Origin of the sequence: Thiorhodococcus fuscus (genome assembly GCF_042682685.1) — a bacterium.
Lineage (GTDB): Bacteria > Pseudomonadota > Gammaproteobacteria > Chromatiales > Chromatiaceae > Imhoffiella > Imhoffiella fuscus.
The window spans coordinates 115,344-172,596 of the sequence record NZ_JBHUHX010000047.1 but is presented as its reverse complement, the minus strand read 5'-3'; the positions used below and the strand labels follow the sequence as shown (position 1 = coordinate 172,596).

Genomic DNA, 57,253 nt, shown 5'->3' with positions numbered 1-57,253 from the left:
GCTGGTGTTCGGCGCATTGCTCTTCCACCTCCTGGTGATGCCGCTCGATGTCCTCTGGTTTACCCTGATGCGCAGGCTCGATATTCTGATGCTGTCCGAATCCACCACCTTGGGTGCCGTCCTATGGAACGTTTGAAGAAGGCGATGGAGCGGGCTCGGGCCGAACGCCAGACTGCGCTGGCCGGGTCCGCTGGGCGACAGGAACGGCAGAAGGCCGGCGGCTCGCGCTTCGCCCATCGGACGCAACCCCGCCCGCCGGCCAGTGACGCCAAGGTCGATTACACGCGTACCGCGACCCTTGATGTCGACGCCGATGCCATGCGCGAGCGACGCATCATCCTGGCCGATGGCGTGGATCCGATCGCCGATGCCTACAAGGTGCTGCGAACCCATGTGTTGCAACGCATGCGCGCGAACGGCTGGAAGACATTGGCGGTGACCAGTCCGGGGGTTGGGGATGGCAAGACGATCACCTCGATCAATCTGGCGATCAGTCTTGCCAGGGAGGTCAATCAGACGGTGCTGCTCGTCGACCTGGATCTGCGGCGTCCCTCGATCGGACGCTATTTCAGCGAGGGGCCGACGCAGGGGATCAGCGATCATCTGACGCATGGCGTCGATCTGGCCGATTTGCTCATCAATCCAGGCATCGATCGGCTGGTCGTTCTGCCCGGGAACGACTCATTCACCCATTCGTCCGAGATGCTGTCCTCGCCTCAGGTCGTGCAACTGGTTCGGGAACTCAAGGAGCGCTACGAGGACCGTCTCATCCTGTTCGACATGCCGCCGCTCTTTGCCGGGGACGACGTCATCGCCTTTCTGCCCTATGTGGATGCCGTAATGTTGGTCGTCGAGGACGGCAAGGTCAGCAAATCGGAGTTGGAACAGGCGAATCAGCTTCTCGGCGACAAGCATTTCCTCGGAATCGTGCTCAACAAGGCCGAGCAGGTCGGCGATGTTTCGGGTTACTACTGATCCCTCCGCGCTCGATCGCGTCTGATCGAGCCGCAAACCTATTCGATCGATACCCGCCCGTATGATTCAAGCGTACCTTTTGAGGAGATGACGAGGGTGGCCGAATCCGCGCTACAGATTCTCGACCGCGTCTTCGGTTACGACCGCTTTCGCGGCGCTCAGGCCGAGATCATCGATCAGGTGGTCGGCGGAGGGGACGTCTTGGTTCTGATGCCGACCGGCGGCGGCAAATCGCTGTGCTACCAGATCCCCGCATTGATCCGCCCCGGCATCGGCGTGGTGGTCTCGCCGCTGATTGCGCTCATGCAGGATCAGGTGGACGCCCTGCGTCAGCTGGGCGTGCGAGCGGCCTTTCTGAATTCCTCGCTGGCCCCGGATCAGGCGCGAGCGGTCGAGCAAGACATGCTCGATGGCGTTTTGGACTTGGTCTATGTCGCCCCCGAGCGTTTGATGACGGAGCGCTTTCTGGGCCTGCTCGAACGGGTCGAGATCGCGCTGTTCGCGATCGATGAGGCGCATTGCGTTTCGCAATGGGGACACGATTTCAGGCCCGAATACATCCAGCTCGGCCTGCTCCAGGAGCGTTGGCCTCAGGTGCCCCGGATCGCACTGACCGCGACCGCAGACGCGCCCACGCGCAACGAGATTGTGACGCGTCTGAGCTTGGAGGGCGCGCGCCAGTTCGTCTCCAGCTTCGATCGACCGAACATTCGCTATCGGATCGTCGAGAAGAACGGTCCGCGCCAGCAATTGCTCGCCTTCCTGCGCCGCGAGCATCCGCAGGATGCCGGCATCGTCTACTGTCTGTCGCGGCGTCGAGTCGAGGAGACGGCGGCCTTCCTGCAATCGCACGGCTTCTCGGCGCTGCCCTACCATGCGGGGCTGTCGGCCGATATACGTCGCGAGCACCAGGCCCGTTTCCTGCGGGAGGATGGGCTGGTCATGGTGGCGACCATCGCCTTCGGGATGGGCATCGACAAGCCGGATGTCCGCTTCGTCGCCCACCTGGATCTGCCCAAGAGTCTGGAGTCCTACTATCAGGAGACCGGACGTGCGGGGCGCGACGGTCTTCCGGCCGACGCCTGGATGACCTATGGCCTGGGCGACGTGGTCATGCTGAGGCGGATCATCGAGGACTCCGAGGCCGAGGAGCGTTTCAAGCGGGTCGAGATGCACAAGCTCGACGGCATGCTGGGCTACTGCGAGACCACCGAATGTCGGCGCCAGGTCATGCTCAACTATTTCGGCGAGACCCTGGATGCCCCCTGCGGCAATTGCGATACCTGCCTGGAACCGGTGGAAACCTGGGATGGCACGCTCGCGGCGCGTAAGGCGCTCTCCTGTATCCATCGCACGGGTCAGCGTTTCGGCAGCGCCTACCTGGCCGATGTCCTGCTCGGCAAGGACCTGGAGCGCATCCGGCGTTTCGGTCACGACCAGGTCAGCACCTTCGGTATCGGCAAGGATCTGAGCGCCGACCAGTGGCGCTCGGTCTATCGCCAACTGGTCGCTGCCGGGCTGATCGAGGTCGACATGGAGGGATACGGCGCCTTGAAGCTGACCGAGCGAAGCCGGCCATTGTTGCGCGGCGAGACCAGCATCCGACTGCGTCGCGATCCGGAGCGTCGGAAGGTTTCGGGCGGAGGCCGTTCCTCGACCGCGTTTGCGCCGAGCGATCCGGAGGCGGTCGCCTTGTGGGAGTCGCTGCGGTCCCATCGCCGCGAGTTGGCCCGAGAGCAGAACGTGCCGGCCTATGTCATCTTCAACGATGCGACCCTGCGCGAACTCCTGACCTATCGTCCGCGCCATCTCGACGAGATGGGCTGCATCAGTGGAGTCGGTCAGGCCAAGCTGGAACACTTCGGTGCCAGCTTCTTGCAGGTGCTGGCCGATCACGAGGCTCGGCATGGCCGCCCATCCGCTGTGCCTCGGCTGCCCTCGGCGCCGCGTCGGGTGCCGGCCCGGGACGCCAGCCTGAGCGATACCATTCGGGAGACGCTCGATCTGCTTCGCGAGGGCTTGGATGCAGAGGCGATCGCGGGCCGTCGGGGGCTCAAGCTGACCACCGTCTATACCCATCTCTCGCGCTGTATCGAGGAGGATGAGCTGCGTCTCGAAGAGGTGGTGACGCTCGATGCCGATGAGCGGTGCCAGATCGAGCATGCCTTCGATCAGTTTGCCGAAGGCGCCGTTTCGGCCTTGAAGCCTATCTATGATCTCTTCGAGGGACGTTACGACTACGGTCTGCTGCGATGCATGCGCGCGGGGATGTGTAAGCGGTAGCCTGTGGCTGATTGCGTTGGGCGTGCCGAGCCTCGGGTTCCGTGGGTTGCGGCGAATCCTGCTAGACTCGAAATGTCGATGGCCGACCCTTCCCCCTGACTGCCGCACGACGAGGTCGGATACCCTCTCAGGTTCCCGCCAAGAGGTCTTTCATGCCGCTTTACGAGATGCGCAAATTCGTTGCGCCCGAATTCATCTTCGGTGTTGGATCGCGGAGACGTGCCGGCTATTACGCGCTCAACCTCCAGGCGAGACGTCTGCTGGTGGTGACCGATCCGGGCATCATCGCAGCCGGCTGGATCGACGACCTGATGCCCTCGATCGAGGATATCGGGTTGGAGATCTGCATCTTCAGTGCAATCACTCCCAATCCGCGCGATCACGAGATCATGGCGGGCGTCGACGTCTACCGTCGCGAGGAGTGCGACGTGATCCTCGCCATTGGTGGTGGCAGCGTCATCGACTCCGCGAAGGGTATCGGTATCGTCGTCGGCAACGGCGGGCACATTCTGGACTATGTCGGGGTGGATCGCATCTCGCTGCCGGGGCCGCCGCTCATTTGCATTCCGACGACGGCTGGAACCGCTGCCGACATTTCGCAATTCGCCATCGTCAACGACCTTAAGCGCCGCTGCAAAAGCGCGATCGTGAGCAAGACCGTGGTTCCGGACATCGCGTTGGTGGATCCGGAGGTCACTCTGACCATGGATCACTATCTGACGGCCTGTACCGGGTTCGATGCACTGACCCATGCCATTGAGGCCTTCGTTTCGACGGCCAGTTCGCCGGTGGTCGATATCCATGCACTCGCGGCCATCGCGCTCGTCAGAGACAATCTGCGCCGCGCCGTCTTCGACCCCGATGATCTGGCGGCGCGCGAGAACATGATGCTGGCCAGTCTCCAGGCGGGATTGGCCTTTTCCAACGCCAGCTTGGGGGCGGTGCATGCCATGGCGCACAGCCTGGGCGGCTTTTTGGATCTAGCGCACGGCGAGAGCAATGCGCTGCTGCTCGATCATGTGATTCGGTTCAACTACGCAGCCGCCGAGGAGCGCTACGCGCGTGTCGCGCAGGCTCTGGGGGTTGCGGAGGCGCGGGAATCCAGCGTCTCTCAGCGAGAGGCGCTTCTGGAGGCGTTGCGATCGTTGCGCACCGCTTGCGGTATCGAGGGTGGACTCGCCGAGCGGGGGGTCTCCCGCAGCGATCTCGCCGAGCTGGCGTCGCCCGTGGTCTTCGATGCCTGTATCTTCACCAACCCGCGTCGCGCGGCCCTGGCGGACATCAAGGTCATCTATGCTGAAGCTCTCTGAATTGGACGATGAATTATTGTGGGAGCTTCAGCGCAATCGCATCATCGGGCTCGGTGAGCGCTCGTTCCGCAAGAACTATTATCCGCAGCTGCGTCGCAGCCTCTCGCGGCTCGAACGTTTTCGCGCCCTTCTGGATTGCGCCGGAGAGATGATCCTGCTGGTCGCGCTGCCGAGCGGGCAGGTGATCGATGCCAATGCGGCCGCCGCCGAGCTTTTGGATCTGCCGCTGGATGGTGTGATCGGCCAGTGCCTAGACGTGCTCGGTTTCAGCCATGCCGAGGTCATCCTCGCAGATCTCGTCGGCGAACATGCGTCGGGCAGTTCGCCGTCATTGCATCATGAGGTCAGTCTGCAGGCAGGGGATGCCTCGCGACACCTCGACTTGGTCTGTCGCGTCGCCGATCTCGACGGTGTGCTCTACGGCGTTCTGCTGGGGCGCGACGCGACCCGGCGTGTTGCAGCCGAATCGCGTCTGCGTCTCGCCGCTCGGGTCTTCGCCGATAGCGCCGAAGGCATCTTGGTTGGCGACCGGCGCGGGCGCGTCATCGAGATCAACCATGCCTTCGAGGCCATCACGGGATACGGGCGTGAGGAGGTGATGGGATGGCCGATGCGCGCCTTTGTCAGTTCCAGGCACGATCCAGGATTCTTTCGCTCCGCGCGCCAGGCCTTGAAGGCGGACAATTCCTGGCAGGGCGAACTCTGGAGCCAGCGCAAGAATCGTGAGATCTATCCCGTGTGGCTGTCGCTCAGCCTGATCCGCGATCATCGGGGGCGTGTGCAGAATTGTGTCGCCATGTTCTCCGACATCAGCGAGCGCAAGGAGAGCGAGGCACGTATCCAGCACATGGCGCACCACGATTTTCTGACCGGACTGCCCAACCGTTTTCTGCTGATCGACCGTCTGACGCAGCTTCTGGCGACGGCGCGGCGCGACGGTCGGCGCTTCGCCGTGCTCTTCATCGACCTGGACCGCTTCAAGACGATCAACGACTCGCTCGGGCATCGCGTCGGCGACCGTTTGCTCTGTGCCGTCGGGGAGCGCTTGCGCGCACGGTTACGTACCTCGGATACGGTCGCGCGGCAGGGCGGCGATGAGTTCATCGTGTTGCTCTCGCACATCGAGGGGCCGACCGAGGTGGTGCGCGTCTGCAACATGCTCCTGAGCACCTTGAGCGAGCTCTGTCTGTTCGAGGGGCACGAGATTTCGGTCACGCCTTCGATCGGCGTCGCCATCGGGCCGGATGACGGCACGGACAGCGATACGTTGCTCAAGCATGCCGATCTTGCTATGTATCAGGTGAAACAGCGGGGGAGGAACGATTTCGAGTTCTTCCGCAATGAGATGCGCGTCCACATCACCACTCTGCTGCAACTGGAACGGGACCTGAGGCATGCGGTCGAGCGCGATGAGCTGGAGGTCTTCTACCAGCCTCAGATGGATCTGCGCAGTGGAGGGCTCGCCGCTGTCGAGGCCCTGTTGCGTTGGCATCACCCCGAGCGCGGTCTGGTGCTGCCTGGCGATTTCATCCCGCCGGCCGAGGACTCGCGCCTGATCGTGCCGATTGGCGAATGGGTTCTTCGCGCCGCCTGCCGACAGCTCGCCGCATGGCGTGCCGACCGATGGCCCGAGTTACGCCTGGCGGTCAATCTCTCACCGGTCCAGTTCCAGCAGGCCGGACTGATTGATGTAGTCCGCTCTGCCCTGGATGAGTCGGGCCTGGATCCCAAGGCGCTTGAACTCGAGGTGACCGAGGGTCTGTTGATGGATAACCGGGATATCACGCTGCAGGCGCTCGCGGACTTGAAGGCGATGGGCATTCGACTCTCGATCGACGACTTCGGCACAGGCTACTCGTCGCTGGTCTATCTCAAGCGGTTTCCGGTCGGACAGTTGAAGATCGACCGTTCCTTCGTGCGCGATTTGCTCGAAGACAGGGGAGATGCAGCGATCTGCGAGACCATTATCGCGCTCGCGCGGCATCTGGATCTGGAGGTGGTTGCGGAGGGTGTCGAGCGGATCGAGCAACTCGATTGGCTGCGTGAGGCGGGATGCCATCGTGCCCAGGGTTATCTCCTGGGGCGTCCGATGTCGGCCGATGCGCTTGAGCGACGCCTGTCCGGCGGAGTCGGACTGCTTTCGCTCGGATCCGCATAGCGTGGTATCCACGCCGAGGACCGGTCGGCCCTCGGACGTTCGTTGAGTCCTGTCAGACCTTGCGCGCCTCCATCATGCGCTCGATGATCGGCTGGAGGATGATCTCCATCGCCATTCCCATCTTACCGCCGGGCACCACCATGCTGTTGCGTCGCGACATGAAGGAGTCGTGGATCATCGACAGCAGGTAGGGGAAATCCACCTGCAGTTTTTCTGGATCCTTGAAGCGGATGATGACGAAGCTCTCGTCCGGCGTCGGGATGTCGCGGGCGATGAAGGGATTCGAGGTGTCGACGGTCGGAACGCGCTGGAAGTTGATGTCGGTCAGCGAGAATTGCGGTGTGATATAGCGGATGTAGTCGGGCATGCGGCGCATGATCGTATCGACGATGGCCTCCGCCGAATAGCCGCGCTCCAGATTATCCCGGTGGATCTTCTGGATCCATTCCAGGTTGACGATCGGAACCACTCCGACGCCGAGATCCACATGCTGCGCGATATTGTCCTCTTCGGTGACGATGAGGCCGTGCAGCCCCTCGTAGAAGAGCAGATCCGTGTTGGCCGGAAGTTCCTCCCAGGGGGTGAACTGGCCCGGCTTGAGATCGGTGTCGAGACGGGCGTTGTGCTCCTGTGCCTCGTCGTCGCTGTGGATGTAGTAACGCTGCTTGCCGGTGCCGCTTTCACCGTAGTCGCGGAACAGCTCTTCGAGGAGATCGAAGCGGTTGGCGGCGGGACCGAAGTGGCTGAGGCTGCTGCCTCGCTCCGTGTATTTCGCCATCTCGGCCTTCATCGTCACGCGGTCGTAGCGATGGAAGCTGTCGCCCTCGATAACGGCGGCGCTGATGCCGTCACGATAGAAGATGTGCTCGAAGGCACGCTTGACCGTGGTGGTTCCCGCCCCGGACGATCCGGTAACGGCGACGATCGGATGTTTTTTCGACATGTTGTCTCCCCGTTCTCTTGCTATTATTCGTGTTCTTTGCGTGTATCATTAGATCCCAATGATTGCCTAATATATCATGAACGTCGCGGGCCTAAACCTGTCCTCCGCGCCGTTCCGGTCGGTCGCTTAAGGGGCGTGAAATGGCTTTCGATGTTTCGATCGAGCGGGTTCGGATCGGTCCCGGACTCAGGGCCGGTGTCGTTGCAAATCCCGATCTGCAATCCGCGCTGGTACGCCTGGTCACCTGCGTTCTCGGCGCGGCCTATATCGGTCTCGCGGCCTGGACCCACTACTACCGGATCGATGTCTCGCTCTATCTCACGGTCTTCGGTATCTATCTGTTGACCAGCTTGGCCCTGTTGGTCAGCGTCATCCGGCATCCCGGATGGCGAGTGCGACGCTATCTGGCACTATCGCTCGACGTCATCGTCGTCAGCCTGGCAATCTTGATTACCCGGGATGCCATCAGTCCCTTCTATCTCCTCTATATCCTCATCTTCATCTCGGCCGGCACCCGGTTCGGTCGGGGGCATCTGATCCTGGCGACTTTGGTCGCGGTCGTGGCCTACAACTTCGTGTTGATCCAACTCGACGAATGGGAGCGCCATACCTATGAGGCGGCCTTCTTCCTGGTCCTGCTGGTGTTGCTGCCGCTCTATCAGTCCTCGCTCCTGCGTCAGATCCAGGAGGCCCGCGATCAGGCCCAGCGGGCCAACAAGGCGAAGAGCGACTTTCTGGCCGTCATGACCCACGAGCTGCGCACCCCGCTCACCGGGCTCGTCGGCATGGTGGAGCTGTTGAAGACGACCCGGCTCGACCCGGAGCAGCGCGACCATCTCCGTGATATCGACGCGGCCGCGAATGCGCTTGCCATGCTGATTGGCGACATCCTGGATCTGTCCAAGATCGAGGCGGGCAAATTGGTGCTCGAACGCATCCCCTTCGATCCGCGCGATCTGGTCCGTCAGGTGTGCAGCGTCGTTTCCAGCAAGGCGCTGGAGTCCGGGCTCGAACTCGTGTGCCGCGTGGAGCCCGAGGTGCCGCGATCCGTCATGGGCGACCCCTTACGGGTGCGTCAGATCCTCTTCAATCTCGTGGGGAATGCCATCAAGTTCACGCCACAAGGCCACGTACTGCTGCGCTTGAGTCTAGAGCCGGCTGAGTCCCAGCAGATAAGCGCGTGGCTGCTGTTCGAGATCGTTGACAGCGGTATCGGCATCTCGGCCGGCAAGCTCGACACTCTCTTCGAGCGCTTCACTCAGGTCGATGACTCGACCACGCGCCGTTTCGGCGGCACGGGCCTCGGCACTACGATCGCGCGCGATCTGTCCGCTCTGATGGGCGGTTCGATCGAGGTCGCAAGCGAGGAGGGTAGGGGAAGCCGCTTCTCGGTCCGGCTGCCGCTGGTCGAAGTCGATGACGCGACGTCGGCGCCGGATGTGGATTGGGGGCTTGCCGGATTGCGCGTGTTGGTGATCGAACGCAACGACCTGCAGCGTGCCTGCGTTCAGGATGCCTTGGAGTCGGCCGGCTGTTTGGTCTCGGGTGTGGCCGCGTCCCAGGAGATCGCGCGTGGGTCAGGGGCTTACGATCTGCTCGTCATCGGCGATCCGCCGGCCGGGTGCGATCTCGCGTCGGAGTTGTCCGAGATCCATCGGGCATTGGCTGCCGAGCCGCCTTGTCTCTTGCTCACCTATGCCGGTCGCCGTCCCATTCCTCGCGCCGCTCGTTTGAACTACCTGAGCAAGCCGTTTCTCGCCGAGGATCTGTTGCGAGGCGCCAGTGCATTGATGGGGCGCCTGCCTGAGGGCGTTATGGCTCGGGATCGGGAAATGCAATCGGCCTTGGTCGAGACCGAGTCGGCGGGCACCATCCGGGTCCTGGTGGCCGAGGACAACCCGCTCGCGGCCAAGGTTTTGACCGCCTTTCTCTCCCGGATGGGGTTTCCATACGATCGCTTCAGCGACGGCGAGACCGCTCTGCAGGCAGCGCTGAAGGGCGTCTACGACATCGCGATCGTGGATCTGCACATGCCGAAGCTGGACGGAATCGACTTTGTCCGACGCTATCGGGCCGAGCGCGCCGACCACCCCATGCCGATCGTCGCCCTGACGGCGAGCGCCTCGGAAGAGATCAGGCAGGACTGTCTGGCGGCTGGAATGGAGGGCTTCCTGGTGAAGCCCGTCAGTCCGGAGGCGCTGCGCCAGACGATCGAGCGGTTGGCTCCGGGGTGAGCGGGCAGCTTTCAGCCGTTGGTCGCTCAGCCGGCGGCGGGTTGAGCTGGCTGCGTCGTCGAGGCGGCCGGTTGGGCGCGGCGCAGACCGGAAAGGCGCTTGGCCAGTTTGTCGATGACGTTCTTCAGCGCGATCATCATACCGAGTCCGATGAAGGCGCCCGGCGGGAGGATGGCAATCAACGCGCCCTGATAATCGTCGCTCAGGTGCAAGGTCAGATGCTTGCCGGCTTCGCCCAGCAGAAGGTCGGCCTGGTTGAAAATGGTGCCTAGCCCGACCAGCTCGCGGAGTGCTCCGAGCGAGGTCAGGACCAGCGTGGCGCCGAGTCCGACCGCCAGTCCATCCACCAATGCGCGGTCGACGCTGTTCTTGGAGGCGAAGGCCTCGGCGCGACCGATGATCATGCAATTGACCACGATCAGCGAGATGAAGAGCCCGAGCACCAGGTACATCTCGTAGAAGAAGGCCTGCATGATGAGCTCGACCAGGGTGACGAAGGAGGCGATCACCAGGACGAAGACCGGAATGCGGATCTCTGGCCGGACCAGGTTGCGCACCAGTGAAACGGTGGCGTTCGAGCAGACCAGGACCACGGTCGTCGCCAGTCCCATGCCGAGCCCGTTGGTGGCCGAGGTCGTGGTCGCCAGTAGCGGGCAGAGCCCGAGCAGACCGACGAGCATCTGGTTGTTGCTCCAGACCCCTTCCTCGACGAGCCCGACGTAACCTTGCGAAGCCTTCATCAGCCTTGGCCTCCAGCGATGTGTTTCGGCGTCTCTGCGGCTTGCTCGAACAGCCGGTCGCCTTGTTCTTGGACGTAGATGAGCGTGTTCTTGACCGCGTTCACCACCGACCTCGGGGTGATGGTGGCACCGGTGAATTGGTCGAAGGCCCCGCCGTCACGTTTGACGCCCCATCGGTCCAGCGGCGGATCGTTTAGCGATTTACCTTTGAAGCCGTAGACCCAGTCGGATTTGAGCTCCTCGATTTTATCCCCTAAACCGGGTGTCTCGTGGTGCGAGAGAACCCGCACGCCGCCGAGTGTGCCGTCGTGCATCACGGAGACCAGGAGTCTGATCGGACCTGCATAGCCGTTGGGCACCACGGGCTCCAGGACGACGGCGACGGGGTCTTGTCCGTGACGGACCCGATAGACCTGGGTGGTATCGGTGCCGAGCAGGCTCTTGGCCTCCACCTCGATGTGATCGCGTAGCGGGTCGTTGTCGGAGGCCCCGGCCGGCAGGATGGCGGTGAGCTTGCGCTGCATCGCCTGATATTGGTTGTCGGCGATACGGTCGGTCACCGCCTCGTGTGTCACGGCGACCAGTGCGACGCCACTGACCGCGAAGGCGCCGAGTACGGATCCGGCAAGCAGAATGGTCTTGGTCTTCATCCGCGTTTTCCCCCATGCCCAAAGACGCGTGGTTGGGTGTAGTGGTCGATCATCGGAGCGGCGATGTTGAGCAGCAAGACCGAGAAGGCGATTGCGTCCGGATAGCCGCCCCAGGTGCGGATCACGTAGACGAGCGCGCCGATGCTGGCCCCGAAGATGATCTGTCCCCGTGTGGTGGTGCAGGCGGTGACCGGATCCGTCGCGATGAAGAAGGCGCCGAGGATGGCCGCCCCGCTGAATAGATGGAAGGCCGGGAAGGGGTGAGTCTGTGGCTCGATGGCCCAGAAGAGGGTGGCGCAGACCAGCAGGCTCGACAGCAGGGACGCCGGAATGTGCCAGGTGATGATCCGCTTCCACAGCAGATAGAGTCCGCCGAGCAGGAACCAGCCCGCGATCCATTCCCAGCCGCGTCCGCCGAAGGCGCCCCATAGCGGGCTCTGACGGATCTCATCCATGGTCAGGTCGCGATCCAATTTACCGCGCATCTCGTCGAGCGGGGTGGCCGAGGTCACGGCATCCCAGCTCAGACCCTGAGGGAGGGATCCGTCCAGGATGATTCGCAGCGACTCCGTGAAGGATAGATGGTGCTCGGCCAGCATGGTTGGTGTCAGCCAGTTGGTCATGGCGACCGGATAGGACACCAACAGGAAGACGTAGGCGGCCATGGCTGGATTGAAGGGGTTGTAGCCCATGCCGCCGTAGAGCTGCTTGACCAGTACGATGGCGAACAGCATGCCCAGGAGCGTCATCCACCAGGGCAGGATGGGCGGCACCGAGATGGCGAAGAGCACGGCGGTGACCACGGCGCTCAGATCGGCGATGGCCGGGAGCGGCGAGCGTCCCCGTGCCAGGATGACGGTGCATTCGGCGGCTACGGCGAAGGTTGCGGCGAGCAGGATATTGATCAGCAGCCCCCAGCCGAAGAACCAGATCATGGCAAGGATGCCCGGCACTAGGGCCAGCAGGACCTGCAGCATGATGCTGTCGACCCGGTTGACGCGTGCGACGTGGGGAGAGGAGGCGATGAATGTCTTCATGGATTCAACGGAGGGCATCGTCGGCGAATGGGCTCTGTATCACCGGAAAGTCAGTGGGATCCTGGGGGCGTTCCGCGTATCCGGCCGCCCGGGTCTCAGGAGTCGCTTGCGGTTTCGGTTTGCGAGGCGGCGCTGGCCTGCTGCTTCGCCGCCGTGTCTGGCTTGGCCTGGGCCTTGGCGGCAAGCGCCTCCTTCTGCTTGCGCAGCTTGGCCTGACGTTCCTGCTCCTGGCGCTCCAATCGGGCCTGCTTGGCCGCGTGTCTGGCGCGTGCTTGCTCGGATTTGCGTTTTTCCTGCTCGCGTGACCAGATCTCGGTCTTGGCGTAGCGATAGTACTGAACCAGCGGGATGTGGCTCGGGCATACCTGGGCGCAGCAGCCGCATTCGATGCAGTCGAACAGGTTGTAGTCCTGCACCCGATCCAGGTCCTTGGCGCGTGCATGCCAGTAAATTTGCTGCGGCAGCAGATTGGCCGGGCAGGCCTGGGCGCAGCGTCCGCAGCGGATGCAGGCGAGCGCGGGACCCGGGGCCGGACTTTCCTCCGGAGTGAGCGCCAGGATGCAGTTGGTCGCCTTGGTGATCGGGGTGTCGGCGTCACGTAGCGCGAAGCCCATCATGGGGCCGCCGCACACCAGTTTGCGGGGTGTTTCTCGATAGCCGCCGCAGTGCGCGATCAGGTCGGAGGCCGGGGTCCCGATCGGGACCTCCAGGTTGCGTGGATTGGCGATGGCCCGGCCGGTCACCGTGACCACGCGCGAGACGAGCGGGCGACCTTCCAGCACGGCGTCAGCAACGGCCGCAGCCGTGCCCACGTTTTGACAGACGATGCCCAGCTGGGCCGGAATGCCCTTGGTCGGAACCTCCTTGCCGGTCAGGATGCGGATCAGCTGCTTCTCGCCGCCGCTCGGATAGAGCGTCGGGATGGGCACGATTTCCGTATAGGCGTGCATGTCGGTCTCGGCCAGTGCGAGCCGCATTTCCTCGATCGCCTCGGGCTTGTTGTCCTCGATCCCGATCAGCACCTGCTTGACCCCGAGCAGGTGATGCATGATGCGCACCCCCTCGAGGATGTGCCCCGAGCGTTCGCGCATGAGGCGGTCGTCGCAGCTGATATAGGGCTCGCATTCGGCCCCATTGATAATCAGGGTATGGATGTGGCGGTCCGTGCCCGGGCTCAGCTTGACGCTGGTCGGGAAGGAGGCTCCGCCCATTCCGACCACACCGGCCCAGCGGATGCGTTCGCGGATAAGCTCCGGATCGAGCTGCGGATAGTCGGTCAGAGGGGGAGGCAGCTCGGCCCAGGCGTCTTCGCCATCGGTCTCAATGATAGCGCAGGGGGCCGTCAGCCCCGAGGGGTGCGGGATCGGATGCGACTCGATCGCGATCAGTGTTCCGGAGCTCGGTGCATGCACGGGGGCGCTCACCAGCCCGGTGGGTTCGGCGATCATCTGGCCCTTCAGAACCCGCTCGCCGACCGCGACGATCGCTCGGCCCGGGGCACCGATGTGCTGCTGAAGCGGAACGACGAGACGAGACGGAAGCGTGATGGGCGCGATGGGCGCGCCATTCGACAGGGATTTCTCGTCCGGGATGTGAATGCCGCCGTGGAAGGTCCAAAGACGGCGGTTCGCGATCAGTGAATGTGCAACGGCCAATCGGGTTTCCTCGCGTCAGGCGGCGGCGCGTTCGGGCTGGGGCTCGGTGGTCTCTTTGAGCGAGTTGCTCGGGAAGGGCCAGCGCCAGCCGGAGATCTCCTCGGTGACCGGAACCATGCTGATGCAGTTCACCGGACAAGGCGGCAGACAGAGTTCGCAGCCGGTGCATTCCTTCGAGAGGATGCCGTGCAGCTGCTTGGCCGCGCCGACGATGGCGTCCACCGGACAATTTTGCAGACACAGAGTGCAGCCGATGCAGCGCTCGGGGTCGATGAAGGCGACCGCAGGCAGCTTCTCCTCGGCGTCCAGTGCCACCGGCTCGCGCCCGAGTAGATCTGCCATCGCCAGGATGGTCGCCTCGCCGCCTGGGGCGCATTTGTTGATGTCGTCATCGCCGCGTGCGACCGCCTCGGCATAGGGTCGACAGCCTGGGTGTCCGCATTGTCCGCATTGGGTCTGCGGCAGCAGGCTGTCGATCTGGTCGGCGATGGGATCGCCCTCGACGTGGAAGCGGATCGCCGAATAGCCGAGCATCAGCCCGAACAGGACGGCTAGTGCGGAGATAGCCAGGATAGCGGTCAGCATGAAACGTGGCCTCAGTTCGCGACCAGTCCGGCGAAGCCCATGAAGGCGAGCGACATGAGTCCGGCGGTGATCAGGGCGATCGCGCTGCCCTGGAAGGGCTCTGGCACATCGGCGACGGCCACTCGCTCGCGGATCGCGGCGAACAGCGTCAGCACGAGCGAGAAGCCGATCGCGGCGCCGAAACCATAGAGCGCCGATTCGACCAGGGTGTGCTGCGACTGCTGATTGAGCAGGGCGACCCCGAGCACGGCGCAATTGGTCGTAATCAGGGGCAGGAAGATGCCCAGCAGCTGATAGAGCACCGGACTGGTCTTGTGCATGACGGTTTCGGTGAACTGGACCACCGAGGCGATCACCAGAATGAAGGCGATGGTGCGCAGATAGCCGATACCCAGGGGTTCGAGCAGATACTGGTTGACCACCCAGGTGATAACGGATGAGAGCGTCATCACGAAGGTCGTCGCCAGGCCCATTCCGGTCGCCGTTTCCAGTTTTTTGGAGACGCCCATGAAGGGGCAGAGTCCGAGAAACTTGACCAGCACGAAGTTGTTGACCAGCACGGTGCCGATCAGGATGAGTGCGTATTCAGTCATGCGGACACAGGCGTGAGTGCGGAGGGCGTTGAGTGGTTGACGATGTCGCTCCGGCGATTCCGCGCGGGGCTGGCCGGATTGCTCAGGACCGCGAAGGATACGCCCAGTGCACCATGGCTACAACCGAGATTCCGTAGGGTTATCCCTGGCGCTACGTGTTTCGTTCGCGATTCCTGCGTTTCTCTCGGAACTCAATGTGTGACCGATTCGGGTGTTTTCTGGCATTGAAAATCGTCAATGGGGATGCGCCAGGTGTCGCTCGGGTCACCCATCCGGCACCGAGGCCGATACCAGGAAAGCGCTCTTAGGCTGGGCGCATCTCAGTGCGGCGGTTTGCGAAAGATGGACGGTCGCACCATGTGCAGATCGGTTCGAATGCCCTGCAGCGACTCGACATGACTGATCAGAAGGTAGCCGCCAGGGGCGATGGACGGGGTCAAGGCATCCAGCACCCGCTGCTTGGTCGGCAGATCGAAATAGATGAGCACATTGCGCAAGAGTACCAGCTCGAAGGTTTGTTGCTGGCTCAGGGGCTGCATCAGATTGTGCTGCAAGAGCCGCACCCGCCCCTTGAGCCTGGGGTCGATCAGCAGGTTTCCGGCCTGACTACGGACGCCCTTGAGGCAGTACTTCTCTAGCCATGGCCTCGGTAGACGCTTGGCGCGATCCAATGGATAGAGCGCCCGGCGCGCCTGATCGAGCACCCGCGAGCTGATATCCGTTCCGAGGATGTCCCACTGCCCAAGCCCGAGCCCCTCTGCGAGCGTCATCGCCAAGGTGTAGACCTCCTCGCCCGAAGAACAGGCAGCGCTCCAGGCCCGTAACGGATGTCCATGATAGTCCGGCAGTATTTGCTGAAGAATAAAGTCGAAGTGCGCCGGCTCGCGATAGAAATAGGTCTCGTTGGTGGTCAACAGGTCGATCAGGTGCTGCCGCTCTGCGCCATTGTCCGGTGCGGCGATGCGATCGAGGTATTCTCCGAAGCTGCGCATCCCCAGATGTCTCAGCCGCCGCTGAAGGCGCGCGCTGACCATTTGATGCTTGTGCGGCGCCAGGCTGATGCCGGCCCGCTCGCGGATAAAGGTGCGGAATCGCTCGAATTCGGCCTCTTCGAGCGGAAGGATCTCAGTGCCGCCCTCATCATGCGAGGGCTGGGTGATGGGGGCGGGAGGATCAGGGTTGGGCATCCGAACCGGTACCGGTCGCTTCCTCGCTGAGCATGTGCAGTGCCGCCAGCTCCTGTATGGAGAGCACCTGGTCGACGCTGAGAATGATGACGAAGGCGTCCTCCACGCACCCCATGGCTGCGATGAAGTCCGTGCGGATCTCCGAGCCAAACGCTGGCGGTGGTCTGATGTCCTCGCGCGGGATGTCGAGGATGTTCTTGACCTCGTCGACCAGCATGCCGAGCGCGTGCCCTTCCTCGCCCATATGCACCTCCACGAGAACGATGCAGCTGCGCTTGGTCAGGGTGATGCGACCGCGTCCCAGCCGTGCGCCCAGGTCGATCACGGGCACCACGCTGCCGCGTAGGTTGATCACTCCGCGGATGTAGTCCGGGGTCATGGGGACGCGGGTGATCGCCGGGGTTTCGATGATCTCCTTGACAGCCTCGATCGACATCGCCAGACGTTCGTCGGCAACGTTGAAGGCAAGGTATTGGCCGGCCTCGTCGGCGCTCTGCTTTGGCTCGGCCCCGGTCTTGCTTACCACGAGCTCGCCCATTTTTCCCTCCGCTCAAAAGCGCTCGAAGTCTTTATGTTCGAAGTCGTCGAGGTCGACCGATGACTCGCCAGCGTCCTTGATCCTGTGCCAGTCATCCGGCTTGTTCGCGGCGCGTGGTGCTGCGCTGCGGGCAACACGCATGGATGATGAGGTGCTGGTGTGGAAGAAGGACATGGTCTGCTGAAGCTGGCTGGCCTGTCCGTTGAGCTCTTCGGCCGTGGCGGCCAGCTCCTCGGAGGAGGAGGCGTTCTGCTGGGTCGCCTTGTCGAGCTGGCTCATGGCGTCGTTGATCTGACCGATGCCGGCGGCCTGCTCGCCGGAGGCGGCGGTGATCTCTTCGATGAGGTCGGCGGTCTTGATAATGTTGGGGACCATTTCTTCAAGCAGTTTGCCGGCCTCTTCGGCAATGGCGACGCTGCCGGTGGCGAGCTTGTTGATCTCCTGGGCGGTTACGCCGCTGTTTTCGGCGAGCTTGCGCACCTCGGCGGCGACCACGGTGAAGCCCTTGCCGTGCTCGCCGGCCCGTGCGGCCTCGATCGCGGCGTTGAGCGCCAGCAGATTGGTCTTGTAGGCGATGTCTTCGATCAGACCAATTTTGCTGGCGATCTCCTTCATGGCGCTGACCGTGCGCGCGACGGCCTCGCCACCCCGGCGCGCCTCGTCCGCCGAACTCTTGGCGATACCGTTGGTCACCCGGGCGTTCTCGGTGTTCTGCTGTACCGAGGCGTTGAGCTGCTCGATGCTCGCTGTGGTTTCCTCGACGCTCGCTGCCTGCTCGGTCGCCCCCTGGCTCAGAGACTGCGCCGTCGCGCTGACCTCGCTCGATGCCGAGGAGAGGTTGTCCGCACCGCTTCGCACCTCGCCGACGATTTGGCTCAGTCGCTGGACCATGGCGAACATGTCCTTGTAGACGCCGCGCAGATTCGTTTGGTCGAATGTGATAGCGAGGTCGCCTTTGGCGACCTGACGCGTCACATCGGCGATCACGGCCGGGTCTTTCCCCAGTTGGTCCATGACGGCGCGGATGATCCACCAGGCGATGAAGATTCCACCCAGGATGGCAATCAAGGAGAGGCCGCTGATGACGGCCTCGCCCCTGTCGTTGGAGGCGTGGAGCGCGGGGCCAAGCGCATCCTGCTCGGCCTTGTAAGAGAGCTTGATTTCTTCGATATTGGCGGCGAACTGTACCCCCAGGACCTCCAGGGTATCGGTGACCACCTGATTGCGTTCGCGCGTCAATTGAATCAGGCGATCGAAGGCGGCTTTGTACTCGCCCTTGAGTCGCTGCGTTTCCTCAAGCCGCCGCCGGCGCTGCGGGTCCTGCGCAGAGGCTTCCATTTCCGCTAAGTTGTTGTCGAGCGATTGCCATTCAGTGCCGACGCGGTCCGCCGATTCCTGCGTATTGCCATCGATGAATTTCATCACATAGACGCGGGCCAGGAGCAAATTGCGTAGGCTGCGACTGGCCTTGAGCACGGCGCCCGTGTCGCCGTCACGGTTGGCGGTCTCCAGGATCTGCGTCAGGTTCTGCTCCAGCGCCTTGCCGGTCGCCGAGAGGGCATCACGTGCGAGCTTGTCGACCTCCTCGGTGTGCTCGACGACCTGATCGAAGGTTTTGGCATAAGTCTGGATCGCTTCCAGTGCCGCCTGGATCTTGGCCTGCCGCTCCGGATTCTGGATGAGCGCCTGGGTTTCCCTGAGCCGCTTCTCGCCAGCCGCCAGGTCGTCCTTGAACGCCTGCTTGTCCTTTTCGCTGTGGGTCTGGAGGTAGCCTTTGACCTGGATGCGCGCCATCAGCATATGAGTCTGCGCCTCGCCCATGGCATTCGACCGAATGGCCTTGCTGCGATACTCGCTGAACCCAGTCGAGGCGCCGTCGATGGTCACGAAGGACATGCCGGCAACCGTGATCAGCAACACCAGAACGATGCCGAATCCCAGCATCAGCTTTTTGGCCATGGTCATTGAGCGAAACATTGCGTTCTCCTCCTGAGCCTCTGATTTTGTCTAGTAATCAAAATTACATCTGACACTCTCGCGCGTGAGCGCCCGCCGTGTGCGCAATGGCCGCCAACTCGGACACACCCGAGATCGGGGCGGTGTCCTCCGTTTTCAGGATGGTCGAACCAGCCAGGCTGCGCAGGCGCTCGAAGACCTTGCGCAGTGGCTTGATGACGGCTTCTAGGCGATGTCCATCGATAGTGTATACCGGCAATGTTTATACCGAGCGGCGTGCATCGGGTTCCATCTGCCGGGTCGTCTCGGCAGTCACGTCACGTCGCTTCGCGATGCGGTTTCAGTCTTCCTCGGAAGGGGACCTCGATCCGGCGCTATTTGGTATGAGCCTTTCCGGAAATCGCCTTCAACCGCCTTATTTGACCTTCATCCCAGGCTCCGCGCCCGAGTCGGGGTTTAGGATGAAGAGATCCTTGCCGCCCGGTCCGGCGGCCAAGACCATTCCCTCCGAGACTCCGAAACGCATCTTGCGTGGCGCCAGGTTGGCGACCATGACCGTCAGGCGTCCCTCCAGATCCTTGGGGTCGTAGGCCGAGCGGATACCGGCGAAGACGTTGCGGGTCTCGCCGCCCAGGTCGAGCGTGAGCTGCAGCAGCTTGTCGGCGCCCTCGACCCGTTTGGCCTCGCGGATGAGCGCCACGCGCAGGTCGGTCTTGGCGAAGGTCTCGTAGTCCACCACCTCGGCGATGGGATCGCGGGTCAGGTGCAGGTTGGGCTCCGAAGTAGTGACTGGTGTGCCGGCCGCCGCGCTCAGATCCTCTTTGGATGCCTCCAGCATGGCCTCGATCTGCTTGGGGTCGACGCGGGTCATCAGCGGTTTGAAGCGGTCGATCTCATGCCCCAGAAGCGGCTCTGCGAGTGCGTCCCAGGTGAGCGGTTCGATGCGCAGGAAGGCCTCCGAGTCGGCGGCCGTGCCCGGCAGGATGGGGCGCAGATAGCCGACCAGGACGCGGAAGAGGTTGATGCCCATGGAGCAGATGTCCTGCAGCTCGGCATCGCGCCCTTCCTGCTTGGCGATCACCCAGGGGGCCTTCTCGTCGATGTACTGGTTGGCGCGGTCGGCCAGGGCCATGATCTCGCGCACCGCGCGGCTGAACTCGCGCCGCTCGTAGGCGGCGGCGATGGACTCGCCGGCGGCGATGAAGTCGGCGAAGAGCTGGGGCTCGGCCAGGCTCGCGGACAGACGGCCGTCGAAGCGCTTGCCGATGAATCCGGCGCAGCGGCTGGCGATGTTGACCACCTTGCCGACCAGATCGGCGTTCACCCGCGCCGCGAAGTCCTCCAGGTTGAGGTCGATGTCGTCGACGCCCGAGCCCAGCTTGGCCGCGAAGTAGTAGCGCAGATATTCGGGATTCAGGTGGTCCAGATAGGTGCGGGCCTTGATGAAGGTGCCGCGCGACTTGGACATCTTCTGGCCGTCGACCGTGAGGAAGCCGTGGGCGAAGATGGCGCTCGGGGTGCGGAACCCGGCCCCGTGGAGCATGGCCGGGAAGAAGAGTGCGTGGAAATAGATGATGTCCTTGCCGATGAAATGGTAGAGCTCGGCATCCGAGTCCTGGCCCCAGAAGCGGTCGAAGTCCAGCCCCTCGGTCTTGTCGCAGAGGTTCTGGAAGCTGGCCATGTAGCCGATCGGGGCGTCGAGCCAGACGTAGAAGAATTTGCCCGGATGGTCCGGGATCTCGAAGCCGAAATAGGGCGCGTCGCGCGAGATGTCCCACTCCTGGAGTCCGGCGTCGAACCATTCGTCGAGCTTGTTGGCGACCTCCTTCTGCAGACCGCCGCCGCGGGTCCAGCCCTTGAGCATCTCCTCGAAGTCGCCCAGCCTGAAGAAATAGTGGTCCGATTCGCGCTGTTCGGGCACGGCGCCCGAGACCGCCGAGCGCGGGTTCTTGAGATCGGCCGGGGAGTAGCTGGCGCCGCAGGCCTCGCAGTTGTCCCCGTACTGATCGGGGGCGCCGCACTTGGGGCACTCGCCCTTGATGAAGCGGTCCGGCAGGAACATCCGCTCGACCGGATCGTAGGCCTGGGTGATGGTCCGCTTGGCGATGTGCCCGGCGTCGCGGTTGCGCTCGTAGATGAGGGCCGAGTAGTGCTGGTTCTCGGTCGAGTGGGTCGAATGGTAATTGTCGAAGCCGACGCGGAAGGCGGCGAAGTCGGCCTGGTGCTCCTCGGCGACGCGCGCGATTAGATCCTCGGGCGCGATGCCCTCCTGGCGGGCGCGCAGCATGATGGGGGTGCCGTGGGCGTCGTCGGCGCAGACGAACCAGCAGTTGTGGCCGCGCATCTTCTGAAAGCGCGCCCAGATGTCGGTCTGGATGTATTCGACCAGATGACCGATATGGATGGGGCCGTTGGCGTAGGGCAGGGCGCTGGTGATGAGGATGTCGCGGGGCTGGCTCATGGAAGTGCTCGGATGATCTCGACCAAATTGGCGAAGTATCTCATGAGCGGCGATTCGGCGGCGACGTTGGCGAGCGGCGGGACGATGAGCCCCTGTCCTTCGCTCAAATCGATCAGTAAGATTTATTGGGCTATAACGCGAGCTTTGTCCTGGCGACCTCTTTATACTTCGCGGGACGTCCATGGACCATCAAGGATCTAAGGTATCGCCCATGCTCGCGCTCGAAGCGGAATCCATCGAAATCATCCGCGAGGCCGTCGCGACGGCACGCAATCCCGTGATGCTCTACTCCATCGGCAAGGACTCGTCGGTGATGCTGCATCTGACCCGCAAGGCGTTCCATCCCGCGCCGCCGCCCTTTCCGCTGATGCATGTGGACACCGGCTGGAAGTTTCGCGCCATGTACGCCCATCGCGAGCGCATGGTGGCCGAGAGCGGCATGAAGCTGATCCGCTATACCAACCCCCAGGGCGTGGCCGAAGGCGTGGGTCCCTTCACCCACGGCAGCAACTATCACACCGACCTGATGAAGACCCAGGCGCTCAAACAGGCGCTCGACGCCCACGGATTCGACGTGGTCTTCGGTGGGGCGCGGCGCGACGAGGAGAAGAGTCGGGCCAAGGAGCGCATCTTCTCCTTTCGCGCGCCTGGACACCGCTGGGATCCCAAGGCGCAGCGTCCCGAGTTGTGGAACCTCTATAACACGCGCATCCGTGAGGGCGAGACGATCCGGGTGTTTCCGCTTTCGAACTGGACCGAGTTGGACATCTGGCATTACATCCACTCAGAGAACATTCCGATCGTGCCGCTCTATCTGGCTGCCGAGCGTCCGGTCGTGCGCCGGGGCGGGCAGTGGATCATGGTCGACGACGATCGCTTTCCCTTCGCCGAGGGCGAGCGGGCGGAGATGCGCCGGGTGCGTTTCCGCACGCTCGGCTGCTGGCCGCTGACGGCGGCCATCGAGAGCGATGCCGACACCCTGGAGGCGGTGATCGCCGAGACCCTGAACGCGCGCGACTCGGAGCGTCAGGGGCGTCTCATCGATAGCGACGAGCCGGGTTCGATGGAGAAGAAGAAGCAGGAGGGCTATTTCTGATGACGACGCTACAGGCCACGGACATCTCCAGCTTCATCGCCGGTCAGCACGGCAAGGAGACGCTGCGCTTCATCACCTGCGGCAGCGTCGACGACGGCAAGAGCACCCTGATCGGACGTCTGCTGTTCGAGAGCAAGAGCATCTTCGACGACCAGCTCCAGGCGCTTGAGACCGAGTCGCGTCAGTACGGCACCCAGGGCGAGAAGGTCGATCTGGCGCTGCTGGTCGATGGGCTGCAGGCCGAGCGCGAGCAGGGCATCACCATCGACGTCGCCTACCGCTTCTTCGCCACCGACCGCCGCCGCTATATCGTGGCCGACACGCCCGGTCACGAGCAGTACACGCGCAACATGGCGACCGGCGCCTCGACCGCCGATCTGGCGGTGATTCTGATCGACGCACGCAAGGGCGTGCTGACCCAGACGCGTCGTCACACCCGCATCGCCGCCATGATGGGCATCCGGCATGTCGTGCTGGCGATCAACAAGATGGATCTGATCGACTGCGATCGCCCGCGTTTCGAGGCCATCGTCGCCGACTATCGCGCCTTTGCCGACGGGCTCGGCTTCGCCAGCCTTCAGCCGATTCCGGTTTCGGGGCTGGAGGGCGACAATGTCCTGCATCCCAGCGCGCGCATGTCCTGGTACTCCGGGCCGACCCTGATGGGCTATCTGGATCAGGTCGATGTCGGTCGCGAGGGCGAGCGTTCCGCCTTCCGTCTTCCGGTGCAGTGGGTGAATCGGCCCAACCTCGATTTTCGCGGTTTCTGCGGACGTATCGCCGAGGGACGCATCGGCGTCGGCGCGGCGGTTCGGGTGCTGCCCTCGGGGACGGTGACGCGGGTCAAGGAGGTCTGGCTCGGCTTCGACCGGGTCGATGAGGCGGGGCAGGGCGATGCCGTCACGCTGACGCTCGCCGACGAGGTCGATGCCAGCCGGGGCGACGTGCTGGTGGCCGCCGAGGCCCCGGCCGAGGTCGCCGATCAGTTCGAGGCGCGACTGTTGTGGATGGCCGAGCACCTGATGTCGCCGGGTCGGCAATATCTGATGAAGCTCGCCTGTCGCGAGGTCACGGCCACCGTCACCGAGATCAAGTATCGCGAGGACGTCAACACCGGCGCCCATCTGGCGGCCAAGACGCTCGGGCTCAACGAGATCGCCACGGTCAACCTCTCGACCAGCGCCCCGCTGGTGTTCGAGCCCTATCGGCTCAACCGCACCCTGGGCAGCTTCATCCTCGTCGACAAGCTCAGCTTCGAGACCGTCGGTGCGGGCATGATCGACTTCGCCTTGCGCCGTGCCAGCAACATCCATTGGCAGGCGTTGGAGGTCGATAAGGCGAGCCGTGCGCATCTCAAACACCAGACGCCGCGCTGTCTGTGGTTCACGGGTCTGTCCGGTTCGGGCAAGTCGACGATCGCCAATCTGCTGGAGAAGCGCCTGCATGCCGAAGGGCGTCATACCTATGTGCTCGATGGCGACAACGTGCGTCATGGGCTCAATCGCGATCTCGGTTTCACCGAGGCCGATCGGGTAGAGAACATCCGCCGAGTCGCTGAGGTCGCCAAGCTGATGGTCGATGCCGGATTGATCGTGATGGTCAGCTTCATCTCGCCCTTCGTCGGCGAGCGGCGCATGGCTCGGGATCTTTTCGCGCCCGGCGAGTTCGTCGAGGTCTATGTGGATACCCCGTTCGAGGACTGCGAGCGGCGCGACGTCAAAGGGCTCTATGCCAAGGCGCGCGCCGGTGCGTTGAAGAACTTCACCGGTATCGACAGTCCCTACGAGCCGCCCGAGTGTCCAGAGGTGCATCTGCGCACGGCGGAGCAGGGGATGGAGGACTGCATCGATCGGTTGATGGCGCTCATCGGCGATTCGGCTTCCGGGCACTGATGAGTATGCCGAGCCGGAATGCGTTGATACTGCCTGTGCGGAGACGCGTGCGATGACATGGGATGCCTGGCTCGCGGTGACGGTGGTCGTCTGCGTGATCGGATCGCTGGCGCTCACCCGTTGGTCGGCCGACCTGGTCCTGGTCGGGGGCTTGAGTCTGCTGCTGCTCGCCGGGGTGCTGACCCCGGCCGAGGCGCTGCAGGGGTTCTCCAATGCGGGCATGGTGACGGTCGCCGTGCTCTATGTGGTTGCGGCCGGTCTGCGCGAGACGGGCGCCATCGGCTGGCTGGCGCAGGGCGTGCTGGGACGACCGCGCACCTTGGTGCGCGCCCAGATGCGCCTCATGACGCCGGTCATGGCGATGAGCGCCTTCCTCAACAACACGCCGGTCGTCGCCATGTTTCTGCCGGCGGTCAACGACTGGGCGCGCCGCAACCGCCTGCCGCTCTCGAAGTTGCTCATCCCGCTGAGTTACGCCTCGATTCTGGGCGGGACCTGTACCCTGATCGGCACCAGTACCAATCTGGTCGTGAACGGTCTGATGGGAGCGCACGGTGATCTGCCCACCCTTGGCATGTTCGAGATCGCCTGGGTCGGTCTGCCCTGCGCCCTGGTCGGTATCCTCTATCTGCTGATCGCTGGGCGCTGGCTATTGCCCGATCGCCGTCCGGTGATGAGCGATCTCGACGATCCGCGCGAATACACGGTCGAGATGCTGGTCGAGCCGGCTAGCCCGCTGGTCGGACGCACCATCGAGGAGGCCGGGCTGCGCCATTTGCCGGGCGTCTATCTGCTCGAATTGGAGCGCGATGGCGAGATCCTGCCGGCAATCGCGCCCCATCAGCGGTTGCAGGCGCGCGACCGTCTGGTGTTCGTCGGGGTGGTGGACTCGGTCGTGGATCTGCAGCGGTTTCGCGGTCTGGTGCCGGCCAGCGATCAGGTGTTCAAGCTCGACGTTCCGCGTCCCGAGCGCTTTCTGACCGAGGCGGTGGTCTCGGATACCTGCCCGCTGGTGGGCCAGAGCATTCGCGAGGGTCGCTTTCGCGGGCGCTACGACGCCGCCGTGATCGCCGTGGCCCGCAATGGCGAGCGTCTACCGGGCAAGATCGGCGACATCGTGCTGCGGGCGGGCGACACCCTGCTCATGGAGGCCGATCCCGGTTTCGTCGAGCGCCAGCACAATTCGCGCGACTTCTTCCTGGTCAGCCAGATCCCGGATTCGCATCCGCCGCGCCAGAATCGGGCGCTGATGGCGGTGACCATCCTGATGGGCATGGTGACGCTGGTCGCGCTCGGCTGGCTGCCCATGCTAGAGGCGGCGCTGCTGGCGGCCGGGTTGATGCTGATGACTCGCTGCATCGGTTCCCAGGCCGCGCGGGCGGCGGTCGACTGGAAGGTCCTGATCGCTATCGCCGCCTCCTTCGGGCTCGGGCGGGCGCTGGAGGTCACGGGGGCGGCCGGTTTCATCGCCCAATATCTGGTCCAACTCGCTCAGGGCGACCCCTGGGTCACGCTGGCCGCGATCTATCTGGTGACCATGCTGTTCACCGAGCTCATCACCAACAACGCCGCCGCCGTGCTCATGTTCCCGATCGCGCTTTCGACCTCGCAGACGCTCGGCGTCCATTTCATGCCCTTCGCCGTGGCGATCATGATGGCCGCCTCGGCGAGCTTTTCGACCCCGATCGGCTATCAGACCAACCTCATGGTCTATGGTCCCGGAGGCTATCGCTTCTCGGACTATTTTAAGGTTGGCATCCCGCTCAATCTGCTCATGGCGAGCGTCACGATCAGCCTCGCTCCGCTGGTTTGGGGATTTTGAGTTGGCTTATCCTCGCCGTTTTCGTCTGGATCTTCGGGCGCGAGCGTTCGGCGATCCCGTGTCGATCGCCCCATTTGCGGCTTGGCGTGCTCGCGGCTAATTCCCTTGCTGGAAGGTCGGTTATCTGTGATAGAGTGCGCGATTCAGGGTTGAATTAGCATTCGCTAATGCCAAGCTAGCCACGACCCGACGATCTCTCGCATCGGGCCGGATCCGCACGCCAGTCCAGCGTCGGCAGTGTCTCCGGCCCGATGGAGCGCAAAAACAAGTCAACGGAGTTTTCCTACATGTCTGACATCACCAAAGAAGCCGTCGAAGCGGCGATCAAGGGCTATAAGGAGCCTCATCTCGGGCGCGATCTGGTCGCCGCGCATGCCGTCGAGTCGATCGACATCAATGGCGATGCGGTTCGGGTTCAGGTGCGGTTGGGCTTTCCGGCCCAGGGTGTTCAGCAGCGTATCGCCGACGCGGTGCAGGCGTGCGTCATGGGTGTGCCCGGCGTCGCCACGGCCGAGGTTACGGTCGACTGGGACATCAAGGCCCATTCGGTGCAGAAGTCGCTCAAGCCGATCGACAACGTCAAGAACATCATCGCTGTTGCCTCCGGCAAGGGCGGCGTCGGCAAGTCGACCACCGCCGTCAATCTGGCCCTGGCGCTCGCGGCCGAGGGCGCGCGCGTGGGTCTGTTGGACGCCGACATCTACGGACCCTCGCAGCCGCGCATGCTGGGTATCACCGGCAAGCCCGAGTCCAATGACGGCCGCACCCTGGAGCCCATGAACAGCTACGATCTCCAGGCCATGTCGATCGGTTTCCTGATCGAGGAAGAGACGCCCATGATCTGGCGTGGCCCCATGGTTACCCAGGCGCTGGAGCAGTTGCTCAACGATACCAATTGGTCCGACCTCGACTATCTGGTCATCGACCTGCCGCCGGGTACTGGCGACACCCAGTTGACCCTGGCCCAGAAGGTGCCGGTTTCGGGTGCCATCATCGTCACCACGCCACAGGACATCGCACTGCTCGACGCCCGCAAGGGACTCAAGATGTTCCAGAAGGTCGAGGTGCCGGTGCTCGGCATCGTCGAGAACATGAGCACCCACATCTGTTCCAAGTGCGGCCACGAGGAGCATATCTTCGGTCAGGGAGGCGGTGTCTCGATGTCGGAGCAGTTCGGTGTCGATCTGCTCGGCTCGCTACCGCTGGACATCCACATCCGCGAAGAGACCGATAGCGGCAAGCCGACCGTGGTCGCCCAGCCCGAATCCCGCATCACCGCCATCTACCGCGAGATCGCCCGCAAGACTGCGGCCAAGCTGTCGCTGCAGGCCAAGGACTACGCCTCCAAATTCCCGCGCATCGTCATTCAGAACACCTGAGGCCGGTCGCGCGTCAATCCCACCCGGCGGCGCTCTTGCGGGCGCCGTTCGGGGTTTCGCTGCGCTGCATCCAGGTAAAAAACCGTTGCCTGGGATGCCTTACGGGCGGTTGGTCGTGTGTCGATCGGGTTGAGGATTTTGCGGGCGGCCCTGCCGCGTTGTATGCTCGCGCGTTATTTTTGTGTGAGGCTTCCCGATGGCCATCAAATCCGACCGCTGGATCCGCCGCATGGCCGGACAGGGGATGATCGAACCCTTCGAACCTGCCCAGGTGCGCGAGGGCGATGCTGGGCGTGTGATCTCCTACGGCACGTCGAGCTACGGCTACGACGTGCGCTGCGCCGACGAGTTCAAGATTTTCACCAACATCAACTCGGCGATCGTCGATCCCAAGAATTTCGACTCCAACAGCTTCGTCGATCTCAAGTCCGACGTCTGCATCATTCCCCCAAATTCGTTTGCGCTCGCCCGCACGGTCGAGTATTTCCGCATCCCGCGCAATGTCCTGACCATCTGTCTGGGCAAGAGCACCTATGCGCGCTGCGGCATCATCGTCAACGTGACCCCGCTGGAGCCCGAGTGGGAAGGGCACGTGACCCTGGAGTTTTCCAACACCACGCCACTGCCGGCCAAGATCTACGCCAACGAGGGCGTGGCCCAGATCCTGTTCCTCGAATCGGATGAGGTGTGCGAGACTTCCTATAGAGATCGTGGCGGGAAGTACCAGGGCCAGCGTGGTGTGACCCTGCCCAAGTCCTGAGTGTCGCGGCGCGGTCTGCGCATGGGTTCGGGTTGGCGAGGGGCTCCGCGTCCGTTCGAACCTGACAGGGAATAGCGAGGGGAACCCATGACGTTCGATCGGCCGACCAAGCTCTTCGTCGTTCTCGGTGGATTCTTCGTCTGCAACGCGCTGATCGCCGAGTTTCTCGGCGTCAAGATCTTCGCCTTGGAGGATACGCTGGGGCTCGCCCCGCTCGACTGGGATCTGTTCGGTCAGTCCGGTTCCTTGAACTTCACCGCTGGCGTGCTGCTGTGGCCGGTGGTGTTCATCATGACGGACATCATCAACGAGTATTTCGGCCGGCGCGGGGTCCGTTTTCTCTCCTATCTGACCGTCGGGCTCATCATCTATGCCTTCGGCTTCGCCTATCTGGCGATCAGTCTGGTTCCGGCCGGTTGGTGGGTCGGGATCCAGGCATCGCGGGGCGTGCCGGACATGCAGGCCGCCTACAGCGTCATCTTCGGCCAGGGGATGTGGATCATTGCGGGTTCGGTGATCGCCTTTCTGGTCGGTCAACTGCTCGACGTCATCATCTTCCACCGGATTCGACGCCTGACCGGCGAGCGTTACGTTTGGGCGCGTGCGACCGGATCGACCCTGATTTCGCAGTTCATCGACAGCTTCGTCGTCCTCTATATCGCCTTCGTGCTGGGGCCTCAGAAGTGGTCGATGGAGCTCTTCCTGGCGGTCGGAACCGTCAACTATCTCTATAAGTTCGTCGTCGCCATCGCCCTGACCCCGGTCATCTATCTGGGGCGTTATCTGATTCATGCCTATCTGGGCGACGAGACCGCGCGGGCTCTCGCCAGTCGTGCGGCCGGGCATGGCCGCACGGATTCGTGACGCACATCTAAAAGGCGGACCATTCACGATGATCGCGGTTGGTCTTTGCGCTAGAGTGGTCCAAAGGCTGGATTTACAAGCGAGGTGAGGGCCATGATGGTTTCGAGCGCCTTACAATCGGGGCTCGCCGGCATGTCGGTCGGCATGAATGGCATGAGTCGCAGCGCGGCCGAGATTGCGAGCAGCCAGCAGATGAACGGGACGGCCAGTCGCGACGTCGCCGAGCCGCTCGTGGAGCAGACGCAGAGCCTGCGTCAGGCCGAGGCGTCGACGAAGGTCGTGGGTGCCGCAGACGAGATGCTCGGTACCCTGATCGATGTGATGGCCTGAGTGGCGTTTTCGTTCTTCAGTTTCCGGGCCGGTTCGAATCAGCCGGCTTGAGTCCGTGTCAGTTCCGGAGCCGATGGCCGGCCGCGCTCTTCCGAATGGGCGTGGTTGGCTGCGACCGCAGGATGTCCCTTTCCGCGCCCCTTTTCCACGACCTCCTCGTAGAGTTCGAGCATCCGCTCGGCCAGTACCGGCGACGACCATGAGCGGGCGTGTTCCACCGCCTCTGCCGAGAGCCGCTCGCGGAGCGATCGGTCGGTCAGCAGGCGGATCGCCTTGTTGGCGAAGTCCTCCTCATTTTCCTCGGCGATGAGCGAGCCTCGACCGTCTCCCAAGACCTCTTTCGTGCCCATGACCGCCGTCGAGACGACCGGTACGCCAAGCGCCATGGCTTCGAGCAGGACCAATCCCTGTGTCTCGGTGCGCGAGGCGAAGATGAAGGCCGAGCCGGCGCTATAGCAATCCTCCAGCGAGCCGTCCCGGTCCAGATAACCGGTGAAGAGCGTGTTGTCTGTGAGCCCCAGCTTGGCGGTCAGCCGTTCGAGCGGCTGTTTGGCGGGGCCTTCTCCGGCGATCGCCAGCAGCGCGTTCGGGACCTGTTTCACGACCCGGGCGAAGGAACGCAGGACGAATTCGATGTTCTTCTCGAATGCCAGCCGGCTGACATGGACCAGCATGGGCCGCTCCGGCGGAATGCCGTAGCGCGCGCGGAAGCGGCTGCCGTCGCCCTGGCTGAACTGAACCAGTTCGATCCCAGTCGGAATGACCTGCGCGCGGGTATTGACGCCGTAGTGCGCGAGCACGTCGAGCATCGCCTGCGAGGGTACCGCCAGCGCGTCCACCGCGTTGCACTGGGCGGTCGAGAAATAGCGCGCGGCACCCCGCAGCCAGCGGGATGGAACGAAAGAGACGTAGTGATGCAGGTATTGCTCGAAGAAGGTGTGATAGCTCTCGACGACGGGGATGCCCAATCGCTTCGCCAGTGCCAGACCGGAATAGTGGGCGATGAAGGGGGTTTGAATGTGCAGCAGGTCGAACCCTCGGCTGGCGAGTGAGGCGGTGAGTCCCCGGATTCTGAACGGCTGCAGGATGCGGTCCTCCGGGTCGATCGGCAGGTAGCGCGAGGGTACGCGGATGATCTCGAAAGGTTCTTGCGCGCTACTGCCATAATCGGGCGCGATGAGGGTGACCTCGTGTCCCTTGGCGACGAACTCGCGTGCAAACGTCTGTATCGACGTCGAAACGCCGGTGACGCGAGGAAAATAGACATCCGAGATCATCAGGACGCGCATAGCTGGATTGACCGGCAGCCGAAAAATCCGCTGATGATACCCTCAGCACCTTCCTATTCGCATCCCGATTGAGGTTTTCCGATATGAACCCTGCTTCTTCAATCCCTGTTTTGCGGTTTGCCTGCCTGGCGGTAGCCGTTTTCTGCGTCGCGCCGTCCTGGGCGGAGCGTGCCGAGACGGCTCCGGCGCTTTGGGGATACGGCGTCAAGTCGTGCACCTCGTTCCTGGCCGTGGTGCCTCGCGCGGATATCCCGCCCGAACTGATCGACGAGGAGTATCTGCGCTATCGGGAGTGGCTGTCCGGGATGGTCAGTGGATTGAATTTGGTTACGGGGCGCGATGTGCTGCGGGGCGCCCAGATCGATGCCGCCATGAGTCGTATTCGCGCGACCTGCGAAGACGATCCCGGCGACGACTTCTTCAATGCCAGTCTGCGTTTGGTGCGCTCGCTCGGGCAGCTCAAGGATCGGGCGGTCAATGACAAGTGATCGGTCGCGCTTATTCATGACGCCCGTTCGTCGAGATGTTCCGAATCGTTTGTGTCGAATGGATCTTATTGTCGACGGGCTGTCACGGAATCGTCATTAGTCCTTCATAGAATATGCATGGGTAAAGCAGAGAATATCGGTACCTTTTTTGTACCTATTAGGATTTTCGCTATGAAGAAGACGATGATTGCCGCAGCCGTTGCGTTGGGCGTGGCGTCCATTTCCACGCAGGCGATGGCCCGCGACAGCATTTACATCGTCGGCTCCTCGACGGTATTCCCCTTCTCGACCGCCGTGGCCGAGACCTTCGGTCGGACCACGAGCTTCGCGACGCCCAAGGTCGAGTCGACCGGCTCCGGTGGCGGTCTGAAGCTGTTCTGCGCGGGTGTCGGCGTCGACCATCCGGACATCACCAACGCCTCGCGTCGTATGAAGGGCTCCGAGTTCGACACCTGCCAGGAGAACGGCGTCAAGGACATCACCGAGGTCAAGATCGGGTTCGATGGTATCTCCATCGCCAACTCGAAGGCGGCTGGACGTTACAACCTGACGCTTCGCGAGATCTTCCTGGCCCTGGCCAAGGACATCCCGGACGGCAAGGGCGGCTTCATGGCCAACCCGAACCAGACCTGGCATGACGTCAATCCCGATTTCCCGAACAACAAGATCGAGGTGCTGGGTCCTCCTCCGACATCCGGTACCCGTGACGCCTTCGCCGAGCTGGCGATGGAAGGTGGCTGCAAGACCTTCCCCGAGATCAAGGCGCTGAAGACGACCGACAAGAGCAAATACAAGGCGGTCTGCCACGGTCTCCGTGAGGACGGTGCCTATATCGAGGCTGGCGAGAACGACAACCTGATCGTCCAGAAGCTCGTCGCCAATCACTCGGCGCTCGGCATCTTCGGTTTCAGCTTCCTCGACCAGAATGGCGACAAGGTGCAAGGCTCCAAGATCGAGGGTATCGAGCCGACCTATGACTCGATTTCGGATGGCTCCTATCCGATTTCGCGCTCGCTCTATTTCTATGTGAAGGATGCGCACGTCGGCACCATTCCCGGTATCGAGGAATACATCGCCGAGTTCACCAGCGAGAAGGCCTGGGGTCCCGAGGGTTATCTCGCCGACAAGGGCCTGATCGCTCTGCCCGACGCCGAGCGCGCCAGCGTGGCCAAGGCGGCCAAGGCGCTCACTCCGATGTCAAAGCCCGAGTAATCCGGGCGCCAGTTCCTGCGGGGCAGGGACGCCTCGCCAGTCGCCGATGGCTCCATGGGCCATCGGCTCTTGTCTTTACGTCACCTGGATATCGATGAACGCCTGGACTCTCATTCTTTTGTTGCTTGCAGTTATGGCTGCGGCCTATCACCTGGGCCGCAAGCGCGCCATTTCGGGTGCCGGCGGTATCGCTCAGATCAAGACGCTGCATTCGCTGCCGGTCTATTACGGTCTCTACGCCGCGCTCTGGGCCGGTATCCCCGCGCTGCTGCTGCTGGGGCTCTGGTCGGGGTTTCAGGATCAGATCATCACGGCCCTGGTGTCCTCGTCCCTGCCTCCCGATATCGTGAACGGTTTGTCCGAAGGGCGGCTTGGTCTCTTGATCAACGACATCAAGAATCTCGCCACCGGCAATATCGTGTCCTCGACCGTGACCCCGCAGATTCAAGCGGCGGCGGATCAGTTCGCCCGGCTCGAATGGATCGCAAGCGGTGCCAAGTGGCTGGTGGTACTGGCGGCCGCGATCGCTGGCCTGGCCCTGGCGCTTTCCCATACCGCCCCCAAGATGCGCGCGCGCAACCGCGTGGAGACCATCGTCAAGGGCATCATGATCCTCTTCTCCTCGATCGCGATCCTGACGACCCTGGGTATCCTGTTGTCGGTGGTGTTCGAGTCGCTGCGCTTCTTCCATAGCATCCCGCCATTGGATTTCTTCCTCGGCATCAACTGGAGCCCGCAGATCGCGCTGCGTGCCGATCAGGTCGGCGCATCCGGCGAGTTCGGAGCCATTCCGCTTTTCACCGGGACCCTGATGGTGTCGGCGATTGCCATGCTAGTCGCTGTCCCCATCGGTTTGATGGCGGCCATCTATCTGTCCGAATACGCCTCGCGCAAGGTGCGCGCGTTCGCCAAGCCGGTGATCGAGGTGTTGGCTGGCATCCCCACGGTGGTCTACGGTTTCTTCGCCGCGTTGACCGTAGCTCCGTTCGTGCGCGAGCTGGGCGAATCCGTCGGTCTGCACGTCGCTTCCGAGAGCGCACTGGCGGCGGGGCTGGTGATGGGGGTCATGATCATCCCCTTCGTCTCCTCGCTGTCCGACGACGTCATCAACGCGGTTCCCCAGTCGATGCGCGATGGCTCCTACGCCCTGGGCGCGACCCAGTCCGAGACCATTCGCCGCGTCATCGTGCCGGCGGCCTTGCCCGGAATCGTCGGCGGCATTCTGCTCGCCGTCTCGCGTGCCATCGGTGAGACCATGATCGTGGTGATGGCCGCCGGAATGGCCGCCAATCTCACCGCCAATCCGCTCGACAGCGTCACCACCGTCACGGTGCAGATCGTCACCCTGCTGACCGGCGACCAGGAGTTCGACAGCGCCAAGACCCTGGCGGCCTTCGCATTGGGTCTGACCCTCTTCATGGTAACCCTGGTCCTGAACGTCATCGCCCTGACGATCGTGCGCAAGTATCGAGAGCAATATGACTAACCCATCCACACCTTCGGGTTCCGCCACGCCGAGGCGTGCCGCCGACATCGTCAATGCCTCGCTGAAGCGCCGCTACGCCAAGGAACGTCGCTTCCGCTTGATCGGCGCCACGGCGGTCGGTCTGGGGCTCGCCTTCGTGCTGCTCCTGTTCGGCGACATCATCAGCAAGGGCTATACCGCCTTCCAGCAGACCTATATCCAGCTGCCGGTCACCCTGTCCGAGGAGTTCATCGACCCCGAGGGCACGCGCGATCCGCAGACCCTGGCCCGCGCGGATTACATGACGCCGATTCGTCAGTCGCTACGCCAGTTCTTCCCCGAGGTGAAGGACCGCCGAGTGCGTCGTCAGCTCAACTCCATCATCAGCGTCGGTGCGCCCCAGCTCCTCGCAGAAGAGGTGGTCGCGGATCCGAGCCTCGTCGGGACCACCCAGGACTATTGGATCCTGGTCGATGACGATATCGACATGCTGGTCAAGGGGTACATCGATCGCAATGCCCCCGCAGCCGACCGGCGCGTCAATGATCAGGTCATCGGGTGGATCGACCGTCTGGAGAAGGAGGGGCGGGTCGCCAAACGTTTCAATACCATCTTCTTCACCCATGGCACCTCGCGCGAGCCCGAACTCGCGGGAATCGCCGGGGCGCTGATGGGATCCTTCTACACGCTGGTTCTGGCGCTGACCCTGTCGTTCCCGATCGGCGTCGGCGCGGCGCTCTATCTGGAGGAGTTCGCACCCAAGAATCGCTGGACCGATTTCATCGAGGTCAACATCAATAACCTCGCGGCGGTTCCGTCCATCGTCTTCGGCCTGCTCGGTCTCGCCGTCTTCATCGGCTTTTTCGGCGTGCCGCGCTCGACGCCGCTGGTCGCCGCGCTGGTGCTGACCCTGATGACCCTGCCCATCATCATCATCTCAAGCCGCGCGGCCTTGAAGTCCGTTCCCCCCTCGATCCGCGAGGCGGCGCTGGGCGTGGGCGCCTCCCCCTTGCAGACCCAATTTCATCACGTTCTGCCGCTGGCGATGCCCGGCATGCTGACTGGAACCATCCTGGGCATGGCGCACGCCCTGGGCGAAACGGCCCCGCTGCTCATGATCGGCATGATCGCCTTCATCGTCGACGTTCCGGGCGGCTTCACGGATCCGGCCACCGTGCTTCCGGTGCAGATCTTCCTCTGGGCCGACAGTCCTGAACGCGGATTCGTCGAGCGCACGTCGGCGGCCATCATGGTTCTGCTGGCCTTCCTATTCCTGATGAACCTGGCGGCGGTTCTGCTGCGTCGTCGGTTCGAGCGTCGCTGGTAGCACCGAGCGCCGATACACAGAGTTTCGAGGCTTTAGATTTATGAGCACGGTGGTTGAGGTAATGGAAAAGACGACTGGAGCCATGAGCTCCGCCGAATTGGCGGGCGAGCAGCATTCCAGGGCGACGGTTGGCGATTTTACGGTCGCCGACGCACGTATGACCTGTCGCGATGTAGAGGTCTGGTATGGTCCTAAGAAGGCGATCAAAGGGGTAAGTCTGGATATCGGGAAGAACGAGGTTCTCTCGATGATCGGACCGTCCGGTTGCGGCAAATCCACCTTTCTGCGCTGTCTGAACCGCATGAACGACACCATCGACGGCTGTCGGGTGACGGGCTCCATCCTGTTGGATGGGCAGGACATCTACGACAAGTCGTTGGATCCGGTGCCGTTGCGGGCCCGTGTCGGCATGGTGTTCCAGAAGCCGAATCCCTTTCCCAAGTCGATCTACGAGAACGTCGCCTACGGTCCGAGGATCCACGGTCTGACCAACAACCGGGCCGAGCTCGACGCACTGGTCGAGAGCAGTCTGCGCAAGGCCGGACTTTGGGAGGAGGTCAAGGACCGGCTCGACCAGCCGGGAACCGGGCTCTCCGGCGGTCAGCAGCAGCGTCTCTGCATCGCCCGGACCATCGCCGTCTCGCCTGAGGTCATCCTGATGGACGAGCCCTGCTCGGCGCTCGATCCCATCGCCACGGCGATCGTCGAGGAACTGATCGACGAGCTGCGTTCCCAATACAGCATCGCGATCGTCACCCACTCGATGCAGCAGGCGGCGCGTGTTTCGCAGCGTACCGCCTATTTCCATCTCGGCGATCTGATCGAGATTGGAGAGACCAACGATATCTTTACCAGCCCCAAGCACAGGTTGACCGAGGACTACATCACCGGGCGCTTCGGGTGAGCATTGCGGGGCGGAGCTGAAATGACTGATTCAAATCCTCCCAGAGTCGCCTCCGACCTTGCCGGCGGGCATACCGTGCGTCGCTATGACGAGGAGCTCGCCAAGCTGCGCGCCATCATCCTGGAGATGGGCGAGCATGTGGTCGGACAGGCCCGATCCGCCGTAATGGCGCTGGTGGATCGCGATGACAGTCAGGCCTATCGGGTTCTGGATCGCGAGCCGCAGATCGACTATCTGTCCCTGGACGCCGACGAAGAGGTCTTCCGCGTCATCGCGCGGCGTCAGCCGACTGCGGTCGACCTGCGTATCGTGCTGGCGCTCTCCAAGATCGCCAGCGACGCGGAGCGGGCCGGGGACAAGTCGAAGATCGTCGCCGAGCAGGCGCTCGAGCTCAAGAAGCTGAGCGGCGACTCGGATTATCTGAGGGATGACCTGAGAGCCGCGCTCGGACGGCTCGAGGATGCGGCCTGCTCCATGTTCGAGCGCAGCATTCGGGCCGTCGTCAATTTCGATGTCGCTCTCTCGTTGGCGATCTTCGAGGACGAGCCGCGCCTGTCCGACGCCTCGACGGAGGTTCGCCATCTGCTTGGCGAGGATGACCAAAAGGGATTGAACCAAAGGCAGGTGGTGTGTCTGCTCACCTGTGCCCACGGTTTGGTGCGCATTGGCAACCATGCCTCCAACATTGCCGAGCAGGTGATCTACGTCGCCTTGGGGCAGGACGTGCGCTATCGCAATCGCGAAATTCTTATCGAGACGTTGCATCACCAGGGCTACTGAGCGAGGCTCTTCCCGCTTCGCGGGACGAGCGGGTTGAGTTCCCCGTCCCTCGGACTGACAATGCTTCTACTCTCATGCGCCTGGATTCCTTGGCGCATCCATTCACAATAGAGGAGCGTTTTCCATGTCTAATGAAGGCTATCACGAGCCGATCGAGGAATTGTCCGACGAGACCCGCGACATGCATCGGGCGATCGTTTCGCTGATGGAGGAGCTGGAGGCTGTCGACTGGTACAACCAGCGCGTCGATGCCTGCAAGGACGAGGATCTGAAGGCCATCCTCGCTCACAATCGGGACGAGGAGAAGGAGCACGCGGCCATGGTGCTGGAGTGGATCCGCCGCAAGGATTCGACCTTCGACAAGGAACTCAAGGACTATCTCTTCACCGAGAAGCAGATCGCCCACCATTGATTCACGCCGCCAGCCGCCAGCCGAATTGGCTGGTGGCTGGTGGCTGGTGGCTGGTAGCTACTTCTCTCGCGGATAGGGCCAGGCCATGATGCCGCCTTCCATCACCTTCACCTGCGTCCAGCCGTGCGCCTGCAGGATGGCCGCCCCCTCATAGCCGCGCAGCGAGATCTTGCAGTAGAGGATGATCTCTCTGTCCTTGTCAGCCGGCAACTCGTCCAGTCTGCCGCGTAGCGCCCCCAGAGGGATCAGGGTCTCGCCGATTCCGAGTCGCATCTCCTCGAATTCCTGCGGACTGCGGGTGTCCAGGATGAAGCAGTTGGCGCCGCTGTCGACCCGTTGCTTGACCTCCGTGACCGAGACACCCTTCATGTGTCCGAGCAGCTTGTTCTCTAGGACGTGCGCGGACACGATCACGTGGTCGAGTGCGAGCGAGTAGGGCGGCGCGTAGGGCAAATCGGCATTGGAGAGGTCATCCACGGTCAGATTGCCTCGGATCGCCATAGCCACCGTGGCGATGCGCTTGCTGGCGTCGCCGGGGCCGATGCACTGGAAGCCCAGCACCCTGCCGCTCTTGCGGTCGGCGATCATCTTGCTGATGAGCAGCTTGCCCTGCATGTAGCCGGGGATATCGAGACCCGAGACGGTCGCCGTTTCGATGTCGAATCCGGCCTCGCGCGCGGCGGCCTCGATCAGACCGGTGAAGCCGACGGTGAAGTCGAAGATCTTGCAGATGCCCGTGTGGATGATGCCGGGGAAGCTCGCGCTGCCGGGCTCGATCAGGTTCCGGCCGATCACGCGTCCCTGCAGGTTCGCGATGTCGCCAAAGGGTGCGCGGAGCATCTCTCCGGTGATGAGCGAGCGGCATTCCACGCAGTCGCCCGCGGCATAGATGTTGGGATCCGAGGTTTGCATCTGGTCGTTGACCGCGATGCCGCCCTTGGCGCCGATCGTGAGTCCGGCCTCGCGCGCCAGTTCAATGTTGGGTCGCACGCCGACCGCGATTACCGCCAGCTCGCAGGGCAGCTCGGTGCCGTTGTCGAGCTTCACGCCCGACAGCTTGCCGTTTTCGCCGAGGAAAGCGGCCACGCCGTTGTGTGTGATGATGTCCGCCTCCTTGGAGCGGACATGATTTTCGACCAGCTTGGCCAGATCCGGGTCCAGGAAGGGCAGGATCGACGCGGTCTTCTCGATGACCGTGGTCTGGATACCGGCCAGGTGCAATGCCTCGCACACCTCGAATCCGATCAGTCCACCGCCGACCACGACGGCCTTGGTCACCTTGCCCGCGTCCCGCACCGCGCGCAGCGCATCCGCGTCGCCCAGGCTGTGGAGCGTGCGGATGCCGTCGAGGTCGCTGCCCGGTACCGGCGGATAGAGCGGCGAGGCGCCGGTTGCGATGACCAGCCGGTCGTAGGGCAGAGTCTTGGTTTCGCCGCTCGGCAGATGGCGGCAGGTGACGGTCTTGGCGTCGCGGTCGATCGACAGCGCCTCGGTTTGCACCAGCGCCTCGATCCGCTTGGCCTTCTCAAAAAAATCGGGGTCTCGAACGATGCCGGCCGGGGTGCAGATGAGCTGGTTGCGGTCGTCGAAGACCCCGCCGATGTAATAGGGGTAGCCGCAGGAGGCCATCGAGAGATCGGCCTCCTTCTGGATCAGCGTGATGGAGGCGTGCTCGTCCATACGGCGTGCCTTGGCGGCGGCCTTTGGACCTGCGGCGGAACCGCCGATGACGAGGATTTTGAGGGGTTGGGAGGACATGGGGGAATCCTTGTTCGAAGCGGAAATTGGAGATGCCGCCGATGATTGCGGGGTGCGCGGACCCTGATCGGCGACACCCCCTAGTGTGCGGCGATTGTCGCTGGACTGATTTGAAGATTCGCAAGATGCATGGCCAAGCGTTCCGACATTCGTGCGCATCTTGATGACTACTGATCACTTTGCCTCTGGAATTTTCGGGCTCAGGACGAGGGCTGTAGGTCGAACAGCTGCTCCAACAGCTTGCGCTCCTCCTGATTCAGGTCCAGCAGGATGCCCGGATCCGAGCCGCCGGCCTTCAGGAAGTCGATGCCGGTGCGGAAGACGCGCAGCGGCAGTCGGAAGGCCTCGCTGTCCTGGCCCGCCTCCTCCCAGGCCGAGGCCCAGGTCTCCAGGTTGTCCGCGCTGGGTAGGTCGGCCGCGTTGGCATGGAGCCGGCCTAGATGTCGCGCGAGCGCATCGCCGAGTTGGTGGATGGCATCGGCATCGCGGTAGATCTGGAACGGATCGTGGATGCGTTCGCGCCGAATTGAAGGTTGCAGGCTGCTGTCCAAGAAGGCGCGGATGATGTGCGTGGAGTCGCCTCGATAGGTTGGCTCGGCAGTGGTGCCTCCATGTCCAGAGGAGCGGTTCTGTATAGATCAGGAGCTGGACTCGATTTTCGGAGAGAACCGGTCGTATGCCGTTCTTCGGGGTCATGATGCCGCTTCATCCTTATGCCAGAATGAGAAACGCCCCATGTCGTAGGCCAACCAAATACATGAGCCGTCCGTGCGAAACCGAGTGAGCAGCGATCAAGGACCGGGGCTTCCTTGCAGCCGCCAACTTGTCGAGATACCTGGTCTGGAGGTGCTGACTGGCACCTTCCGCAATCATTCCTTTCCGCGTCACACCCACGATGGACTGATGATCGCGCTGATCGACGGCGGGGCACAGCGACTCGAGCACGCTGGAGAGCGCTTCGTCGCCGCACCCGGCCAGATCGTGTCGATGCCGGCCGGCACCGTCCATGCGGTCTCGCCCGCCGCACCGGAAGGCTGGCGCTATCGCGTGCTGATCATCCCCGACAGCGTTATGGCGCAGGCGATCGCGCGTCCGCTTGGCAGCTTCGAATCCGAGGTGGTCATTGAGGATCGGTGCGTCGCGAGCAGATTGGCCGCAACCCATGAGGCGCTGGTAAGCGGTGCGCCATGTCTGGAGTTCGAGGCCCGGCTGTTGGATGTCGTGTCGCAATTTCTCGAGCGATACGTACGCCCGAGACCATCGATCGTTCGAGTCGGGCGCGAACCCGAGGCGGTGCGGCGCGCGCTGGATTACCTGGCCGCGCGTATGGATCGCGGCGTGCCACTCGGTGAACTCGCGGCTGCGGCCGAACTCGACGGATTCCGCCTGACGCGAGCCTTCACCCGCGACATCGGCCTACCGCCTCATGCCTGGCATCTGCAGTGTCGCCTGCGACGCGCCCAGTCTGGTCTCGCCCAGGGCGACTCGGTCGTCACCGTCGCCCTCGCGACGGGCTTCGCCGATCAGGCGCATTTCACTCGCGCCTTCAAGCGTCTGACCGGCGTCACGCCGGGCCGCTACCGCGCCGATCACGGACATCCCCCACTCGGCCGCTGAAGCCGCCAAGATCGTTCAAGACCGGGCCGCCACCGGCAATTAGTGTGCCTCGCATCGGAAAAACGGAGGCCATGACATGCAGAACCCAGCACAACCGAGCTCGCTCGACGGGATCGGATTGAGTGCCGCATTGCTGACCCCCATCGCCTGGGGGCTGACCGGCATCTTCGTCCGCCTGCTGGAGGAGCTGCCACCCGCGACGATCGTCGCGGGCCGACTGGCCGTCGGCCTCCTTGTCCTGCTGCCCTTCCTGCTGATCCGCCGCGACCTGGCGCTGGCCGCCCTGCGCACGCCGCTGCCGCTGGCGATGGGGCTCTATTACCTGCTCGCCACCGAGGCCTACGCCCGCGCGCCCGTCGTCGAGGTCACGCTCATCATCGGGACCGCGCCGGTGATCGCCGTCGCCCTGCAATGGGTGAGCGGCAGACGGCCGAGCAGGCGCCAGATCCTCTATGTCGCCCTTGCGCTGCTCGGCCTTGTCCTCTATCTCGCACCGGCGAGGACTGCTGGAGGGGCGATCACCGGCCAGGTACTCGCCTTCGGCTGCGCCCTGGCGTCCGCGCTCTATGTCATCGGGTTGCGCTCGCGGGCGATGGAAGGGCGACATCTGCACCCGCTCGCATCGACGGCCATCGCCTGTCTCTGGGGTTTGGTCATCACCCTGCCCGTGCTGACGACCTCGACACCAGATTGGCCGTCGCACGATGCACTGACGCTGATCGCCGTGCTCGGTCTCGTCTCCACCGTGCTCCCCACCCTATCCTATGGGCTCGCTGCGGTACGCCTGTCTCCGCTCGTCACCACCGCAGTGGGTCTGCTGACGCCATTGTTCGCCGGCCTCGCCGCTGGGCTCGTCCTGGACGAGTGGCCGCGACTGGCCTCGATTCCCGGAGCCATACTGACGCTTGCCGCCTTGCTCCTGCTCATCCGCGCGGGCTCTCGGGACCGCACGATTGCCCATTCATCAAGGTCTTCCGTGAGGAAGACCTCCTGCACTCAGAGATTTTTATCCCTCAGACGCCATTGGAAATGACTGAGCAGGCGTGAGCGCACCTTCTTCTCCTTGTGCTTGGCGGCGGCGGCGAGCCGTTTCTCCGCGACGCCGATCAGGGTTTCCTGGGCGCCCTTCTTGCTGTCGTCCTCGGGGGTGCGCTGGGTGTAGTTGCCGTTGGCGTCCATGTCCCAGGCCGAGCGGCTGTCGGCGAACTGGACGTCCAGGATGAGCCTCAGTTCTTGGCGCAGCTCGGGGTTCTCGACCGGTGCGTGCACCTCGACCCGGCTGTCCAGGTTGCGGCGCATCATGTCGGCCGAGCCGATGTAGTACTCCTCGTCGCCGCCGTTGCGGAAATAGATGATGCGCGCATGCTCCAGGAAGCGTCCGACGATGCTGACCACGCGTGCGCGCTCGCTGATGCCGGGCAGTCCGGGGCGGAAGCGGCAGGTGTCGCGGATGATGAGGTCGACCTGTACGCCGGCACGGCTCGCCTTGTAGAGGGCGCGAGTGATGTCGGGGTCCTCCAGCGCGTTCATCTTCATCTGGATCAGACCGTTGTCCTCGCGCTTGTGGTGCTCGATCTCACGGTTGATCTTGTCGATGATGGCGCGTTTGAGGTTGTAGGGTGCGGCCAGGATCTTGCGGTAGCTCGGCGGTGGCGAGTAGCCGGTCAGATAGTTGAAGAGTTCGGTCAGGTCCTGGCCGATATCCTCGTCGCAGCCGAGCATACCGAGGTCGGTATAGAGCTTGGCGGTGCCCGAGTGATAGTTTCCGGTGCCGATGTGGTAGTAGCGGCGCAGCTGGGAGTAGTCGCGGCGGACCACGAAGATCAGCTTGCTGTGGGTCTTGAGTCCCATGACGCCATAGTTGACGTGAATGCCCTCGGCCTCCAGCCGTCGCGCCCACTGGATGTTGGCTGCCTCGTCGAAGCGCGCCTTGAGTTCCACCAGTACGGCGACCTGCTTGCCGTTGCGTGCGGCCTGGATCAGCGAGTCGAGGATGGCGCCGGCCGAGGTGCGGTAGAGCGTCATCTTGATCGCCAGCACCTTGGGGTCCTCGGAGGCGGTGCGCAGGAAGCGCTCGACCGAGGTGCTGAAGGGCTGGTAGGGGTGCTGCAGCAGGATCGGCCCGTTCTCGCGGATGATGTGGAAGATGTTGCGCCGATCGTTGGCGAGCAGTGGATGGTCGACGGGTCGATGCGTCTTGTCGTGCAGTTCGGGTCGGTCGATGGCGGCGATCTCGAACAGATTGCTCAGGGCCATCATGCCCTCGGCCTCGATGACGTCTTCCTCTTCGTTCAGGCCCAACTCGGCGGCCAGCATGCCGCGGTGGACCGGCTCCATGCCGGGCTGGACCTCAAGACGCACGATGGGGGCGAAGTGACGCTCGCGCAGCTCGCTCTCGATCATTTCGAGCAGATCGTTGGCCGCCTCGACGTCCGGCTCCACGATGGCGTTGCGGGTGACGCGGAACAGGGCGCAGGAAACGATCTCCATCCCCGGGAAGAGCATGTCGAGGTTGTTGACGATCAGATCTTCCAGGGTCACATAGGTGTGAGTCCCGTCGACCGCGATGAGCCGTTTGGAGACGTCCTTGTTGACCGGCACCTTGACGCGGGCCATGTAGACCTCGTTGCCGCCCGGATAGCGCAGGGTCACGAGCAGATTCAGCGTCAGGTTCGAGATGAACGGGAAGGGGTGCGCCGGGTCCATCGCCAGGGGCGTCAGCATGGGGAAGATGTTGGCGCGGAAATGCTCGCGTAGCCGTTCCCGCGCGTCCTCCGGCAGGTCCGCGTGGCGTGCGATGCGGATGTCGTACTCGTCCAGGGCCAGCATCAGCTCGCCGTAGACGCGCTGTTGCTCGCGGATGAAGCCGCGCACGGCCGATTGGCATTCGTTGAGCTGCTGCAGCGGGGTGCGACCGTCCAGGCTCGGCGTATGGACGCCGGCGGCGATCTGCTGCTTGAGACCGCCAATGCGCTTCATGAAGAATTCGTCGAGATTGTTGCTCACGATGGCGAGGAACTTGACCCGCTCCAGCAGCGGATTGCGCGGATCCTCGGCCTCGTGAAGCACTCGCCGGTTGAAGGCGAGCCAGGTCAGCTCTCGGCTGAGATAAAGAATAGGGTCGTCGAGATCGATGTCGTCCGGAACGGGCGGCGTCACGATCGTTTGGTTGCTGAGGGTCTCGTCCTCAATGGGATCCTGGACTTCGCTGTACATGAGTGGGTAAGAGTCCTCGGTTTTTGTAAGCAATATAACTCTCCAATTTTAGCAACCGGTTGCGATGATTTTGTGACGTCCCGGGTCTTCTCCTGCGAGGGTGTAGGGCCTAGTCCGGTATAGAATGCACGCCTATGATCGATACTGAGCCAGATGATTTGTTCGACCGACCCGGTGGGCCGGTCCGCCCCTTCGAGTTCGATGCGGATGTCGCCAGGGTCTTTCCCGACATGGTACGCCGCTCGGTGCCCGGCTATGCCGAACTGGTCGGGCTTTCGGGCCTCGTCGCCCGGCGCGTGGCGCGTCCGGGAACCCGATGCTACGACCTGGGCTGCTCGCTCGGCGCCGTGACCCGTTCCATCCTACGCCAGGTGACGGGCGAGGTGCGGGTGGTCGCCGTCGACAATGCGCCGGCCATGATCGAGGGGCTGCGTGCCCGGCTCGCCGACGTGCACCATTCGGATCGGGTCGAGCCAGTGTGCGCCGACGTGCGCGATGTCGCCATTGAGCAGGCCTCGCTCGTAGTGCTGAATCTCACCTTGCAGTTCATTCCGCGCGACTCGCGCCTTGAGTTGCTGACTCGGATCCGCCAAGGGCTGGTGCCGGGCGGTGTCTTGATCCTGGCCGAGAAGATTCAGGTCTCGGATGATCGCGGCGGTCGCTTTCTGACCCAATTGCACGAGGACTTCAAACGTGCCAATGGCTACAGTGAGATGGCCATCAGCGGCAAGCGTGCGGCCCTGGAGCGCGTCCTGGTGCCCGAGACGATCGAGGCGCACGAGGCTCGATTGAGCGCGGCGGGCTTCGTCGGTGTCGAGCGTTGGTTTCAGAGTCTCAACTTCGTGGCCTGGACCGCATGGATCTGACGCCTTTCGAACCCTTTCTCGATCAATTGGACCGGACCGCTCTGGCTCCCTGGCGGACCGCGCTCGAAGCGGCGGTTCTGGCGCGGCTCGGCCCTGGCGCGCATGGCGATCTGCCGCTCTGGGAGGCCGCGCTGGCCGCGTTGCCGGACCTGCCCGAATCCACCCGGGTTCTGAACGCATCCTGTGTGGGTCTTGAAGGCGCCGATCCGCTGTCTGCGGAGGTGGAGGCCCATCTGCGCGAAACGCTGATGCGGCTGCACCCCTGGCGCAAGGGGCCATTTTGTCTGCGGGGCCTGCATCTGGATACCGAATGGCGCTCGGACTGGAAATGGGATCGTCTTGCCGGATCGCTAACCCCTTTGAAGGATCGCCTGGTCCTGGATGTCGGCTGCGGCAATGGCTACCACGCTTGGCGCATGCTCGGCGAGGGGGCGCGTCTGGTGATGGGGATCGATCCGACGCTGCTCTATGTGGTCCAGTTCCAGGCGATCAATCGCTATCTCGGGCGCGACCGTCTGTCCGTGCTGCCGCTCGGGATCGAGGACCTGCCGGAGGGCCTCACGGGCTTCGATACGGTCTTCTCGATGGGGGTCTTCTATCACCGTCGCTCGCCGATGGACCATCTGCTCGAACTGGGCCGACTGTTACGCCCCGGCGGCGAGCTGGTTCTGGAAACGCTGGTTCTGGAAGGGGAGGGCGAGCGTGTGCTGGTGCCGCCCGGGCGCTATGCGAGCATGCGCAATGTCTGGTTCATTCCTACACTTGATGCGTTGGAGGTTTGGCTCGGTCGCTGTGGTTTCGTTGGGGTAAGCGTGGCGGACGTCACCCGGACCAGTCGGGAAGAGCAGCGCTCGACCGACTGGATGCGCTTCCAGTCGCTTGCGAACCATCTCGACCCCGAGGATCCAGGCCGAACCATCGAGGGGCTTCCGGCCCCGACCCGTGCTGTTCTCATCGCACGAAGAGGTTGATGCCATGACGGGGTTCGTCGATAGACTCAAGCTGAAGGAGCAGGCCGAGGAGGATATCTATTTTGCGCGCCGCGACCGCGAGCTGCTGGGTGCGCTCCAGCGCCACCAAGAGGGTGACGGGGCGATCGAGGTGGTTTCCGGCGGTCAAACAGGGGTCGATCGCGCCGCCCTGGATGCCGCGCTGGAGCTTGGTTTGACCGTTCGAGGCTGGTGCCCGCGTGGGCGAAGGGCCGAGGACGGTCCGATCGCGAATGCCTATCCGCTGACAGAGACGCCAAGCCGCGATTACGCCGAGCGTACCGAATGGAACGTCCGCGACTCGGATGCGACCCTGATTCTCTATCGTGGCTCTCTGACAGGTGGGACCCGATTGACCGCCGATCTCGCCCGCCGACTCGGTCGGCCGCTCTGCGCCCGCGATCTGCCCCTTCGGTCGGACCCGGACGCGATCCTCTCCTGGCTGTTGACCAACAGGATTCGCTCACTCAACTGTGCCGGTCCGCGCGAGTCGGGCGCGCCCGGCATCCAGGGCGAGGCGTTCGTCCTGCTGCGCGGACTGTTCGCTCGATGGATCGAGCGACGCGCCGAGGTGTCCCTTCCCGCGTCCTCCCGCCCCTGAGGGCGGGTGCGCTTTAGAATTTGAGGCCGATCGCCAGCCCGGCAAAGAAGGATGCCGCGCTGGTGAGGTTCTCGGCGGCGAAGTCCAGGAAGGCGGACCCAGTGACCCTCAGACCGTGCGCGAGGTTGTCGTAGTGGGGTTCCAGTCCCGACCAGTTGATGTCGATGAACCCGTAGAACTGGAGTGCGAAGAGGGCGATCACCAGGAACCCCAGCGCCAGCAGGGCGATCTTGAAGGCCACCTTGAGGGCGAATCCCATCGCCAGGCCGATCATGAACGAGAACCCCAGCCTCAGGAAGAATGCCTCCGAAAAGAGTTCGCCGGCGACGCCGCTCAGCGGGTCGCCCGTTCCAGGCGGTCCCGGCGGTGTGTCGAGTGGGGCGGCTGCCAAGCGCGTCGAGAGGAATGGGGTTGCGGCGATCAGCGATTTGAGGCCGACGGAAGTTGCCGGGTCTCTTGGATACAACATGGGGGCAGACTCAATGGATCTTTTTCGATGAAAGAGGGTGCCAGGTTTCATTCGGATTGTCATTGAGCGCGCTTCGTCATCGCGCCTGGCAAGGCGCTGCTTCGGTGCTAGACTCGGATGGCGATGCTCGCCCGCTGCGCTGTCGCTGTTCCTCGTCGTCTCGGTGGGCTTAGGTCGGAAGCGTCGGTTTAGCGCTCGTCTCCCGCGCATGCGGGCCATCAAAACGGGAAATTTGGACGCCATGAAATGTGCAATGCTCATCACCGGAAGTGGGCCGGTTGTGATTTTGACGTCGTATGACTCGCTCGAGCATCAGGAGCTGCTTGAGCGGCTGGCCAACAAAGGCATCCCCAAATTCATGGCCTATGAGATCCCGCTCGCCCTCGCCGAGGAGCGTTATGGCGGCTACTTCAACACGGTCGTAAACGAATTCACCGAATCGGACGACCTCCGCGTCCTGGACTACAACGGTCACCGCGCGTTCAACCTCTTCAGGTTTGATGAGCTCACAGCGGCGCTGATGCACGAAGGACTGCCCGAGAACTACCACCACTGATCCTTTCCCGAGCCGGATAGCGCGGAGATGCGCTACCCGATCGCCTTCTTCTCGTTGAACGCTGCATCCCTCGGAGTGGGCTGTCGTATATGACTATCCCGCCCCTTTGGCTTGGCGATTTCCTCCGAGTCCTCCGCGTTTTTGCCAATCGCCGCCGGTTGGCGAAACCGCCGCCGCTTGTTTAGCACCGTCATTGACTGGCATCGAAATTGCTGGGCGTCGTTGCGCGCATGTGGCTCAGTCCGCCGATTTGTTGTCCGCAAGCGCCCGATGCTTACCCTGATTGACTTAAGACCCTATTGCTATTTGGGTCTTATTGACGGACAGGGTCGAATGGCCACGTCGGCGACGGTTTGTCCCTTTGTAGCAAAAGCAACAAACGGCGTGGTTTTACGACACGCGATCAACCGTGAGGGCTCGGTGGTTGACGTGATGTGCATATCCATACCTGGAGAATCTTCCGCGATGCTGCTCGATACCTATCAACAACAAGAACGCTTTTGGCTGACGACCCTGTTTGGACCCACGACCAAGTCCGACCTGCAGGCCTTTCGTGGTGAGTTCACCATTCTCGAAGGCGAGCTGAAGGCCGTCGCCGGTAAGCGCACGCCTCCGCGCGCGCTCCTCAAGCAGGCGATCCTGCTTGCGACCGCCGACAAGCTCCTGATGGTTGCCGGCAGTTTCGAGAGCGTCGATGAGCTGTCCGAGTTCATCTCGCTCTTCAAGGGCGATCTGGATCCCTCGTGCGTTCCGGTCTTCTTCATCGAGAACCTGGCCGAGAGCTGTCAGATCGAAGTCGAAGGCAACCGCTACGTGTTGGTCCAGTATCGCGAGGGCGTGGTCTGGAACGAGGTGTCCGAGTTCTTTTACATCGACAAGCACGACCTGAAGGGGCTGTCGAGCGAGGATAAGGTGCTGAAGCTCTATGAGGCAGGTAAGGACTACAAGCCGAGCTTCCCGGTCAAGACGCTTGAAGAGGTGCTGGCCACCAAGACCGATGCAAAGCGCGAGGTTTGGGGGGCCGTCTGAGGTCGCCACGGCGGCGTAGAGAGGATGTCGCTCGCGGGAAGACGGTCGCAGGGATGGTCGAGGGTGCTTCTCCGACGCCGCAGACGCCCGGTTGGTGGGCGTCTGCGGTGCCTTCAGCCCGTTTAAGGCCGAATCGGCGCGATTATTGAGCCGGCACTGCCTGCTGGGGAACCGGCATCTGCTGGGGTGCGGCTCCATAAGGAGCGCCGTACCCGTAGGGAGCGCCATAGCCATAGGGCGCGCCGTACCCGTAGGGGGCTCCATAGCCATAAGGTGCGCCATAGCCATAGGGAGCGCCGTAGCCATTGCCATAGCCGTAGCCGTTACCGCGTCCGTAACCGCGGCCATATCCGCGTCCGTTGCCGCTGGCGTTCATGCCCATGTTGAAGTTGCCGGTGCCATCTCCAAACATGTCACCCATGTTGTCCCACATGCCGTTTCCGTTTCCATTGCCGGGGCCGCCCCACCAGGCGCTCGCGGTGAAGGAGGCGCCAGCCAGGCCGACGAGAGCCGCAAGGCCTGCATACTTGATCGATTGCTTCATGCTGATTACCTGTGTGTCGGAAACATTGCGGAAACGCCTTTCATGTGGCGTCTTCCATGGGGCGGAATTGCCCCGAGGGCCACGGCGAACGAGGCGCCGAGGGTCGAGCAGTTCGAGAATACATGCTTGTTCTCGAACCTCAAACGATTTCGAACTGGCCGAGACGTGCGCCAGAGTGGATCTCCCGGTGGATGACTCGGGGAAGATGATCTTGGAGGCTGCGTCCTGAACCCAGAGCGCGTGCATCGCTAGGCGGCACGATCCTCGACGGGGCGTGAGGCAGAACCTGACTGGTTCGGAAGAACGGTCTTCCTGGACATCTCGTCCAGGGTGCGAGCGGATGTCGTTATTGAGAATTATCAGTCGAGTATAGGCGTTGCTGTTCGGAATACGCAATCGATAGTTGCTAATTTTCTGAAATAGGTTGCGGGGCGACAGGTCGGGGAATGCACTCCATGCGGCGCGTCGTGCGTGTTTCCCGCTCCAGCGGGAGAGGGTGAGCTGGAACGAGCGGGGCACGACCTTTTCGCCAGTCCAGTTCCGGACGTGGATGTTCCTTTGAGGCCTTTGTCGCCGGCACGGTTCGGGTCAACGCGAGCGCGATGTTTCATCGATGGCGAGCTGTCTGCCTGCCAGCCAGACCAGTCCGATCACCGGCACGCCGATCAGGCTGGTGAAGATGAAGAATCCGGGATAGCCGATCCCGTCGACGATGGAGCCGGAATAGCCTCCCAGCAGTTTGGGCACGAGCGTCATGAGCGAACTGAAAATGGCGTACTGCACGGCGGTGAAGGAGACGCTGGTCAGGCTCGACAGGAAGGCGACGAAGGCCGCGCTGGCGAGTCCCGCGACCAGGTTGTCCGCGCCCACCGCGAGATACATGAGCGCAAGGTTCGGTCCCGCATGCGCCAGTGCGAAGAAGATGAGCTGAGCCGCCGAGGAGAGCACGGCGCCGATCATGAGGATGCGCATTACGCCGTAGCGGGTCGTCAGCAGCCCGCCGAGCAGCCCGCCCGCGATGCTGACGAAGACGCCGAATGTCTTGACCGCCGTTGCGATCTGCGGCTTGGTGAAACCGAGATCCTGGTAGAAGACGTTGGAGATGACTCCCAGCACGATGTCCGAGATTCGATAGAGACCGATGAGCGCCAGCAGCAGGAAGGCGGTCTTGAGTCCGTAGCGTGCGAAGAAGTCCCGTATCGGCTCAACCCAGGTTTCACGCGCCATCTGGCGGTTGATGGCGCCCAGGCGCACCAGCAGCCAGACGGTACAGGCCGCCGCGCTCACCGCCAGGGCGAAGTGCAGCATCTCGATCAGAAAATGCACCAAGGCCCCGCCGCCGAGCGCGGCCTTGATTGATGCGAAGAGACCGCCGCTGAGGAAGAAGGTGGAGGCGAAGGTGAGTGCTGTGACGAGGAAGACCGTGAGCAGCCGAAGGTAGTCGGTGGGCGAGTAGGCGTGCTCCGCTATGCGGTTGGTCTTCGGTTCCGAGATCGATAGGGTCGTTATCAAACCGACCAGCATGGTCGCGGCCATGGCGATGTAGGTGTTGCGCCAGGCCAGGTAGCTGTAATCGTCGGCAGTGGAGCCAAAGAGCGCCGCCAGATAGAGCGCCCCGGCACCCGAGACCACCATTCCGATGCGATAACCGGCAATATAGGTCGACGACATGAGCGCCTGTAGACGCGGTGCCGCAGCCTCGATGCGGAAGGCGTCGATCACGATGTCCTGTGTGGCGGCGGAGAAGCCCAGCAGGACGGCGCCGAGGGCCATGCGGGTCAGGCTGTCCGGCCCGGAGGCCGGGTCCGTGATGCCCATCAGCAGGATGGCAGTGGCGATGCCGAGCTGGGCGACCAGCATCCAGGCGCGGCGGCGTCCCAACCAATGGGTCAGGAATGGAACGGGCAGCCGGTCGATCAATGGCGCCCAAACGAATTTGAAGGAGTACCCCAGCGCGGCCCAGCTGAAGAAGGTGACCGCGTTGCGCTCAATGCCCGCCTCTCGCAGCCATAGCGAAAGCGAGGAGAAGATCAGGAGCAGCGGGATCCCGGCCGAGAAGCCTAGAAACAGCATGCTGATGACGTGGGGGTTGAGGAGTTCGCGGCTGGTCTGAGCCCAACCCTGGGGTTGAGCGTTCTCGGTGTGCGTCATGGGAACCCGGCTGGTGGTGGGGCCCTTGGGCGAGAATGCCGACGGCGAGCCCTCAAGGGTCGACCCGAAGACGGGTCGAAGGCGCCGAGAATACAGTGGGGTATTCGATCGCTCAATAAGAAGACGCCATCGTGGACCCTTGGGTCACGCGATGGCGTCAATTCGGGGAGACGAGGAGGAGCCGAATCCCCGATGGCTGCTCTGACCATGCGGATCGAACCAAACCGACTCATGGCTTAACGTCGGTTCACACGCGATTGCCATGCTAAGCGGCGTCCTTGCAGGCCGCAGACCGGTGGCGGCCGCTCGATGTCCTGAACTCTCTATCGGCGTTCCTGGGTGAAACTTGACTCCCTGGTGAATACGGCGGCGTCCAGAGGAGCATTGCTGTCATGTCTTCAATTCAGCATGGGGCATGCCAGTTTTTCACATTCATTCGAATCAAGGGCTTGCGTGATTCTGGGTCGGAAGGTGACGCCATGCGCTGTCACGAGAGGACACCGTTGGTCCATTTTTGAACAGCAGGGGTCGCGAGATTCGTGAGGGGGCACGGCGTGTGATGCATCCGGGCATCCGTGCCCGGTCTCACGTCGGGACGAGCGTCCTATCCGAGGGCGCTCGCCGCCGAGCAGACATCGGTTAGCCGGCTTGGACGGCGGCGAGCGCAATCATGTTGAGCAGGCCGCGTACCGAGGTGCTGGGCGTGACGATGTGGGCGGCGTGTGTCGTGCCGAGCAGGATGGGGCCGAAGGCTCCGCCTTCGTTCATCGTCTTCAGCAGATTGAAGGAGATGTTGGCCGCGTCCTGATTGGGCATGATGAGCAGATTGGCGCGTCCTTCGAGCCGCGAATCGGGGAATCGCTCCTGACGTCCGATCGCGTCGAATGCCAGGTTGGCGTGCATCTCTCCCTCGACCTCAAGCTCTGGATCCTGTTCGCGCAGCAGGCGCACGGCCTCCGTCATCTTGGTCGCGTTCGGGGCGTCGTGGCTGCCGAAGTTCGAGTGCGAGACGAAGGCGACCTTGGGCTCCAAGCCGAAGCGCTTGATCTCGGCCGCGCACAGCCGGGCGATCTCGGCCAGATCCTCGGCGTCCGGATCCGCCTGTACATAGGGGTCGGCGATGAAGAGCGGACCCTTGGGGAGGACCACGGCGCTCATGGCGGTCAGACGCCGCACGCCCGGAGCCGTTCCGATGGCCTCCTCCACATGCTTGAGATGGCGGATGTAGCGGCCGACGATGCCGCAGATCATGGCATCGGCATCGCCGCAGCGGACCATGGTCGCGGCGAGCACCGTGGGGTCGTTGCGGATGTATTCGCGGGCCTCGTCCGGGGCGTAGCCACGGCGCTTGACCTGATCGTAGAAGGTCTGCCAGTGGTTCTCGAAGTTGGGATTCTCGCAGGGCACGATGAGATCGAAGTCCCGGTCGGGACGGATGCTCAGACCCAGGTCCTTCAGTCGATTGCCGATCACCTCCGGGCGGCCGATCAGCATGGGACGTGCGATGCCCTCCGAGACCGCCTGCTGAGCGACCTGGAGCACGCGCTCGTGCTCGCCCTCGGCGAAGACCACTCGCTTGGGTGCGAGTCGCGCCTGATCGAAGACCGGCTTCATGGTGATGCCGGTGCGGTAGGCGCGGTGATGCAGACGCTGGCGGTAGGCCTCCAGGTCCTCGATCGGCCGGGTCGCGACGCCGCTTTCCATCGCCGCTTGGGCGACCGCCGGGGCCAGATGCTCCATGAGGCGCGGGTCGAACGGCTTGGGGATCAGGTATTCGGGGCCGAACTGGAGCTGATGTCCGCCATAGGCTGCGCGCACGATGTCGGACGGTTCGGCCATGGCCAGGTCGGCGATGGCGCGCACGCAGGCGACCTTCATCGCCTCGTTGATCTCGCTGGCGCCGCAGTCGAGCGCGCCACGGAAGATGAAGGGGAAGCAGAGGACGTTGTTGACCTGATTCGGGAAGTCCGAGCGACCGGTGGCGATGATGGCGTCCGGGCGTGCCTCGCGCGCCAGGTCGGGCATGATCTCGGGCACCGGGTTGGCGAGCGCCATGATGATTGGGTGTTCCGCCATGCTCGACAGCCATTCCGGCTTGAGCACGCCGGCCGCCGACAGGCCGAGGAAGATGTCCGCGCCCTCGATGGCCTCGGCCAAGGTCCGCTTGTCGGTGGCGATGGCGTAGCGGCCCTTGTAGGGGTCCATCTCCTCGGCCCGGCCCTCGTAGACGACGCCGGCGATGTCCGTGAGCGTCACGTTTTCCTTCGGTAGCCCCATTTCCACCAGCAGGTCGACGCAGGCGAGCGCTGCGGCACCGGCGCCGGCGGTGACCAGTCGGACCTGGCCGATGTCCTTGCCGACCACGCGCAGTCCGTTGAGGATGGCTGCATTCACCACGATGGCCGTGCCGTGCTGGTCGTCGTGGAAGACCGGGATGCCCATGCGCTTCTTGAGCGCGCGCTCGATGATGAAACAGTCCGGGGCCTTGATGTCTTCCAGGTTGATGCCGCCGAAGGTGGGCTCCAGGCGCGCGACCGTTTCGATGAAGGCCTCTGGATCGCGCTCCTCGATCTCGATATCGAAGACGTCGATGTCGGCGAATTGCTTGAAGAGTACCGCCTTGCCTTCCATCACCGGCTTGGAGGCCAGGCCGCCGATCGCGCCCAGGCCGAGCACGGCGGTGCCGTTGCTGATGACGGCGACCAGATTCCCGCGCGAGGTGTAGTGCGTGGCGGTGAACGGATCCTTTTCGATCTCGCGGCAGGCCGCTGCGACTCCGGGCGAATAGGCCAATGCCAGGTCGCGCTGGTTGGCGAGCGGTTTGGTCGCCTTGATCTCCAGCTTTCCAGGTTTGGGGTAGCGGTGATAGTCCAGTGCGCTCTGGTTGAACTCTTCCGACATCTAGGTCTCCGATGGTGCTGCTTGTGCGGTAGGTCGAGGGCCGACCCTGGGTGTTTGGAATCGGCCATTATGATGCGGCGCAACCACTTCCGGCAAAATGTGCAAGCGAAATTTGGCTGACGCTTGCGCGGAAGACCAAAAAGAAGGTGCGAATCCGAGCGCGAGGACGGGAATGGACTGAAGGTGGGAGGTGGAGACCATCGCGCGTTTGGGCCTTGATGCCGGTCAAATGGCGGGACGCTCCCCGCCGCGACATGAATCGCCAACCCTGCCCTCAATGCTCACCCTTGGTCCTCAGCAGCCCCGCCAGGCGATTGCCCTGCTTTTGCGGTCCGCCGCGCGGAAAGATCTGATGGAGGTAGCGATTGCTGCCGCGCTCGCGCCCCCAGACATTACGGAAGTGGACGATCATGTCGCGCACCGTCGCCTGCGTGCCCTGTCGGGCGAAACGCGCCCGTAGATACCGGATCACGTCCCAATGCTCATCGGTCAGGATCAACCCCTCCTGGTCTGCCAGGGCGCGTGCGAAATCCTCCGACCAGTCCGAGGGGTCGACCAGATAACCCTCGCTGTCGGTCAAGATGGCACGCTCGCCGACCTGCACCGCGCGGATCGTCATGCTCGGGTAGGCGTTGCTGCCAGCCGGAAATTCGCCGGGGAGTCCGCGCGAGTCCCGCTCGGATTGGGTGATGGACCACAGCTCTATCGGGATTTCGCCGTCGAGGCGGCCCTCGTAGCGTGCCACCCCGGAAACCAGGATCGTACCGCTGGTCGGTGGCAGGTCGAAGCGCGCCAGGCCGGCGCGGTCGGTCAGTACCGGCGGGGTCTCGCTTCCGTCCGCGTCCAGACGCAGTACCACCGGGGTGCGCTTCAGGGGCTCATGGGTGGCCTTCATGGAAATTCTGACAGCAATCATCGTCTCATCTCCGGCGTTTACGACATCCCGTGGCTCGGTGGGCGGCGATCCGCCTCGAATCCAAATCGGCTTTGATGAGACCAACGTAATGGCGATCATAGCCAAATAAAAACGAAATTGATCGCTGGTTGGTATCGGGATTTTCGATACAATCAGGCGCCCGACCTTGAGGGCAGTGCATGGACATCGACCAAATCAAGACCTTTCTCGCGGTCGTTGCTCACGGGAGCTTTCTGGAGGCCGCCGAACGGGTGCATGTCACCCAGTCGACCGTCAGCGCACGCATTCAGAACCTGGAGCAGGGGCTCGGCGCCCGGCTGTTCGTGCGCAATCGTGCGGGCGCCAGCCTGACCCCGGCTGGCCAACGCTTTCTGCGCCACGCCAAGACCCTGCTGCTCACCTTCGAGCAGGCGCGTCACGATGTCGGCCTGCCGAACCGCTTTCGCGCCAGCCTAACGATCGGCGCGCGTATCGCGCTCTGGGACGACTTCCTCCCGCGTTGGACCGGACGCATGCGCGCCTCGGCGCCGGATATCTCGCTCAATACCGAGATCGGCTTCGAAGAGGATCTGATGCGTCGTATCATCGCTGGGACCATAGATCTGGCCTTGATGTACAGCCCCCAGCAGGGCGCCGGCATCCAGGTCGAGCACCTGTTCGACGAGACCCTGATTCTGGTCGGCAGCGACCCGGAACAGCCCGCGCTGGACGACGGTTATATCTATGTCGACTGGGGACCGACCTTCTACGCCCAGCACCGCAAGGTCTACCCGGATCTGGAGCGGCCCGCCCAGACCGCCAACATCGGCTGGCTGGGATTGCAGTTGATTCTCGCCAACGGCGGTAGCTGTTTCGTGCCCGAACGGGTCGCCTCCAGTTACCTGCGTGGCGGCTGTCTATATCGGGTCGACGGCAGCCCGACTCTGACCCTGCCGGCCTATGTCGTCTATCCAGGCGACAGCGATTCCATCGAGTTCACGACTGCACTCGCCACGCTGCGCGCGCTGGTGGCCGAGGGCGCAGCCCTCGGTGCTGCGTGAGGCGGGCACGGACTGGGAGACCTGGGTTCGGCTGGAGGTCTTGTCGCTGTTGATCCCGTTCAGTCCGCAGTTCTGGCACGCGGAACCTTTCCCCGCGTCTTCGAGGCAGGATCCCAACGGTGCAAGACTGGACCCTCTGGACTCGCTGCGCGATCTGTTCCATCGTGCCGGCCTGTCCCATTCAACGACTCAGGTGTTCAGCATGTTCGGTTCAGGGTTCCGGTTTCGGCAATGGATCGCAAGGGTATTCAGGCCCGGTCTCGGTGTTCGCCCGGCGTTCGCGTGTCTCCCTTTGGTGGCGGTCATTCTATTGATCGGCGGTTGCGCCCAAGACGAGGATCCGCAGATCGTTTTCGATGGCCCGACCATGGGGACCTATTATTCGGTCAAAATCGCGCGTCCTCCAGAAGGTATGAGCGCCGAGTCGCTGCAGTCTCAGGTGGCCAAGGTGCTGGATGCCGTCGTGGGCGAGATCTCGACCTACGACCCCAAGTCCGAACTGTCGCGCCTGAACCAGAATCAGAGCACCGACTGGATCCCCATCTCGGGCGATCTCTACCGGGTGGTCGCCGAAGGGCAGCGCATCTCGTCTCTGACCGATGGGGCCTTCGACATCACCATCGGTCCGCTGGTGAACCTCTGGGGCTTCGGTCCCGAGGCGCGACCGGCCAGGCTGCCAAGCGAGCAGGAGGTCGCCGCCGCCAAGGCCAGGGTCGGCTGGCAAAAACTGGAGCTGAGGGCCGATCCGCCGGCCCTGCGCAAGGCGCGGGGCGATATCTATATCGATCTCTCGGCGCTCGGCGAGGGCTATGGTGCCGACCGGGTTGGGGTCTGGCTGGAATCGCAGGGCGTCACCGACTACATGGTCGCCGTCGCCGGTGCCATCCGCACCCGTGGCAACAACGCCAAAGGCGAGCCGTGGGCCATCGCGATCGAGGAGCCCTTGCCCGATCGGCGCAGCGTGCATCGCATCATCCCGGTCTCGAATCGCGCGCTTTCGACCTCGGGCGACTATCGCAATTTCTTCGAGGAGAACGGCAAGCGCTACTCGCACGAGATCGATCCCATGACGGGCGAGCCCGTGGACAAGCGGCTGGGATCGGTCACCGTCGTCGACGATTCGGCGATGGTCGCCGACGGCTGGGCGACGGCGCTTATGGTGCTCGGTGATCGGCGTGGTCCGGAAGCGGCCAAGGCTCAGGGACTCGCGGCCTATTTCATCGTCCGTGACACGAACGACCAGCCGCGTGGATTCGGTTCTCCAGCCTTCGAGTC

At 63.2% G+C, this 57,253-nt stretch carries 50 protein-coding genes (2 of these 50 only partly in view); 29 read left to right on the top strand and 21 right to left on the bottom strand.

Translation table 11 applies throughout. The annotated features are described in order from the left end of the window. From ACFSJC_RS15920 to ACFSJC_RS15900, 5 genes are all read left to right on the top strand, one after another. On the top strand, positions 1-136 hold the final stretch of the coding sequence (locus ACFSJC_RS15920) for a GumC family protein (RefSeq protein WP_386028117.1). It extends 1,643 nt beyond the left edge of the window; 136 of the gene's 1,779 nt are visible here — the last part of the coding sequence; its start codon lies beyond the left edge, outside the window; it ends in the stop codon at positions 134-136. Next, on the top strand, positions 124-975 hold the full coding sequence (locus tag ACFSJC_RS15915) for a CpsD/CapB family tyrosine-protein kinase (RefSeq protein WP_386028116.1): 852 nt from the start codon (positions 124-126) through the stop codon (positions 973-975). The genes ACFSJC_RS15920 and ACFSJC_RS15915 overlap by 13 nt, the downstream gene beginning before the upstream one ends. Before the next feature lie 96 nt (positions 976-1,071). After that, positions 1,072-3,258, top strand: coding sequence for a DNA helicase RecQ (gene recQ, locus ACFSJC_RS15910; RefSeq protein ID WP_417852014.1), 2,187 nt, complete (start codon positions 1,072-1,074; stop codon positions 3,256-3,258). A gap of 152 nt (positions 3,259-3,410) precedes the next feature. Then, positions 3,411-4,568, top strand: coding sequence for an alcohol dehydrogenase-like regulatory protein ErcA (gene ercA, locus ACFSJC_RS15905; protein ID WP_386028112.1), 1,158 nt, complete (start codon positions 3,411-3,413; stop codon positions 4,566-4,568). After that, positions 4,552-6,726 (top strand): putative bifunctional diguanylate cyclase/phosphodiesterase, encoded by a 2,175-nt coding sequence (locus tag ACFSJC_RS15900; RefSeq protein WP_386028111.1) that lies wholly within the window; start codon positions 4,552-4,554, stop codon positions 6,724-6,726. Before ercA ends, ACFSJC_RS15900 begins: the two co-directional genes overlap by 17 nt. Positions 6,727-6,778: 52 nt before the next feature. Here ACFSJC_RS15900 and ACFSJC_RS15895 read toward each other — a convergent pair whose 3' ends face one another. Then, the gene (locus ACFSJC_RS15895) at positions 6,779-7,669 is read right to left on the bottom strand and encodes a phosphoribulokinase (RefSeq protein WP_386028110.1); all 891 of its coding nucleotides are present in this window, start codon (positions 7,667-7,669) and stop codon (positions 6,779-6,781) included. Between the two features lie 140 nt (positions 7,670-7,809). On the opposite strand from ACFSJC_RS15895, the gene ACFSJC_RS15890 reads away from it, so the two are divergent. Then, positions 7,810-9,903 (top strand): ATP-binding protein, encoded by a 2,094-nt coding sequence (locus ACFSJC_RS15890; protein ID WP_386028109.1) that lies wholly within the window; start codon positions 7,810-7,812, stop codon positions 9,901-9,903. A 26-nt stretch (positions 9,904-9,929) separates the two neighbouring features. Here the strand turns inward: ACFSJC_RS15890 and ACFSJC_RS15885 are convergent, their stop codons facing one another. The 11 genes from ACFSJC_RS15885 to metG all read right to left on the bottom strand — a co-directional run bounded on the left by ACFSJC_RS15885 (position 9,930) and on the right by metG (position 21,305). Further along, on the bottom strand, positions 9,930-10,643 hold the full coding sequence (locus ACFSJC_RS15885; RefSeq protein ID WP_386028107.1) for an electron transport complex subunit E: 714 nt from the start codon (positions 10,641-10,643) through the stop codon (positions 9,930-9,932). Further along, the gene (gene rsxG, locus ACFSJC_RS15880) at positions 10,643-11,293 is read right to left on the bottom strand and encodes an electron transport complex subunit RsxG (protein WP_386028106.1); all 651 of its coding nucleotides are present in this window, start codon (positions 11,291-11,293) and stop codon (positions 10,643-10,645) included. The genes ACFSJC_RS15885 and rsxG overlap by 1 nt, the downstream gene beginning before the upstream one ends. Then, positions 11,290-12,330 carry an electron transport complex subunit RsxD gene (gene rsxD, locus ACFSJC_RS15875; protein ID WP_386028105.1) on the bottom strand — a complete coding sequence of 347 codons (1,041 nt, stop codon included), beginning with the start codon at positions 12,328-12,330 and terminating at the stop codon, positions 11,290-11,292. The genes rsxG and rsxD overlap by 4 nt, the downstream gene beginning before the upstream one ends. Positions 12,331-12,425: 95 nt before the next feature. Next, a complete protein-coding gene (gene rsxC / locus ACFSJC_RS15870) occupies positions 12,426-13,985 on the bottom strand; it encodes an electron transport complex subunit RsxC (protein WP_386028103.1) in 1,560 nt (519 codons plus the stop codon). A 15-nt stretch (positions 13,986-14,000) separates the two neighbouring features. Then, on the bottom strand, positions 14,001-14,570 hold the full coding sequence (gene rsxB, locus ACFSJC_RS15865) for an electron transport complex subunit RsxB (RefSeq protein ID WP_386028102.1): 570 nt from the start codon (positions 14,568-14,570) through the stop codon (positions 14,001-14,003). A gap of 11 nt (positions 14,571-14,581) precedes the next feature. Next, complete coding sequence (gene rsxA / locus ACFSJC_RS15860) at positions 14,582-15,163, bottom strand: electron transport complex subunit RsxA (RefSeq protein ID WP_007041507.1); 582 nt, start codon at positions 15,161-15,163, stop codon at positions 14,582-14,584. A gap of 320 nt (positions 15,164-15,483) precedes the next feature. Next, complete coding sequence (locus ACFSJC_RS15855; protein ID WP_386028100.1) at positions 15,484-16,350, bottom strand: CheR family methyltransferase; 867 nt, start codon at positions 16,348-16,350, stop codon at positions 15,484-15,486. Then, the gene (locus ACFSJC_RS15850; RefSeq protein ID WP_386028099.1) at positions 16,337-16,888 is read right to left on the bottom strand and encodes a chemotaxis protein CheW; all 552 of its coding nucleotides are present in this window, start codon (positions 16,886-16,888) and stop codon (positions 16,337-16,339) included. Before ACFSJC_RS15850 ends, ACFSJC_RS15855 begins: the two co-directional genes overlap by 14 nt. A 12-nt stretch (positions 16,889-16,900) precedes the next feature. Beyond that, positions 16,901-18,865: a HAMP domain-containing methyl-accepting chemotaxis protein gene (locus ACFSJC_RS15845; RefSeq protein WP_386028098.1), complete on the bottom strand. Its 1,965-nt coding sequence runs from the start codon at positions 18,863-18,865 to the stop codon at positions 16,901-16,903. Between the two features lie 43 nt (positions 18,866-18,908). Then, positions 18,909-19,103, bottom strand: a complete 195-nt coding sequence (locus ACFSJC_RS15840) for a hypothetical protein (RefSeq protein WP_386028096.1) — start codon at positions 19,101-19,103, stop codon at positions 18,909-18,911. Positions 19,104-19,259: 156 nt separating this feature from the next. Next, positions 19,260-21,305 (bottom strand): methionine--tRNA ligase, encoded by a 2,046-nt coding sequence (gene metG, locus ACFSJC_RS15835; protein ID WP_386028094.1) that lies wholly within the window; start codon positions 21,303-21,305, stop codon positions 19,260-19,262. Positions 21,306-21,516: 211 nt separating this feature from the next. Here metG and cysD point away from each other — a divergent pair, with 211 nt between their 5' ends. The 7 genes from cysD to ACFSJC_RS15800 all read left to right on the top strand — a co-directional run bounded on the left by cysD (position 21,517) and on the right by ACFSJC_RS15800 (position 29,448). Continuing rightward, on the top strand, positions 21,517-22,401 hold the full coding sequence (cysD, locus tag ACFSJC_RS15830; RefSeq protein ID WP_386028092.1) for a sulfate adenylyltransferase subunit CysD: 885 nt from the start codon (positions 21,517-21,519) through the stop codon (positions 22,399-22,401). Next, the gene (cysN, locus tag ACFSJC_RS15825; RefSeq protein ID WP_386028090.1) at positions 22,401-24,293 is read left to right on the top strand and encodes a sulfate adenylyltransferase subunit CysN; all 1,893 of its coding nucleotides are present in this window, start codon (positions 22,401-22,403) and stop codon (positions 24,291-24,293) included. Before cysD ends, cysN begins: the two co-directional genes overlap by 1 nt. Before the next feature lie 52 nt (positions 24,294-24,345). Then, complete coding sequence (locus tag ACFSJC_RS15820; RefSeq protein WP_386028088.1) at positions 24,346-26,115, top strand: SLC13 family permease; 1,770 nt, start codon at positions 24,346-24,348, stop codon at positions 26,113-26,115. 287 nt (positions 26,116-26,402) lie between these two features. Next, entirely contained in the window at positions 26,403-27,494 is a 1,092-nt protein-coding gene (apbC, locus tag ACFSJC_RS15815) for an iron-sulfur cluster carrier protein ApbC (protein WP_386028086.1), read from the top strand. 196 nt (positions 27,495-27,690) lie between these two features. After that, positions 27,691-28,254: a dCTP deaminase gene (gene dcd / locus ACFSJC_RS15810; protein WP_386028084.1), complete on the top strand. Its 564-nt coding sequence runs from the start codon at positions 27,691-27,693 to the stop codon at positions 28,252-28,254. Between the two features lie 87 nt (positions 28,255-28,341). Next, entirely contained in the window at positions 28,342-29,118 is a 777-nt protein-coding gene (locus ACFSJC_RS15805; protein ID WP_386028083.1) for a queuosine precursor transporter, read from the top strand. A 93-nt stretch (positions 29,119-29,211) separates the two neighbouring features. Next, complete coding sequence (locus ACFSJC_RS15800; RefSeq protein ID WP_386028081.1) at positions 29,212-29,448, top strand: hypothetical protein; 237 nt, start codon at positions 29,212-29,214, stop codon at positions 29,446-29,448. 38 nt (positions 29,449-29,486) lie between these two features. Here ACFSJC_RS15800 and ACFSJC_RS15795 read toward each other — a convergent pair whose 3' ends face one another. Continuing rightward, a complete protein-coding gene (locus ACFSJC_RS15795; RefSeq protein ID WP_386028079.1) occupies positions 29,487-30,737 on the bottom strand; it encodes a glycosyltransferase in 1,251 nt (416 codons plus the stop codon). 83 nt (positions 30,738-30,820) lie between these two features. Here ACFSJC_RS15795 and ACFSJC_RS15790 point away from each other — a divergent pair, with 83 nt between their 5' ends. From ACFSJC_RS15790 to ACFSJC_RS15760, 7 genes are all read left to right on the top strand, one after another. Then, positions 30,821-31,225 carry a hypothetical protein gene (locus ACFSJC_RS15790; protein WP_386028077.1) on the top strand — a complete coding sequence of 135 codons (405 nt, stop codon included), beginning with the start codon at positions 30,821-30,823 and terminating at the stop codon, positions 31,223-31,225. A 171-nt stretch (positions 31,226-31,396) separates the two neighbouring features. Continuing rightward, on the top strand, positions 31,397-32,437 hold the full coding sequence (locus ACFSJC_RS15785; protein ID WP_386028076.1) for a substrate-binding domain-containing protein: 1,041 nt from the start codon (positions 31,397-31,399) through the stop codon (positions 32,435-32,437). Between the two features lie 94 nt (positions 32,438-32,531). Further along, positions 32,532-33,923: a phosphate ABC transporter permease subunit PstC gene (gene pstC, locus ACFSJC_RS15780; RefSeq protein WP_386028074.1), complete on the top strand. Its 1,392-nt coding sequence runs from the start codon at positions 32,532-32,534 to the stop codon at positions 33,921-33,923. Continuing rightward, positions 33,916-35,229: a phosphate ABC transporter permease PstA gene (gene pstA, locus ACFSJC_RS15775; RefSeq protein ID WP_386028073.1), complete on the top strand. Its 1,314-nt coding sequence runs from the start codon at positions 33,916-33,918 to the stop codon at positions 35,227-35,229. Before pstC ends, pstA begins: the two co-directional genes overlap by 8 nt. A gap of 40 nt (positions 35,230-35,269) precedes the next feature. Then, positions 35,270-36,133 carry a phosphate ABC transporter ATP-binding protein PstB gene (pstB, locus tag ACFSJC_RS15770; protein WP_386028071.1) on the top strand — a complete coding sequence of 288 codons (864 nt, stop codon included), beginning with the start codon at positions 35,270-35,272 and terminating at the stop codon, positions 36,131-36,133. A 21-nt stretch (positions 36,134-36,154) separates the two neighbouring features. Continuing rightward, complete coding sequence (phoU, locus tag ACFSJC_RS15765) at positions 36,155-36,913, top strand: phosphate signaling complex protein PhoU (RefSeq protein ID WP_386028070.1); 759 nt, start codon at positions 36,155-36,157, stop codon at positions 36,911-36,913. Between the two features lie 124 nt (positions 36,914-37,037). Next, a complete protein-coding gene (locus ACFSJC_RS15760; protein WP_386028069.1) occupies positions 37,038-37,325 on the top strand; it encodes an encapsulin-associated ferritin-like protein in 288 nt (95 codons plus the stop codon). 57 nt (positions 37,326-37,382) lie between these two features. Here the strand turns inward: ACFSJC_RS15760 and ACFSJC_RS15755 are convergent, their stop codons facing one another. Both ACFSJC_RS15755 and ACFSJC_RS15750 read right to left on the bottom strand, forming a co-directional pair. Further along, positions 37,383-39,083 carry an FAD-dependent oxidoreductase gene (locus ACFSJC_RS15755; protein WP_386028067.1) on the bottom strand — a complete coding sequence of 567 codons (1,701 nt, stop codon included), beginning with the start codon at positions 39,081-39,083 and terminating at the stop codon, positions 37,383-37,385. Between the two features lie 200 nt (positions 39,084-39,283). Then, positions 39,284-39,634, bottom strand: coding sequence for a hypothetical protein (locus ACFSJC_RS15750; protein WP_386028065.1), 351 nt, complete (start codon positions 39,632-39,634; stop codon positions 39,284-39,286). A 229-nt stretch (positions 39,635-39,863) separates the two neighbouring features. On the opposite strand from ACFSJC_RS15750, the gene ACFSJC_RS15745 reads away from it, so the two are divergent. Together ACFSJC_RS15745 and ACFSJC_RS15740 are read left to right on the top strand one after the other, a co-directional pair. After that, positions 39,864-40,700 carry an AraC family transcriptional regulator gene (locus tag ACFSJC_RS15745; protein WP_386028063.1) on the top strand — a complete coding sequence of 279 codons (837 nt, stop codon included), beginning with the start codon at positions 39,864-39,866 and terminating at the stop codon, positions 40,698-40,700. A 76-nt stretch (positions 40,701-40,776) separates the two neighbouring features. Continuing rightward, complete coding sequence (locus ACFSJC_RS15740) at positions 40,777-41,733, top strand: DMT family transporter (protein ID WP_386028061.1); 957 nt, start codon at positions 40,777-40,779, stop codon at positions 41,731-41,733. Here the strand turns inward: ACFSJC_RS15740 and ppk1 are convergent. Further along, positions 41,697-43,916, bottom strand: coding sequence for a polyphosphate kinase 1 (gene ppk1 / locus ACFSJC_RS15735; protein WP_386028060.1), 2,220 nt, complete (start codon positions 43,914-43,916; stop codon positions 41,697-41,699). The two genes, ACFSJC_RS15740 and ppk1, sit on opposite strands and share 37 nt — an antisense overlap. A gap of 158 nt (positions 43,917-44,074) precedes the next feature. Between ppk1 and cmoA the strand changes: the two genes are divergently transcribed. Genes cmoA through ACFSJC_RS15720 form a run of 3 tightly spaced genes read left to right on the top strand, consistent with a single transcriptional unit; the run spans position 44,075 to position 46,372 of the window. Then, entirely contained in the window at positions 44,075-44,782 is a 708-nt protein-coding gene (gene cmoA, locus ACFSJC_RS15730; RefSeq protein WP_386028059.1) for a carboxy-S-adenosyl-L-methionine synthase CmoA, read from the top strand. Continuing rightward, positions 44,773-45,753, top strand: coding sequence for a tRNA 5-methoxyuridine(34)/uridine 5-oxyacetic acid(34) synthase CmoB (gene cmoB, locus ACFSJC_RS15725; RefSeq protein WP_386028058.1), 981 nt, complete (start codon positions 44,773-44,775; stop codon positions 45,751-45,753). Before cmoA ends, cmoB begins: the two co-directional genes overlap by 10 nt. A 4-nt stretch (positions 45,754-45,757) precedes the next feature. Further along, positions 45,758-46,372 (top strand): putative molybdenum carrier protein, encoded by a 615-nt coding sequence (locus ACFSJC_RS15720; RefSeq protein ID WP_386028057.1) that lies wholly within the window; start codon positions 45,758-45,760, stop codon positions 46,370-46,372. A 13-nt stretch (positions 46,373-46,385) separates the two neighbouring features. On the opposite strand, the gene ACFSJC_RS15715 is transcribed toward ACFSJC_RS15720, so the two are convergent. Next, the gene (locus ACFSJC_RS15715; RefSeq protein ID WP_386028056.1) at positions 46,386-46,841 is read right to left on the bottom strand and encodes an FUN14 domain-containing protein; all 456 of its coding nucleotides are present in this window, start codon (positions 46,839-46,841) and stop codon (positions 46,386-46,388) included. Between the two features lie 253 nt (positions 46,842-47,094). Between ACFSJC_RS15715 and ACFSJC_RS15710 the strand changes: the two genes are divergently transcribed. Both ACFSJC_RS15710 and ACFSJC_RS15705 read left to right on the top strand, forming a co-directional pair. Next, a complete protein-coding gene (locus ACFSJC_RS15710; protein ID WP_386028055.1) occupies positions 47,095-47,397 on the top strand; it encodes a hypothetical protein in 303 nt (100 codons plus the stop codon). A 465-nt stretch (positions 47,398-47,862) separates the two neighbouring features. Then, the gene (locus tag ACFSJC_RS15705; RefSeq protein WP_386028053.1) at positions 47,863-48,426 is read left to right on the top strand and encodes a hypothetical protein; all 564 of its coding nucleotides are present in this window, start codon (positions 47,863-47,865) and stop codon (positions 48,424-48,426) included. Positions 48,427-48,568: 142 nt separating this feature from the next. Here the strand turns inward: ACFSJC_RS15705 and ACFSJC_RS15700 are convergent, their stop codons facing one another. The 4 genes from ACFSJC_RS15700 to ACFSJC_RS15685 form a co-directional block, all read right to left on the bottom strand. Continuing rightward, positions 48,569-48,970, bottom strand: a complete 402-nt coding sequence (locus ACFSJC_RS15700) for a sulfur globule family protein (protein ID WP_386028052.1) — start codon at positions 48,968-48,970, stop codon at positions 48,569-48,571. Between the two features lie 588 nt (positions 48,971-49,558). Then, positions 49,559-51,121, bottom strand: coding sequence for an AmpG family muropeptide MFS transporter (locus tag ACFSJC_RS15695; RefSeq protein ID WP_386028051.1), 1,563 nt, complete (start codon positions 51,119-51,121; stop codon positions 49,559-49,561). 639 nt (positions 51,122-51,760) lie between these two features. Next, positions 51,761-54,022 (bottom strand): NADP-dependent malic enzyme, encoded by a 2,262-nt coding sequence (locus ACFSJC_RS15690; RefSeq protein WP_386028049.1) that lies wholly within the window; start codon positions 54,020-54,022, stop codon positions 51,761-51,763. Between the two features lie 274 nt (positions 54,023-54,296). Further along, positions 54,297-54,938 (bottom strand): TusE/DsrC/DsvC family sulfur relay protein, encoded by a 642-nt coding sequence (locus ACFSJC_RS15685; RefSeq protein ID WP_386028047.1) that lies wholly within the window; start codon positions 54,936-54,938, stop codon positions 54,297-54,299. A gap of 179 nt (positions 54,939-55,117) precedes the next feature. Here ACFSJC_RS15685 and ACFSJC_RS15680 point away from each other — a divergent pair, with 179 nt between their 5' ends. Beyond that, a complete protein-coding gene (locus tag ACFSJC_RS15680) occupies positions 55,118-55,978 on the top strand; it encodes a LysR family transcriptional regulator (RefSeq protein ID WP_386028046.1) in 861 nt (286 codons plus the stop codon). Positions 55,979-56,273: 295 nt separating this feature from the next. Beyond that, positions 56,274-57,253 carry the 5' portion of an FAD:protein FMN transferase gene (locus ACFSJC_RS15675; RefSeq protein ID WP_386028044.1) on the top strand. It continues 16 nt past the right edge of the window, so 980 of the gene's 996 nt are visible here — the first part of the coding sequence; it begins with the start codon at positions 56,274-56,276; its stop codon lies beyond the right edge, outside the window.

Excerpts from the sequence above, each read along its gene's own strand:
- dcd (WP_386028084.1), top strand. The coding sequence starts at position 27,691 with ATGGCCATCAAATCCGACCGCTGGATCCGCCGCATGGCCGGACAGGGG.
- ercA (WP_386028112.1), top strand. The coding sequence starts at position 3,411 with ATGCCGCTTTACGAGATGCGCAAATTCGTTGCGCCCGAATTCATCTTC.
- ACFSJC_RS15720 (WP_386028057.1), top strand. The coding sequence starts at position 45,758 with ATGACGGGGTTCGTCGATAGACTCAAGCTGAAGGAGCAGGCCGAGGAG.
- ACFSJC_RS15800 (WP_386028081.1), top strand. The coding sequence starts at position 29,212 with ATGATGGTTTCGAGCGCCTTACAATCGGGGCTCGCCGGCATGTCGGTC.
- ACFSJC_RS15700 (WP_386028052.1), bottom strand. The coding sequence starts at position 48,970 with ATGAAGCAATCGATCAAGTATGCAGGCCTTGCGGCTCTCGTCGGCCTG.
- cysD (WP_386028092.1), top strand. The coding sequence starts at position 21,517 with ATGCTCGCGCTCGAAGCGGAATCCATCGAAATCATCCGCGAGGCCGTC.
- ACFSJC_RS15845 (WP_386028098.1), bottom strand. The coding sequence starts at position 18,865 with ATGTTTCGCTCAATGACCATGGCCAAAAAGCTGATGCTGGGATTCGGC.
- ACFSJC_RS15805 (WP_386028083.1), top strand. The coding sequence starts at position 28,342 with ATGACGTTCGATCGGCCGACCAAGCTCTTCGTCGTTCTCGGTGGATTC.
- ACFSJC_RS15680 (WP_386028046.1), top strand. The coding sequence starts at position 55,118 with ATGGACATCGACCAAATCAAGACCTTTCTCGCGGTCGTTGCTCACGGG.
- ACFSJC_RS15855 (WP_386028100.1), bottom strand. The coding sequence starts at position 16,350 with ATGCCCAACCCTGATCCTCCCGCCCCCATCACCCAGCCCTCGCATGAT.
- rsxA (WP_007041507.1), bottom strand. The coding sequence starts at position 15,163 with ATGACTGAATACGCACTCATCCTGATCGGCACCGTGCTGGTCAACAAC.
- metG (WP_386028094.1), bottom strand. The coding sequence starts at position 21,305 with ATGAGCCAGCCCCGCGACATCCTCATCACCAGCGCCCTGCCCTACGCC.
- apbC (WP_386028086.1), top strand. The coding sequence starts at position 26,403 with ATGTCTGACATCACCAAAGAAGCCGTCGAAGCGGCGATCAAGGGCTAT.
- ACFSJC_RS15885 (WP_386028107.1), bottom strand. The coding sequence starts at position 10,643 with ATGAAGGCTTCGCAAGGTTACGTCGGGCTCGTCGAGGAAGGGGTCTGG.
- ACFSJC_RS15785 (WP_386028076.1), top strand. The coding sequence starts at position 31,397 with ATGAAGAAGACGATGATTGCCGCAGCCGTTGCGTTGGGCGTGGCGTCC.
- ACFSJC_RS15900 (WP_386028111.1), top strand. The coding sequence starts at position 4,552 with ATGCTGAAGCTCTCTGAATTGGACGATGAATTATTGTGGGAGCTTCAG.
- ACFSJC_RS15710 (WP_386028055.1), top strand. The coding sequence starts at position 47,095 with ATGCTCATCACCGGAAGTGGGCCGGTTGTGATTTTGACGTCGTATGAC.
- ppk1 (WP_386028060.1), bottom strand. The coding sequence starts at position 43,916 with ATGTACAGCGAAGTCCAGGATCCCATTGAGGACGAGACCCTCAGCAAC.
- ACFSJC_RS15820 (WP_386028088.1), top strand. The coding sequence starts at position 24,346 with ATGACATGGGATGCCTGGCTCGCGGTGACGGTGGTCGTCTGCGTGATC.
- cmoB (WP_386028058.1), top strand. The coding sequence starts at position 44,773 with ATGGATCTGACGCCTTTCGAACCCTTTCTCGATCAATTGGACCGGACC.
- ACFSJC_RS15790 (WP_386028077.1), top strand. The coding sequence starts at position 30,821 with ATGAACCCTGCTTCTTCAATCCCTGTTTTGCGGTTTGCCTGCCTGGCG.
- ACFSJC_RS15705 (WP_386028053.1), top strand. The coding sequence starts at position 47,863 with ATGCTGCTCGATACCTATCAACAACAAGAACGCTTTTGGCTGACGACC.
- phoU (WP_386028070.1), top strand. The coding sequence starts at position 36,155 with ATGACTGATTCAAATCCTCCCAGAGTCGCCTCCGACCTTGCCGGCGGG.
- ACFSJC_RS15755 (WP_386028067.1), bottom strand. The coding sequence starts at position 39,083 with ATGTCCTCCCAACCCCTCAAAATCCTCGTCATCGGCGGTTCCGCCGCA.
- ACFSJC_RS15890 (WP_386028109.1), top strand. The coding sequence starts at position 7,810 with ATGGCTTTCGATGTTTCGATCGAGCGGGTTCGGATCGGTCCCGGACTC.
- ACFSJC_RS15760 (WP_386028069.1), top strand. The coding sequence starts at position 37,038 with ATGTCTAATGAAGGCTATCACGAGCCGATCGAGGAATTGTCCGACGAG.
- ACFSJC_RS15740 (WP_386028061.1), top strand. The coding sequence starts at position 40,777 with ATGCAGAACCCAGCACAACCGAGCTCGCTCGACGGGATCGGATTGAGT.
- ACFSJC_RS15850 (WP_386028099.1), bottom strand. The coding sequence starts at position 16,888 with ATGGGCGAGCTCGTGGTAAGCAAGACCGGGGCCGAGCCAAAGCAGAGC.
- ACFSJC_RS15795 (WP_386028079.1), bottom strand. The coding sequence starts at position 30,737 with ATGCGCGTCCTGATGATCTCGGATGTCTATTTTCCTCGCGTCACCGGC.
- ACFSJC_RS15695 (WP_386028051.1), bottom strand. The coding sequence starts at position 51,121 with ATGACGCACACCGAGAACGCTCAACCCCAGGGTTGGGCTCAGACCAGC.
- ACFSJC_RS15690 (WP_386028049.1), bottom strand. The coding sequence starts at position 54,022 with ATGTCGGAAGAGTTCAACCAGAGCGCACTGGACTATCACCGCTACCCC.
- ACFSJC_RS15915 (WP_386028116.1), top strand. The coding sequence starts at position 124 with ATGGAACGTTTGAAGAAGGCGATGGAGCGGGCTCGGGCCGAACGCCAG.
- pstB (WP_386028071.1), top strand. The coding sequence starts at position 35,270 with ATGAGCACGGTGGTTGAGGTAATGGAAAAGACGACTGGAGCCATGAGC.
- rsxB (WP_386028102.1), bottom strand. The coding sequence starts at position 14,570 with ATGCTGACCGCTATCCTGGCTATCTCCGCACTAGCCGTCCTGTTCGGG.
- cysN (WP_386028090.1), top strand. The coding sequence starts at position 22,401 with ATGACGACGCTACAGGCCACGGACATCTCCAGCTTCATCGCCGGTCAG.
- ACFSJC_RS15895 (WP_386028110.1), bottom strand. The coding sequence starts at position 7,669 with ATGTCGAAAAAACATCCGATCGTCGCCGTTACCGGATCGTCCGGGGCG.
- rsxD (WP_386028105.1), bottom strand. The coding sequence starts at position 12,330 with ATGAAGACATTCATCGCCTCCTCTCCCCACGTCGCACGCGTCAACCGG.
- pstA (WP_386028073.1), top strand. The coding sequence starts at position 33,916 with ATGACTAACCCATCCACACCTTCGGGTTCCGCCACGCCGAGGCGTGCC.
- ACFSJC_RS15715 (WP_386028056.1), bottom strand. The coding sequence starts at position 46,841 with ATGTTGTATCCAAGAGACCCGGCAACTTCCGTCGGCCTCAAATCGCTG.
- ACFSJC_RS15685 (WP_386028047.1), bottom strand. The coding sequence starts at position 54,938 with ATGATTGCTGTCAGAATTTCCATGAAGGCCACCCATGAGCCCCTGAAG.
- rsxG (WP_386028106.1), bottom strand. The coding sequence starts at position 11,293 with ATGAAGACCAAGACCATTCTGCTTGCCGGATCCGTACTCGGCGCCTTC.
- pstC (WP_386028074.1), top strand. The coding sequence starts at position 32,532 with ATGAACGCCTGGACTCTCATTCTTTTGTTGCTTGCAGTTATGGCTGCG.